The 53,910-nt window shown below is 68.0% G+C and carries 50 protein-coding genes; 29 read left to right on the forward strand and 21 right to left on the reverse strand.

The features are described 5' to 3' along the window. Positions 1 to 56: 56 nt before the first annotated feature. Positions 57 to 1,658 carry an AMP-binding protein gene (locus tag IJ15_RS0117425; protein WP_031939625.1) on the reverse strand — a complete coding sequence of 534 codons (1,602 nt, stop codon included), beginning with the start codon at positions 1,656 to 1,658 and terminating at the stop codon, positions 57 to 59. A gap of 149 nt (positions 1,659 to 1,807) precedes the next feature. Here IJ15_RS0117425 and IJ15_RS0117430 point away from each other — a divergent pair, with 149 nt between their 5' ends. The 5 genes from IJ15_RS0117430 (at position 1,808) to IJ15_RS0117450 (ending at position 7,006) form a co-directional block, all read left to right on the forward strand. Next, entirely contained in the window at positions 1,808 to 2,659 is an 852-nt protein-coding gene (locus IJ15_RS0117430) for a helix-turn-helix transcriptional regulator (protein WP_031939626.1), read from the forward strand. Between the two features lie 252 nt (positions 2,660 to 2,911). Continuing rightward, the gene (locus tag IJ15_RS0117435; RefSeq protein WP_031939627.1) at positions 2,912 to 4,072 is read left to right on the forward strand and encodes a magnesium and cobalt transport protein CorA; all 1,161 of its coding nucleotides are present in this window, start codon (positions 2,912 to 2,914) and stop codon (positions 4,070 to 4,072) included. Positions 4,073 to 4,290: 218 nt separating this feature from the next. Then, the gene (locus IJ15_RS0117440; RefSeq protein WP_031939628.1) at positions 4,291 to 4,818 is read left to right on the forward strand and encodes an OsmC family protein; all 528 of its coding nucleotides are present in this window, start codon (positions 4,291 to 4,293) and stop codon (positions 4,816 to 4,818) included. A 64-nt stretch (positions 4,819 to 4,882) separates the two neighbouring features. Beyond that, positions 4,883 to 5,956 carry an ATP-dependent DNA ligase gene (locus IJ15_RS0117445; protein ID WP_031939629.1) on the forward strand — a complete coding sequence of 358 codons (1,074 nt, stop codon included), beginning with the start codon at positions 4,883 to 4,885 and terminating at the stop codon, positions 5,954 to 5,956. Positions 5,957 to 5,959: 3 nt separating this feature from the next. After that, positions 5,960 to 7,006, forward strand: coding sequence for a DNA polymerase domain-containing protein (locus IJ15_RS0117450; protein ID WP_031939630.1), 1,047 nt, complete (start codon positions 5,960 to 5,962; stop codon positions 7,004 to 7,006). Positions 7,007 to 7,038: 32 nt separating this feature from the next. Here the strand turns inward: IJ15_RS0117450 and IJ15_RS0117455 are convergent, their stop codons facing one another. Further along, positions 7,039 to 8,070, reverse strand: coding sequence for a phosphotransferase family protein (locus tag IJ15_RS0117455; RefSeq protein WP_031939631.1), 1,032 nt, complete (start codon positions 8,068 to 8,070; stop codon positions 7,039 to 7,041). Then, positions 8,063 to 9,208 (reverse strand): hypothetical protein, encoded by a 1,146-nt coding sequence (locus tag IJ15_RS0117460; protein WP_031939632.1) that lies wholly within the window; start codon positions 9,206 to 9,208, stop codon positions 8,063 to 8,065. Before IJ15_RS0117460 ends, IJ15_RS0117455 begins: the two co-directional genes overlap by 8 nt. A 146-nt stretch (positions 9,209 to 9,354) precedes the next feature. Here IJ15_RS0117460 and IJ15_RS0117465 point away from each other — a divergent pair, with 146 nt between their 5' ends. Further along, positions 9,355 to 9,963 carry a TetR/AcrR family transcriptional regulator gene (locus tag IJ15_RS0117465; RefSeq protein WP_031939633.1) on the forward strand — a complete coding sequence of 203 codons (609 nt, stop codon included), beginning with the start codon at positions 9,355 to 9,357 and terminating at the stop codon, positions 9,961 to 9,963. A 335-nt stretch (positions 9,964 to 10,298) separates the two neighbouring features. Here the strand turns inward: IJ15_RS0117465 and IJ15_RS0117470 are convergent, their stop codons facing one another. From IJ15_RS0117470 to IJ15_RS0117480, 3 genes are read right to left on the reverse strand one after another with little or no spacing between them, the layout of a single operon-like run. After that, the gene (locus tag IJ15_RS0117470; protein WP_031939634.1) at positions 10,299 to 11,135 is read right to left on the reverse strand and encodes an SMP-30/gluconolactonase/LRE family protein; all 837 of its coding nucleotides are present in this window, start codon (positions 11,133 to 11,135) and stop codon (positions 10,299 to 10,301) included. Further along, complete coding sequence (locus IJ15_RS0117475) at positions 11,132 to 12,751, reverse strand: class I adenylate-forming enzyme family protein (RefSeq protein WP_031939635.1); 1,620 nt, start codon at positions 12,749 to 12,751, stop codon at positions 11,132 to 11,134. Before IJ15_RS0117475 ends, IJ15_RS0117470 begins: the two co-directional genes overlap by 4 nt. Before the next feature lie 35 nt (positions 12,752 to 12,786). Then, a complete protein-coding gene (locus IJ15_RS0117480) occupies positions 12,787 to 13,314 on the reverse strand; it encodes a TetR/AcrR family transcriptional regulator (protein ID WP_231569573.1) in 528 nt (175 codons plus the stop codon). A 244-nt stretch (positions 13,315 to 13,558) separates the two neighbouring features. Here IJ15_RS0117480 and IJ15_RS0117485 point away from each other — a divergent pair, with 244 nt between their 5' ends. From IJ15_RS0117485 to IJ15_RS0117500, 4 genes are all read left to right on the forward strand, one after another. Beyond that, the gene (locus IJ15_RS0117485; protein ID WP_081880793.1) at positions 13,559 to 14,821 is read left to right on the forward strand and encodes a serine hydrolase domain-containing protein; all 1,263 of its coding nucleotides are present in this window, start codon (positions 13,559 to 13,561) and stop codon (positions 14,819 to 14,821) included. A gap of 13 nt (positions 14,822 to 14,834) precedes the next feature. Further along, the gene (locus IJ15_RS0117490; protein ID WP_031939638.1) at positions 14,835 to 15,041 is read left to right on the forward strand and encodes a dodecin; all 207 of its coding nucleotides are present in this window, start codon (positions 14,835 to 14,837) and stop codon (positions 15,039 to 15,041) included. 130 nt (positions 15,042 to 15,171) lie between these two features. Beyond that, a complete protein-coding gene (locus IJ15_RS0117495; RefSeq protein ID WP_031939639.1) occupies positions 15,172 to 16,863 on the forward strand; it encodes an FAD-dependent oxidoreductase in 1,692 nt (563 codons plus the stop codon). A gap of 110 nt (positions 16,864 to 16,973) precedes the next feature. Further along, positions 16,974 to 17,981: a L,D-transpeptidase gene (locus IJ15_RS0117500; RefSeq protein WP_031939640.1), complete on the forward strand. Its 1,008-nt coding sequence runs from the start codon at positions 16,974 to 16,976 to the stop codon at positions 17,979 to 17,981. Between the two features lie 60 nt (positions 17,982 to 18,041). Here IJ15_RS0117500 and IJ15_RS0117505 read toward each other — a convergent pair whose 3' ends face one another. Then, on the reverse strand, positions 18,042 to 18,488 hold the full coding sequence (locus IJ15_RS0117505) for a hypothetical protein (RefSeq protein WP_156112135.1): 447 nt from the start codon (positions 18,486 to 18,488) through the stop codon (positions 18,042 to 18,044). Between the two features lie 121 nt (positions 18,489 to 18,609). On the opposite strand from IJ15_RS0117505, the gene IJ15_RS0117510 reads away from it, so the two are divergent. Next, a complete protein-coding gene (locus IJ15_RS0117510; protein WP_031939642.1) occupies positions 18,610 to 18,936 on the forward strand; it encodes a YnfA family protein in 327 nt (108 codons plus the stop codon). Positions 18,937 to 18,951: 15 nt separating this feature from the next. Here IJ15_RS0117510 and IJ15_RS0117515 read toward each other — a convergent pair whose 3' ends face one another. From IJ15_RS0117515 to IJ15_RS0117570, 12 genes are all read right to left on the reverse strand, one after another. Then, positions 18,952 to 20,418, reverse strand: a complete 1,467-nt coding sequence (locus IJ15_RS0117515; RefSeq protein WP_031939643.1) for an APC family permease — start codon at positions 20,416 to 20,418, stop codon at positions 18,952 to 18,954. A gap of 189 nt (positions 20,419 to 20,607) precedes the next feature. Next, on the reverse strand, positions 20,608 to 22,566 hold the full coding sequence (locus IJ15_RS0117520) for a M13 family metallopeptidase (RefSeq protein ID WP_031939644.1): 1,959 nt from the start codon (positions 22,564 to 22,566) through the stop codon (positions 20,608 to 20,610). Positions 22,567 to 22,640: 74 nt separating this feature from the next. After that, positions 22,641 to 23,540 (reverse strand): type IV toxin-antitoxin system AbiEi family antitoxin domain-containing protein, encoded by a 900-nt coding sequence (locus tag IJ15_RS0117525; protein WP_331281032.1) that lies wholly within the window; start codon positions 23,538 to 23,540, stop codon positions 22,641 to 22,643. 73 nt (positions 23,541 to 23,613) lie between these two features. After that, positions 23,614 to 24,603, reverse strand: coding sequence for an intradiol ring-cleavage dioxygenase (locus IJ15_RS0117530; RefSeq protein WP_031939646.1), 990 nt, complete (start codon positions 24,601 to 24,603; stop codon positions 23,614 to 23,616). 99 nt (positions 24,604 to 24,702) lie between these two features. Then, on the reverse strand, positions 24,703 to 25,563 hold the full coding sequence (locus IJ15_RS0117535; protein ID WP_031939647.1) for an intradiol ring-cleavage dioxygenase: 861 nt from the start codon (positions 25,561 to 25,563) through the stop codon (positions 24,703 to 24,705). A 13-nt stretch (positions 25,564 to 25,576) separates the two neighbouring features. Continuing rightward, complete coding sequence (locus tag IJ15_RS0117540) at positions 25,577 to 26,503, reverse strand: PaaI family thioesterase (RefSeq protein ID WP_031939648.1); 927 nt, start codon at positions 26,501 to 26,503, stop codon at positions 25,577 to 25,579. A 39-nt stretch (positions 26,504 to 26,542) separates the two neighbouring features. After that, positions 26,543 to 27,454: a PaaI family thioesterase gene (locus IJ15_RS0117545; protein ID WP_031939649.1), complete on the reverse strand. Its 912-nt coding sequence runs from the start codon at positions 27,452 to 27,454 to the stop codon at positions 26,543 to 26,545. 44 nt (positions 27,455 to 27,498) lie between these two features. Beyond that, on the reverse strand, positions 27,499 to 28,263 hold the full coding sequence (locus tag IJ15_RS0117550; protein WP_031939650.1) for a pirin family protein: 765 nt from the start codon (positions 28,261 to 28,263) through the stop codon (positions 27,499 to 27,501). 211 nt (positions 28,264 to 28,474) lie between these two features. Then, positions 28,475 to 29,440: a pirin family protein gene (locus IJ15_RS0117555; RefSeq protein ID WP_031939651.1), complete on the reverse strand. Its 966-nt coding sequence runs from the start codon at positions 29,438 to 29,440 to the stop codon at positions 28,475 to 28,477. A gap of 128 nt (positions 29,441 to 29,568) precedes the next feature. After that, positions 29,569 to 32,136: a helix-turn-helix transcriptional regulator gene (locus tag IJ15_RS0117560; protein ID WP_031939652.1), complete on the reverse strand. Its 2,568-nt coding sequence runs from the start codon at positions 32,134 to 32,136 to the stop codon at positions 29,569 to 29,571. A gap of 204 nt (positions 32,137 to 32,340) precedes the next feature. Further along, positions 32,341 to 33,150: a FadR/GntR family transcriptional regulator gene (locus tag IJ15_RS0117565; RefSeq protein WP_051919086.1), complete on the reverse strand. Its 810-nt coding sequence runs from the start codon at positions 33,148 to 33,150 to the stop codon at positions 32,341 to 32,343. Positions 33,151 to 33,298: 148 nt separating this feature from the next. Continuing rightward, positions 33,299 to 34,102: a hypothetical protein gene (locus tag IJ15_RS0117570; protein WP_031939654.1), complete on the reverse strand. Its 804-nt coding sequence runs from the start codon at positions 34,100 to 34,102 to the stop codon at positions 33,299 to 33,301. 312 nt (positions 34,103 to 34,414) lie between these two features. Here IJ15_RS0117570 and IJ15_RS0117575 point away from each other — a divergent pair, with 312 nt between their 5' ends. The 16 genes from IJ15_RS0117575 (at position 34,415) to IJ15_RS0117650 (ending at position 51,298) form a co-directional block, all read left to right on the forward strand. Next, positions 34,415 to 35,194 (forward strand): class II aldolase/adducin family protein, encoded by a 780-nt coding sequence (locus IJ15_RS0117575; protein WP_031939655.1) that lies wholly within the window; start codon positions 34,415 to 34,417, stop codon positions 35,192 to 35,194. A 50-nt stretch (positions 35,195 to 35,244) separates the two neighbouring features. Beyond that, entirely contained in the window at positions 35,245 to 36,360 is a 1,116-nt protein-coding gene (locus IJ15_RS0117580; protein ID WP_269321486.1) for an alpha-hydroxy acid oxidase, read from the forward strand. Next, a complete protein-coding gene (locus IJ15_RS0117585; protein ID WP_051919091.1) occupies positions 36,353 to 37,339 on the forward strand; it encodes an NAD(P)-dependent oxidoreductase in 987 nt (328 codons plus the stop codon). Before IJ15_RS0117580 ends, IJ15_RS0117585 begins: the two co-directional genes overlap by 8 nt. After that, positions 37,336 to 37,848 (forward strand): DUF7700 domain-containing protein, encoded by a 513-nt coding sequence (locus IJ15_RS0117590; protein WP_031939658.1) that lies wholly within the window; start codon positions 37,336 to 37,338, stop codon positions 37,846 to 37,848. Before IJ15_RS0117585 ends, IJ15_RS0117590 begins: the two co-directional genes overlap by 4 nt. Before the next feature lie 229 nt (positions 37,849 to 38,077). Continuing rightward, positions 38,078 to 38,962 (forward strand): VOC family protein, encoded by an 885-nt coding sequence (locus IJ15_RS0117595; protein WP_051919094.1) that lies wholly within the window; start codon positions 38,078 to 38,080, stop codon positions 38,960 to 38,962. A 14-nt stretch (positions 38,963 to 38,976) separates the two neighbouring features. Further along, positions 38,977 to 40,152, forward strand: a complete 1,176-nt coding sequence (locus IJ15_RS0117600) for an acyl-CoA dehydrogenase family protein (protein WP_031939660.1) — start codon at positions 38,977 to 38,979, stop codon at positions 40,150 to 40,152. A gap of 130 nt (positions 40,153 to 40,282) precedes the next feature. Further along, positions 40,283 to 41,287: a sugar ABC transporter substrate-binding protein gene (locus IJ15_RS0117605; protein ID WP_031939661.1), complete on the forward strand. Its 1,005-nt coding sequence runs from the start codon at positions 40,283 to 40,285 to the stop codon at positions 41,285 to 41,287. Between the two features lie 11 nt (positions 41,288 to 41,298). Continuing rightward, positions 41,299 to 42,321 carry an ABC transporter permease gene (locus IJ15_RS0117610; protein ID WP_156112136.1) on the forward strand — a complete coding sequence of 341 codons (1,023 nt, stop codon included), beginning with the start codon at positions 41,299 to 41,301 and terminating at the stop codon, positions 42,319 to 42,321. Continuing rightward, the gene (locus tag IJ15_RS0117615; RefSeq protein ID WP_081880791.1) at positions 42,318 to 43,841 is read left to right on the forward strand and encodes a sugar ABC transporter ATP-binding protein; all 1,524 of its coding nucleotides are present in this window, start codon (positions 42,318 to 42,320) and stop codon (positions 43,839 to 43,841) included. Before IJ15_RS0117610 ends, IJ15_RS0117615 begins: the two co-directional genes overlap by 4 nt. A 29-nt stretch (positions 43,842 to 43,870) precedes the next feature. Then, positions 43,871 to 44,734 (forward strand): alpha/beta fold hydrolase, encoded by an 864-nt coding sequence (locus IJ15_RS0117620; RefSeq protein WP_051919115.1) that lies wholly within the window; start codon positions 43,871 to 43,873, stop codon positions 44,732 to 44,734. Between the two features lie 71 nt (positions 44,735 to 44,805). After that, positions 44,806 to 46,455, forward strand: a complete 1,650-nt coding sequence (locus IJ15_RS0117625; RefSeq protein WP_031939665.1) for a class I adenylate-forming enzyme family protein — start codon at positions 44,806 to 44,808, stop codon at positions 46,453 to 46,455. A 291-nt stretch (positions 46,456 to 46,746) separates the two neighbouring features. Next, positions 46,747 to 47,340 (forward strand): HD domain-containing protein, encoded by a 594-nt coding sequence (locus IJ15_RS0117630; RefSeq protein WP_031939666.1) that lies wholly within the window; start codon positions 46,747 to 46,749, stop codon positions 47,338 to 47,340. Beyond that, complete coding sequence (locus IJ15_RS0117635; RefSeq protein ID WP_031939667.1) at positions 47,340 to 48,074, forward strand: TetR/AcrR family transcriptional regulator; 735 nt, start codon at positions 47,340 to 47,342, stop codon at positions 48,072 to 48,074. The genes IJ15_RS0117630 and IJ15_RS0117635 overlap by 1 nt, the downstream gene beginning before the upstream one ends. A 45-nt stretch (positions 48,075 to 48,119) precedes the next feature. Next, positions 48,120 to 49,118: an LLM class flavin-dependent oxidoreductase gene (locus IJ15_RS0117640; protein ID WP_051919122.1), complete on the forward strand. Its 999-nt coding sequence runs from the start codon at positions 48,120 to 48,122 to the stop codon at positions 49,116 to 49,118. A gap of 52 nt (positions 49,119 to 49,170) precedes the next feature. Continuing rightward, the gene (locus tag IJ15_RS0117645; RefSeq protein WP_031939669.1) at positions 49,171 to 49,758 is read left to right on the forward strand and encodes an HD domain-containing protein; all 588 of its coding nucleotides are present in this window, start codon (positions 49,171 to 49,173) and stop codon (positions 49,756 to 49,758) included. A 289-nt stretch (positions 49,759 to 50,047) separates the two neighbouring features. Then, a complete protein-coding gene (locus IJ15_RS0117650; RefSeq protein WP_031939670.1) occupies positions 50,048 to 51,298 on the forward strand; it encodes an amidohydrolase family protein in 1,251 nt (416 codons plus the stop codon). 10 nt (positions 51,299 to 51,308) lie between these two features. Here IJ15_RS0117650 and IJ15_RS0117655 read toward each other — a convergent pair whose 3' ends face one another. After that, positions 51,309 to 52,124, reverse strand: a complete 816-nt coding sequence (locus IJ15_RS0117655; protein ID WP_031939671.1) for a FadR/GntR family transcriptional regulator — start codon at positions 52,122 to 52,124, stop codon at positions 51,309 to 51,311. A gap of 116 nt (positions 52,125 to 52,240) precedes the next feature. On the opposite strand from IJ15_RS0117655, the gene IJ15_RS26730 reads away from it, so the two are divergent. Both IJ15_RS26730 and IJ15_RS0117665 read left to right on the forward strand, forming a co-directional pair. After that, the gene (locus IJ15_RS26730; RefSeq protein ID WP_031939672.1) at positions 52,241 to 52,513 is read left to right on the forward strand and encodes a hypothetical protein; all 273 of its coding nucleotides are present in this window, start codon (positions 52,241 to 52,243) and stop codon (positions 52,511 to 52,513) included. Next, positions 52,510 to 52,956: a hypothetical protein gene (locus IJ15_RS0117665; protein ID WP_031939673.1), complete on the forward strand. Its 447-nt coding sequence runs from the start codon at positions 52,510 to 52,512 to the stop codon at positions 52,954 to 52,956. Before IJ15_RS26730 ends, IJ15_RS0117665 begins: the two co-directional genes overlap by 4 nt. On the opposite strand, the gene IJ15_RS0117670 is transcribed toward IJ15_RS0117665, so the two are convergent. Further along, positions 52,911 to 53,804 carry an alpha/beta fold hydrolase gene (locus tag IJ15_RS0117670; RefSeq protein WP_031939674.1) on the reverse strand — a complete coding sequence of 298 codons (894 nt, stop codon included), beginning with the start codon at positions 53,802 to 53,804 and terminating at the stop codon, positions 52,911 to 52,913. The genes IJ15_RS0117665 and IJ15_RS0117670 overlap by 46 nt on opposite strands. Positions 53,805 to 53,910: the final 106 nt, after the last annotated feature.

Genomic DNA, 53,910 nt, shown 5'->3' on the forward strand with positions numbered 1-53,910 from the left:
CCGGTTCGGCTGGAACAAAAGGACATTCGTATCGTTCCAGCCGAACCGGGCCGGGGTCATCCCTGTGCGCGCAACTCGAACTTGAGCACCTTGCCGGTCGGGGTGCGCGGCAGTTCGAGTGGGAACACGATCTCCTCCGGCACCTTGAAGCGCGCGATGAGCCCGCGCGTGTGCTCGATGATGTCCTCCGCGGTGGCCGACGCATCCTTCTTCAGGATCACGAACGCCTTGGGCCGTTCTCCCCACTTCTCGTGCGGCACACCGACAACCGCGACGTCGAGCACGGCCGGATGCGACATGACCGCCTGCTCCACCTCGACGGTCGAGATGTTCTCGCCGCCCGAGATGACGATGTCCTTCGCGCGGTCCTTGAGCTGGATGTAGCCGTCCGGGTGCATCACACCCAGATCACCGGTGTGGAACCAGCCGCCCGCGAAGGCCTCCGCGGTGGCGTCTTCGTCGCGGTAGTAGCCGAGCATCACGTTGTTGCCACGCAGGACGATCTCACCCATCGTCTCGCCGTCGGCGGGCACGTCGACCATGTTCTCGTCGACGACGCGCGCGTTCTCGGCCTGCACCATGCCGACGCCCTGACGGGACACCAGCGCGGCGCGCTCCTCGGGTGTGCGGTCGTCCCAGGCCTGCTGGTACTCGCAGATCGTGTACGGCCCGTACACCTCGGTGAGGCCGTACACGTGGACGAAGCTCATGCCGAGCGCCTCGAGCTGCGCGATGGTCGTCGGCGCCGGGGGTGCGCCGCCGTTGGTGATCCGCAGCGACGGCACCGGATGGGCGCGGTCGGCGCCGGCGATGGTCGTGCAGACCGCCGGTGCGCCACACAGATTCGTGATGCCGAGATCGTCGATCGCGTCCCAGATGGCGTCGGCGCGCACCGCCCGCAGGCACACGTGGGTGCCGGCGGCCTGCGTGACGGCCCACGGCGTGCACCAGCCGTTGCAATGGAACATCGGCAGCGTCCACAGGTACTTGGTGTTGCCGTCGAACCCGTTGTGGAACGTCACGCCCAGCGAGTTCAGGTAAGCACCGCGATGGGTGTACATGACGCCCTTGGGCTTGCCGGTGGTGCCGGACGTGTAGTTGATCGAGATGACCTGCTGCTCGTCGTCGACGCCCCAGTGCAGCGGTGCGTCGGTCAGGCCGTCGCGGCTGCTCAGGAACTCGTCGTACTGCGCCGTCACCACACCGGCGGGGACGTCGGGGTACGGGACCGTCGAGTCCGGTATCTCGACGATCTCCACGACACTGGCGACGTTCTCCCGCGCGGTGCGCACCGCGCCCACCAGCTCGGAGTCCACGAAGAGGATCTTCACGCCCGCGTGGTCGAGGATGTACTCGAGCTCGGCCCCGGCCAGGCGCGAGTTGAGCGCGACCAGCACGCCACCGGCGAGCGGCACCGCGAAGTGCGCGATGAGCATCTCGGGGGTGTTGGGGGACAGGTAGGCGATCCGGTCGCCCGGCTCGATGCGCGAACGCAGTACGCGGGCCAGCCGCGCGGACTCGTCGGCGAACTCCCGGTACGTGTAACTCCGGTCCCCGTGGACGATCGCGGTCTTGGTCGGGAAGACAGATGCCGAGCGGTCCAGGAAGCGCAGCGGACTGAGCGGCGTGTGGTTCGCCGAGGCGGACAGATCGGACACGGGTACCTCCGCAGTGATGGGCCAGTGACGGGCGTTACACACCGCCGGTTCCGACGCTATGGGTCACCGTCCGGCGGCCGCTACCCTCTGAAGTGGGTATCCGCGGTGGGTACCCGCGCCGACCGAGCGAGAGCGTCCCGAACGAACAGATGACCGACACCCTGCGACCGAGCGACGAGGACGCGATCCGCGCCGAGCTCCGCTACCTGCGCACCAGCACCACGCTGCCGGTGCTGTTCGGAGGCATGGTCGACGGGCGCAGCCTGCGGCTGTCGGGATTCGTCGGGACACGCGGCGCGATGCTCCGGGACCTGACGATCGACACCGAATGCGGACTGGGTGGTCGGGTCATGGCCGAGCAGCGCCCCGGCGCCGTCCAGGATTACGCGCACTCTCGGCACATCACGCACGACTACGACCACGAGGTGGCGAGCGAGGGGATCGAGTCGCTGCTGGCCGCCCCCGTCGTGGTGCGTGGGAAGACCCGGGCCGCGGTGTACGGCGGACTGCGCGCCAACCTGCCGATCGGCGACGTGACGGCCGAATCGGTGATGGCGTCCGCCCGCAAACTCGCTCACGAGATCGCGATCCGTGACGAGGTGGACCGTCGCGTCGCACTCATCGAGAATGCGCGGACCACCCCCGACGCGTATCGGGATCCGGCGATCTCGACGGGCATCACCGAGAGCTACCTCGCGCTGCGGGAGATCGCGGACCGACTCGACGACGACGCCCTCGGTGCCGAGGTCCGTGCGGTGGAGGGAAAGCTGCGCGGGCTCACCGTCGGCGCCACCGAGCCCGCGAGGGTGGCGCTGTCGCAACGCGAGTTCGAGGTCCTCGTCCACGTCGCGCTCGGCTGCCGCAACGCCGAGATCGGCGAGCGACTGGGGCTGCGCCTGGACACCGTTAAGAGCTACATGCGCAACATCATGATCAAGCTCGAGGTCAGCAGTAGGCACGCGGCCGTGGTCGAGGCGCGGCGGCAGGGGCTCATCCCGTAACCGCGTGCGACCGATCGGCCCGGTTGTCGCCTTCGGCGCCGCCGGAGTAAGGTGTCGTCGTTCGGGTCGACCCGCGCCCGCGGAATCTGCGGGGTTCGAGGAAGAGGAGGTGGGGCTAGTAATGAGTAGCCAACCTCCGAGTACCGGTTAAACAGGACAATCCACGCCATCTCGTCAGGTGGCGTCCGACTGGTGTCCGTGGGGCCGCAAGCAGTGGCCCGGACCGCGGACCTTCCCGAAAGCTGTTCTCGTATGCGTGAAATGCGTCCGATTCGCTCGATCCTCCCGCGCCGCGCCGCCGGCACCGCCGATGACGTGGTCTCGCCCGAGCATTCGATGGCGCCGCGACACCCGGGGCCGACACCACCGGCCGCGAACCCGTCCGGCGTCGTGGAGTCGAGCGTCGTCAACAGTGCGGTCTACCGTGACGGCCGCCGGATCGCCTCGCCGGCGACCCTGGCGGAAGCGCTCGAGAGCCTGCCCGACGAGTCGTCGATGGCGTGGATCGGGCTCTACCGTCCTGATGACGCTCAACTGAACGCTGCTGCAAAGCAATTCGATCTGCACGAGCTCGCAGTCGAGGATGCGATCGTGGCGCACCAGCGGCCCAAGCTCGAGCGCTACGGTGACACCCTGTTCGTCGTGCTGCGCGCCGCGCGGTACCTCGACGAATCGGAGAGCGTCGACTTCGGTGAACTGCACATCTTCTGCGGCCCGACGTTCGTGCTCACCGTCCGGCACAGCGAGTCGCCGGACCTGTCGAACGTTCGGCACCGCATGGAGAGCGATCCCGAGCTCCTCAAACTCGGCCCCGAGGCCGTGCTCTACGCGATCCTCGACGCCGTCGTCGACGGGTACGCGCCGGTCGTCGCGGGACTGCAGAACGACATCGACGAGATCGAGACCGAGGTCTTCAGTGGCGACCCCATGGTGTCGCGGCGCATCTACGAGCTCTCCCGTGAGGTCGTCGAGTTCCAGCGCGCCACCAAGCCGCTGCTCGGCATGCTGCGTGGGCTGTCCGCGGGCTTCGACAAGTACAACACCGACGAGGAACTGCAGAAGTATCTGCGGGACGTGACCGACCATGCGACCACCGTCGTCGAGCGGGTCGACGGTTTCCGGGAACTGCTCGGCAGTATCCTCGCGCTCAACGCGACGCTGGTCTCGCAGGCTCAGAACGAAGAGATGCGCAACATGACCGAGGCGAGCTACGCGCAGAACGAGGAGATCAAGAAGGTCTCGGCATGGGCCGCAATCCTGTTCGCGCCCACCCTGATCGGCACCGTGTACGGCATGAACTTCGACAACATGCCCGAATTGCACTGGGCCGGTGGATATCCGTTCGCATTGATGCTCATGGTGCTCACTTGCACGGGGCTGTACACGATCTTCAAACGTCGCGGCTGGCTGTAGACCGGGCGGGACGTAGACCGGGCCGAGCGGTCCGGCTACAGTCTCAGGCGTGACCCCACTCCGCGCGATCGACTCCGGTGAGCTGCTGACGCGGCGCCGCCATGTCGACTTCGCGCTGGTGTGCACGTGCGGTTGTCGTCGGTCCTGATCGACCCCGACGACACGCTCGCCGGGCGGCCTCGGCTGTCCGGATCCGCACACTCACGACAGGTTCACCCATGACCACAGCTTCCGTCTCCCATCTGTCCTCGATCGTCGCCGCCACCGGCGATGCCGTCTCGAAGGACGCCGGTAAGGCGCACGTCGTCTTCAAGGCCTCGGCTCGGGCCCACGACGCCGTCGCCAGCACTGTCTCGCTCGGCAAGTACACGGTGGAGGTCGACGAACCGCCGGCGCTCGGCGGTGACAACAGCGCACCCAACCCGGTCGAGTACTACCTGGCCTCGCTCCTGTCCTGCCACGTCGTGACCTACCGGTTCTGGGCCGAGCGCCTCGGTATCCGGGTCGACGACATCACCGCCCGCGCCGAGGGAGACCTCGACGTCCGGGGCTTCTTCGGGTTCGACGACGCCGTGCGGCCCGGCTTCGGCGAGGTCCGCGTCGTCGTGAACGTCACCGGCCCGGAGTCGCGGGAAAGGTACCTCGAACTGCACGAGGCGGCCGAGGCACACTGCCCGGTTCTCGACCTGACGCGCAACCCCACCCCGGTCACCTCGGTCCTCGAAACCCCCGACTCGAACGTCTGATCGGGCCGCACCGGACGCGGCGAACAGCGCGCGAACGGCGGGTGCGGGTGTCACTATGGACGCCGTGGACCTGCCTATCGCACCACCGCTGCAGCCGATGCTGGCCAAGGCCGCGTCCGGGGTGCCCGAGCAACCGGCCGGTGACGACGTCTGGTCGTACGAGCCCAAATGGGACGGATTCCGCGCCATCGTGTTCCGCGACGGCGACGAGGTCGTGCTCGGGTCGCGTGGTGGCAAGGACCTGGCCCGATACTTCCCCGAGATGGTCGAGGCGGTGCGGGCCGAACTGCCGCCACGCTGCGTCGTCGACGGCGAACTGGTGGTTCCCCGGGAGATCGGCGGCCGGACCCGCCTGGACTGGGGCTCGCTGTCCGAGCGGATCCACCCTGCCGACAGCCGGGTGAGACTGCTCGCGGTGCAGACCCCGGCACAGTTCATCGGATTCGATCTGCTGGCGCTCGGCGACGTCGACCTCACCGCAAGCCCGTTCGCGCAGCGCCGTGACGCACTGCTGGGCGCGATCGGCGGTGGACCGAGCTGTCACGTCACCGCCGCGACCCGCGACAGTGCGACCGCCGAGCGGTGGTTCGAGACGTTCGAGGGTGCGGGCCTCGATGGCGTCGTCGCCAAGAGGCTCGACGGTCACTACCTGCCGAACAAGCGGGAGATGGTGAAGGTCAAGCACTCGCGCACCGCCGACGTCGTGGCGATCGGCTACCGGCCGCACAAGAGTCAGCCGGGTATCGGATCGATCCTGTTGGGGCTGTACGACGACGGCGACCTGCACATGGTCGGAGGGGCATCGGCGTTCACCGCGAAGCGCCGCGTCGAGTTGCTCGCCGAACTCGAGCCGCTGCGGGTCGGCGACGACGTCGTGGCCGAGGGGGAGGCCACGCGCTGGCGTTCGGGCACCGACCGTAGTTGGATTCCGCTGCGCCCCGAGAGGGTGCTCGAGGTGGCGTACGACCAGATGGAGGGCGGGCTCGGCGAACGCGGCAGCCAGGCCGGGGTCCGGTTCCGGCACGCGGCGCGGTTCCTGCGGTGGCGCCCGGACCGGGCGCCGGAGTCGTGCACGTTCGAACAGCTCGAGGTTCCGCTCCGCTACGACCTCGCGGACGTCCTGACGGGAGAGAACTGAATCATGGCTGACTCCAAGCGTTCTCCGGCCGAGGAACTCGATGTCGACGGTGTCGCCGTCCGGCTGTCCAACCCGGACAAGATCTACTATCCGCGGCTCGGGGCAGACGGTGGCACCAAGCGGCACCTCGTGGAGTACTACCGCAGCGTCGCCACCGGCGGCCAACTGCTGCGCGCGCTGCGGGACCGGCCGACGCACATCCAGCGCTTCCCCGACGGCGTGGAGGGGGAGGAGATCTACCAGAAGCGGGTCCCGGCGAAGCGGCCCGAGCACGTCGGCTCGTGCGAGGTGACGTTCCCGTCGGGGCGCACCGCGGACGTGCTGCGGGTGCGCAGTGCCGCCGACATCGTGTGGGCCGCGAACCTCGGCACCGTCACGTTCCATCCGTGGGCGGTGCGCTGCCCGGACGTCGAGCATCCCGACGAGTTGCGGATCGATCTGGATCCGCAGCCGGGCACCGACTTCGACGACGCCCGCCGCGTCGCGCTCGACGTCCTGCATCCGCTGCTCGACGAGCTGGGACTGCTCGGATTCCCGAAGACGTCGGGTGGACGCGGACTGCACGTGTACATCCGGATCGAGCAGCGGTGGGACTTCGTGGAGGTGCGCCGGGCCGGGATCGCGCTGTGCCGGGAGGTCGAGCGGCGCAGCGGCGACCGTGCCACCACCAAGTGGTGGAAGGAGGAGCGTGGCAAGCGCATCTTCCTGGACTTCAATCAGAACGCCCGGGACAAGACCATCGCATCGGCGTATTCGGCTCGCCGCACCCCGATCGGAACTGTGTCGACCCCGGTGACGTGGTCGGAACTCGAGTCGGTCGAGCCCGACGACTTCACCATCGCGACCGTGCCGGCTCTGCTCGCCGGTCGCGGCGACCCGATGGCGACCCTCGACGACGTCGCGCATTCCCTCGACGGACTGCTCGAGATGGCCGAGCGAGACCTCGCGGCGGGCCTGGGCGACATGCCGTACCCCCCGAACTACCCGAAGATGCCGGGCGAGCCCAAGCGGGTGCAGCCGAGCCGCGACCGGGACCTGAAGAAGGACTGACCGGTCGGGCTCGACCTACACTCCGGGATGCCTCAGTTCGCGTCCAGCAGTTGTTCGAGTCTGGCCATGCAGAATCCGGTGATACTGACGTTGTCACCGAGGTTCAGGTGGGTGGACAGGCGCAGTAGCGGAACCGAGAGCAGTACCGCCGCGAGCACCTCGTTGAACAGCAGGTTCCGCACCTTCCAGCCGGTCAGTTCCTCGTAGCGGGCGATGGTCTCCTCCCGCCCCGGGGTGCCGGGCAGGCTAGGGTGGCCCTCGTACTCGCTGCACGCCCAGTCCAGGAACAGCACCCACGCCAGGTCGGCCTCGTGGTCACCCAGATACGCCATCTCCCAGTCGAGTACACCCGCCACGGCCAGGTCCGGCGTGTACAGGATGTTCGACATGCGGGCGTCCCCCCACACCAGTGTCACGTGCTCCGGATCGTAGAGGTTGCCCGCGAGCCAGGTCAGGGCCCTCTCCATGACCGGGGGCAGCTCCGGTGCCGCCCAGCGCACGGCCCAGTCGAGGTAGTTCACGATCTGCTCGACCGGTTCGTCCCCGAACTTGGGCATCGCCAGGAACCCGAGCCGCAGTTCCTCGGGGTCGAGGAGATGGACCTGCGCCATCGTCTCCACACACTCCCACCACATCTTCGCCCGACCCTGCTCGTCGGCGTCGAAGTAGTTCCCTGCCGTGTGGTAGGACGGGAAGTCGCTGGGTGCCTCGGCATCACCGATGCGGTCCATCACGTAGTACGGGGTGCCGAGCGGGTTGTCTCCGGCGTCGATCCACCGGAGGCCGGGGACCTGGAGATCGGTCGGTGCGAGCCGGTCCATCACCAGGTATTGGCGCCGCAGGTCGTAGTCGGGGAAAAGCGAGACCTCGGGCGGGCGGCGGAAGACGTACCCGGCCGACTCGTGCTCGGCGCCCTCGAGGTCGAACAGGTAGGTCTCGGTGGAGAACCCGCGTTCGGTGCGCTTGAAGTCGACGATCTTCGCGTTCTGTGCGCCCGGAATGCGCTTCCGGACAATGGGTTCGAGAGCGGCGGCCAGGTCCTCTGGCGCGACCCGCTCAGTCATTGTTCTTGCCGGATCGGTTGGCGCTCCAGTCGGTGTAGCCGTAGCGCGGGTTCACCCCCATGAACACCATCTCCACCAGCCCGTGCCCGATCTTGTCGCCCATCCTGACCTTGCACAGCGTCTCGCTCAGCATGCTGACCTTGCGGATCTCGTTCACATCGGTGATGTCGACGTCGAAGCTGTCGCTGAAGTCCTTGCCGCGGTACATGCCCGACGCGTAGCCGTTGTACTCGTCGTAGCCGGCCAGGCCCGGCCAGAAGTCGCACACCGGCTCGACCTCGATGACGTCGGTGGTGCGGTCGGCGCGGTGCACCGTGAAGGTGCCGGACTTGACGACGCGGAGGTCGTCGCGGAAGTCCAGGTCGTGCTCGACGTCGATGATCGGCAGCGGGTCCTTGCCGGAGTCGATCGGGAACAGCACCTCGCCCTCGAACTGCCAGCGCTCCCCGGTGTGCGTCTCGCGCTGCGCGAAATGCACCACCTCGTCGTCGAACTGGAAGATGCCCATGTAGTAGAAGACGCCGGCGGGCACCTCCGAGGGCTGCATGTTGCCGCCCTCGGGCAGGCTGCCGCCGCCGCCTCCGTGGCGCACACCCCACGAGTGGTCACGGCCGAACCACCAACTGTCGGGGTCGATCTCGATGCGTTCGCCGTCGATCTCGATCCAGCCGGTGATGGTGCCGTTCTGGTAGAAGCGGCGGGCGTCCTCGCGGACCCGGCCGCGGCTGCGGTGGAAGGCCGCGGTCTGCTCGTAGACCGGGAAGTCGCCGGTGAAGTCGAGTTGCAGGCTCAGTCCGTGCTCGTTGGACTCGACGGTGGAGCGAACCCTGCGCAGCGGCTCGACGATCTCGTACGTGTACGGCCCGACGCTCCACGCGTTCAGGGCTCCGGTCTGGGGGTTCAGCTCGGTGGACATCCGGACGACTCGGGCCTGTTCACCCTTGCGGGTGACCATCGCGTAGGCGTCGAGGACGTTGCGGTTCGGGTACTTCGCCAGACCGGTCATGATGCTGATCTCGCCGGACTTGTCGAAGCCGTACATCACGATCCGCTCAGTCCAGCGCAGGTCGCTCTGCGAGACGTGGTCGAGGGTGGTGGGGAGCTGGTGGATGAGCAATTCGTCGTGCGGGGTGATCATCGGGCGTCGTCCTTTCGGTGGATGGCTGGCGGACTTCCCGGAATCTATTACGGAGCGCTCTGCAACGTAATAGTTTCGGTGAAACTCGTCCGGTACTGTCCGGATGCGTGAAGACGAGCAGCGACCGCCGGCCCGGAGTAGTCGGTGTGGGCCGACCGCGGGACCCCCAAGTCGACCGTTCCATCCTCGCTGCAACCAGGGAAGTACTCGTGGAGACCGGGTACCAGAAGACCACCATCACCGCGATCGCCCGACGCGCGAAGGTCGGCACCTCGGCGATCTACCGCCGCTGGGCCACGAAGGAATCCATCATCGAGGACGCCGTGTTCGGGATGCAGGACGCCGCGCTGCCCCCCGCTACCACCAAGCTGCGCGACGACCTGTTGGCGTGGACCAGGTTGTTCCTCAACCAGATCGCCGAACCCGCCACCCGCGCGGCCATTCCCGGTCTGCTCTCCGCCTACCACCACGACGACGGCGCCTACGAGCGCCTCGTGCTCAGATCCGAGGATCCGGCCCGCATCGCTCTGACCGAACGCGTGGCCGCGGCCTTCCCCGACCGTTCCACGGCGGAGAACGTCGCGGCGGCGGACGCCGCGTTCGACTTGTTGGTCTCCGCCACCATCGTGCGCGGCCTCACCAACGGACTCGCGGGGGCCGACGCGTTCTGTGCCCGCACCGCCGACTCGCTGGCCCTGCTGGTCACGGCGAAGGCGAATTCATGCACGTGCTCCGGGCGCGTGGCCTACGACTGATGCGGCGCGGGCGGCCGTCCCGGCGGAGCCGACGATGGTTGCGAGTTCATCGCGGGTGAATCCGAGATGACGGGCGGAGCGCATCCAGGTGTAGAGGTCCGATGCCGCGCGATACCCGCCGAGCCGCGTGTAGCAGTCCGCCAGGTGACGGCACATCGAGTGCGACGTCGCGACGCCTGATGACGGTGAGACGAAGTGCCCGTCGACCATCGCCACCGTGCCTGCGTCGTCGGGAACACCCCTTGAGCACCCACCACAGGATGATCACCCACCACGAGCAGCTCGCGCGCACGGCGCACGTCGTCACGAACTATCTTCGGTCCTTCCCCGGCGGATCACCGAGAGCGTCGACTCGGTCGGCGACGGGTGAGCCGCAGCACGGCCCCTGATCCGGCTGCGGTGACGAAGAATTCGTCCTCGCCGGGACGTCCGCGGCAGATGTTGGTGGGCATACTGCCCTCGGGCAACGGGTGACTCGCCTCGACGGTGCCGTCCGGGCCGACGACATCGATCCGGTGGCCGCTGGTGGTCGCGACCCAGAGGCGATCGGAGCCGTCGACGGCAAACCCGTCCGGACGAGCGGCGTCGAGCGTTCGTATCACGGTTCCACCGACCGGATGATTTTCCACGACATCATATTTCGCGATGTCGGAGCTGACGGTCTCCGTCAAGTAGAGGTGCGTACGGTCGTTGCTGAATCCGATGCCGTTCACGAAGATCGGGCCCTCGATCAGCATTTCGCTGTCCCCGCTGTCGACGTCGACGGCCCAGACCCGACCGGGCAGTGCCCGGTCGGGCCGGGAGAAATCGAACTGCTCGCGCGAGTCGGTGACCCACAGGCGCCCGTCCGGCCCGAAGACCAGGTCGTTGGGCGCCCCCATCTCCTTCGCCAGGTACTCCACCGTGCCGTCACGGATCACCTGGATCCCCGGTTCGGCTGTGCTCTGTGCGGCCCAGATCCCACCGTTCTGGGCGACATAGAGTGCGCCGTCGGGGCCGAGTGCGAGCCCGTTCGGGCCACCCCCGACCAGGTGTTCGACGACAACGGTGCCGTCCCGGTCGAGGACGACGACCGATCCGCGGCTCATCGACACCAGCGCCACCCGGTCGTCGGGGAGATAGACCGGGCCTTCGGTGAAACCGAGGTCCTCGGCGATCAGTTCGACGTTCATACCCTCGACTCGACCTGCGCGCGGATGACCTTCCCGGTGGCGTTGCGCGGCAGATCCGCCGTGGTGATCGTCCAGCGTGTCGGGACCTTGTAGCGGGCCAGTGCCGCACCCGCGAACTCCGCCAGTTCGACCTCGGTGACTGTGCTGCCGTCCCGGGTGACGACGACGGCCGCGACCTCCTGGCCCAGATCCTCGTGATCGACCCCGAGCACGACGCACTCACGGATCTCGGGATGAAGGGCGAGCCGGTTCTCGATCTCGGCAGGGTAGACATTCTCGCCGCCGCGGAGGATCAGATCCGAGCGCCGACTCGACACACTCAGGTACTCGCCGCTCATGGTGCCGAGATCGCCGGTGCGGTACCAACCGTCCGGGGCGGTCGCCTGGTCGGTCGCCTCCGGATTGTTCCAGTAGCCGAGCATGATTCCCGGTCCCCGCAGGCAGATCTCCCCCTCGACGCCGTCGGGGAGCCTGTTGCCGTCGGCATCGCGGACCTCGACCTGCATCGTCACGATGGGGCGCCCGACGGTGCTGGGGTCGGCGAGCAACTCTGCGGGGGAGGCGACCGTCGCGGCTGTGGAGGACTCGGTCATGCCGTAGCTGGTGCCGAGCGATCGGCCCGCCTCGGGGAGCCCGGCACGGAGCTTCTCCCGCAGCGCCTCCGACGACGGTGCACTGTTCACCGTGACCGTGCGCAACGAGGACAGGTCGTACCGGCCGAGGTCGCCTTCGAGGACCCGCGAGAGCATCGTCGGGACGGCGCCCCAGTTCGTGACCCGTTCCTGCTCGATCAGGCCGAGAACCGCGTCGGCTTCGAAACGTCCCTGGTGGATCACGGCGGTGTCGCCGACCGCCAGGCGTACGACCGCGAGGTTGTGCAGCGCGGCGATGTGGAACAGTGGCGTCGCCAGGAGGAAGCGTCGATCTGTCGGCGCGGCAACGAGTTCGGTGACGACCGCGTCGTTGAGCAGGTGGAACCAGAGCGCGGTGAGGACGTTGCGGTGCGAGTGTGTCGCACCTTTCGGGCGACCCGTGGTGCCGCTGGTGAACAGGATCAGCGCCGGATCGTCCTCGTCGGCAACATGATCGGGTAGGCGATCGGTGGCGTGCGATACGAGGATGGCCGGCAGATCGGTCTCGACCGATACCGTCGGTACACCGCTGTCGCCGACTCGGTCTGCACGGACGCGGTCGGCGACCAGGACCTTGGGTTCGGTCAGCTCGAGAGCGTGGGTCATCTCCGGCCCGGTCCACAGCGAGTTCATGCCGACCGCGACGGCGCCGAGAGAGACGGCGGCCCAGAAGGTGACGATCCACTCCGGGCTGTTGGCCGCACAAATCGCCACGCGGTCGCCGGGGCGGACGTCGTACTCGGCGCGCAGTGCCGCGGCCAGTGCGGCGACGCGTCGGCGATGCTCGTCGAACGTGAGTCGGCTCTCCCGCGTCACCAGGTAGTCGCGGTCCCCGAACTTCGCCGACGACTGCAGCAACTCGCCGAGCGAGCGGTGCCGGCGGGTGTAGACGGGAAGCTGCTGCCCCAGCACGTCTTCGATACCGATCTCGAACGGTTGTCCGGGAGCGGTGAGTCGGGCGACGATGTCATCGCGGGTTGTCATCGGTGGAGCTCCTTCCAGAGCGGCCAAACAGGTGATCAGGCGGCGTGCGCAGCCAGGACGTACAGGGCGTCGGTGAGTGCCTCGACGAAGGCGTCGGCACCCTCGGCGCCGTGCATGAGTCCGTGCATTGTCGTTGCGCCCGAGAGTAAATCGAACAGGAACATCGGGTCCGCGCCGGGGGCGATCTCCCCGCGGGCGGCCGCGCCGTCGAGCAGGTCGGAGAACGCCTGACGGACCGGGGCCCCGATGGCGAGCAGTCGTCGCCGCGCGTCCTCCGAGCGGGAGTCGGCCAGCAGGCCGGGCACGCCTGCGCGTGCGGCCGGCCGTGCGGCGCGTGCCAGGAAGACGCGCACCCAGGTGGCCAGGTCGGCCCGCAGATCGCCGGTCTCCTCGGGCAGCGGATGCCCGCCGGTGCCGTGCACGGCCTCCTCGATCAGCGCCTCGCGGGACGGCCACCGTCGATAGATCGCCGGAGTGTTCACCGCGGACGCCCGGGCGATCGCGGCGATCGTCGTCTGCTGATAGCCGTCCGTCGCCAGCAGGCGCCGGGTCGCGGCGAGCACGGCTCGATCCTTGCCGGGGTCGCGCGGGCGCCCCGCGCGAGACGTGATTTCAGACTCCACCATTAGATGGTAGGCCGTTACGTTAGTCGGTCGGTCGTTTCGGGCCAACGGACGGATTCGGTCGTTTGACCAGGACGTTTGCGGCCCCACTTATATCGAATGTCTGTTTCGCCTCGCGGCGGCCTCTTCCGCCCGTAGGCTGCGCCAATCACAATGGTGTGAGGAAGTGGGATCGGAGGTCGCGATGACGATCCAGGTGGAGCGTGGAAGCGGATCGCGCGGGGCGATGGGTACTCCCGAACGTGTCCCGGTGCCGGTGCCGGTCGAAGTGCCCGTACGCGCGCAGGCACGCACCGAGATGCTGGTGGACCCGCGGTTCCTACCGCTCGCCGACCGCTTCTTCTCGATGTACCGCCAGCCCCAGCACGGTGGTGGCGCGCTGGTCGCCTACGTGCACGGCGAGAAGGTGCTCGACATCTGGGCCGGATACGCGGATCGGGACCGTCGCTGGAACCGCGACACCGTCTCGCTGTCCTTCTCCACCGGCAAGGGCGTCGCGAGCACGGTCACCCACCGGCTGGCCGAGCGCGGCATCGTCGACTACGACACCCCCGTGTCCACCTACTGGCCCGAGTTCGGTGCGGCCGGCAAGCAGGCCATCACGATCCGGGACGTCCTGACCCACCGCGCCGGCCTGCACAAGGTCCGCGGACTGGTACCCGGCCGAACCGGACTGCTCGACTACGGCACCGTCATCGAGGCGCTCGCCGCGGCGGCACCGGATCCGCGTCGTCTGCGCGGGCCGGGCTACCACGCCGTCACGTTCGGCTGGCTGATCGCCGAGACGGTCTCGCGGGCCACCGGCAAGCCCTTCGTCGACATCGTCCGGGAGGAGATCGCCGAACCCCTCGGGCTCGACGAGTACTGGTACCGGGTGCCGCAGGACCAGAAGCCGCGGATCGCGAAGTTGTTCCCGCACATCAACCCGGGCGGACTGGACTGGCAGGTCACGGCGTCGGTCCTGTCGCGGGTGGGCCCGCTGCGCGGGCTCGCGGAGGCCGCGATGCCGGACGGTTTCGACGAACTCGTGCGGAACCCGGCGGTGCACGACGCCGTCATGCCCGGATGGAACGGCGTGTTCAGTGCCCGCTCCCTCGCACGGATGTACGCGGCCCTCGCCAACGGTGGCGTCATCGACGGCACCCGGTTCCTCGAACCCGAGACCCTCGAGCAGATGGGGACCGTGCAGACCCGGGACCGCGACTACGTGCTCGGCGTCAAGCTCGGCTGGCGGCTCGGCTATCACCCCCCGATCCTGGCCAGTCGCACGCAGCCGACCCGCGGCCTCGGGCATTACGGGGTGGGCGGATCGGGCGCGTACGCGGACCCCGAAACGGGCCTGGCCCTGGCATTCGTCACCAACAGACTCGGCAACGCGGTCTCCGCCCTCGGGGATCTGCGACTGGCCAAGCTGGGCGCCGAAGCGCAGGCGATCATGCGCTCCTGAAGGAGGACTGGCGATGAGCAACCACGTCTACCGGGTCATCGAGATCGTCGGATCGTCACCCGACGGCGTCGACGCCGCGATCGCGAACGCCGTCGGACGCGCGAACGAGACGATGCGCAATCTCGAGTGGTTCGAAGTCGTCGAGACCCGCGGTCACATCGAGGACGGCGCCGTCGCGCACACTCAGGTGACGCTGAAGGTCGGCTTCCGGCTGGAGTGAGCCGACCCGCGTCCGGGCGCGTCCGCTCGATTTCCGGTACAACGGAACCTCGACCCAAACTGAAACACGTTATAGTCTTGGGTCGAGATCGAGAGATTTCGGTCCGGGCACTCACAGGTAGGGAAGAACTGTGGCTTATGTGATTACGCAGGCATGCTGCAACGACGCATCATGCGTGGACGTCTGTCCCGTCAACTGCATTCATCCGACTCCGGACGAGCCGGAGTTCGCCACGACGGAGATGCTCTACATCGATCCGCAGACATGCATCGACTGCGGTGCATGTGTCGACGAGTGCCCCGTCGACGCGATCTTCGGTGAGAACGAACTCAGCGAGGCGCACTCCCTGTACCCGGAGATCAATGCCGCGTACTTCGAGAAGCACCCCATCGGGCCGGACTGGCCGGAACTGGCCCAGCCCAAGCCGCTCGATCCCGCGCTGGGGACACTGCGTGTCGCGATCGTCGGTTCCGGACCTGCAGCCTGCTACGCCGCGATCGAACTCACCGCTCGCCCGCGCGTCGAGGTCGACATGTTCGACCGCCTGCCCACCCCGTACGGACTCGTCCGCGCCGGCGTCGCGCCCGACCATCCGGGTACCAAGGGTGTCGCGGACGTGTTCCGGTCGGCGATGAGCAAGCGGTCCGTGCAGTGCCACTTCAACGTCGAGGTCGGACAGCACGTCAGCCACGACGAGCTCCTCGCGCACCACCACGCCGTCATCTACGCGGTGGGCGCGGCCAGCGACCGTCGACTCGGGGTCCCCGGCGAGGACCTGCCCGGTTCCCACGCCGCCACCGAGTTCGTCGCCTGGTACAACGGTCACCCCGACTACGCGAACCACGACTTCGATCTGTCGGCCGAGCGCGCAGTCATCATCGGCAACGGCAACGTCGCGCTCGACGTCGCCCGCATCCTCGTCACCGATCCCGACGAGCTGGCCAAGACCGACATGGCCGAGCATGCCGTGGAGGCGCTGCGCCACAGCAACATCCGTGAGGTCGTCATCGTCGGCCGTCGCGGGCCAGCGCAGGCCGCGTACACCAATCCCGAGCTGATCGCGTTGGGCCAGATGGCCGACGTCGACATCGTCGTGGACCCGGACGAGGCGATCCTCGACGCGGCCAGCCGGGCTTGGGTCGACGGACCGGACTCCGAGCCGTCCGAGAAGCTGAAGGTCCGTCAGGTGGAGGAGTTCGCGAAGCGGACCACCACCGACGGCCGCAAGCGGATCGTGTTGCGGTACCTCGCCTCTCCGGTTGAGATCAGTGGCGACGGCCGCGTCGAGGAACTGCGCCTGGTCCGCAACGAACTGGTCGCCGACGAGTCCGGCAAGCTCGGTGCCCACGCCACCGATCGCACCGAGACGCTCTCCACCGGGCTGGTGCTGCGGTCCATCGGCTACAAGGGCCTGCCCATCGCCGACCTGCCGTTCGACGAACGTCGTGGCGTCGTCCCCAACGAGAACGGCCGGGTCGTCGACCCCGAGACCGGTTCCCCGGTGAGCGGTGTCTATGTCGCCGGCTGGATCAAGCGCGGGCCCACCGGCGTCATCGGCACCAACAAGCATTGTTCCGCGGCCACCGTGGACATGCTGCTGTCGGACTTCTCGGCCGGACTGCTCGCTCAGCCCACCGACGAGCGTGAGCACCTCGGGGAACTGATCGGCGAGCGGCAGCCCGACGCCATCGACTTCCAGGGCTGGCAGCGCATCGACAAGAAGGAGCGCGCACTCGGCGCGGAGAGCGGACGTTCCCGCACCAAGATCGTCGATCTGGTCGCAATGCTCGATGCCGCTCGCGGCGAGGGCGCGGCCGGCTGACAGCGGGTCGGTGTTGTCGGCGAACGCCCGATATGTCTAAATGAGATGTATCGGGCGTCCGCCGATCGCGGTGGCGCCCGCACGGTGTCGTCGAACGAGGGGATGGGCGCATGACCGGGAAATCGATCGCAGGACAGGGTTCGAGACGCTGGTTCGCCCGAGCCGCCGCTCTCGTCGTCGGGGCCGCCGCGGCAGGCGCCGTGTTGGTGGCCCCCGCACAGGCCGCGCCACCGGCTCCCGGCAGCGCGGAGATCCCCGGCCTCCAGCTGCCCACCTTCGCCCTTCCCGAGGTGAAACTGCCGCAGCTCCCCACACCACCGTTGGTGCTGCCGCCGGGATTCGAACTGCCGCGCGAGGTGCAGGCGTTCCTGCCGCCGGGACTGGTCGTGTCGGCCCCGCCGCCGATCGGTCCCGCGAACTTCTCGGCACCGTCGCTGAACCCGGCACCCGGCGAGGTCGTCGGCGTCGCGCAGCCGATCATCATCCGCTTCAACGAGCCGATCGGTGACCGCGCCGTCGCCGAGCGCGCCATCCGCGTCACCACCGATCCGCCGGTCGAGGGACACTTCTACTGGACAGGCGACAAGCAGGTCCGCTGGAAGCCCACCCAGTTCTGGCCGGCCAACATCCAGGTCAGCGTCCAGGCCGGCGACTCGCACTCCACGTTCTCGATCGGCGACGCCCTCGTCACCGTCGCCGACGACAACACCAAGCAGATCACCGTCACCCGCAACGGTGCGGTCGTCAAGACGATGCCGACCTCGCTCGGCAAGCCCGGCTACGAGACCCCGAACGGCACCTACATCGTCGGCGAGAAGTTCCGCGACATGTACATGGACTCGTCCACGTACGGGGTGCCGATCGACTCCCCCGAGGGCTACCGCACGTACGTCGAGTACGCGACGCGAATCTCCTACAGCGGCATCTTCGTCCACGCCGCCCCGTGGTCGGTGGGCGACCAGGGACACCGGAACGTCAGCCACGGCTGCCTCAACGTCAGCACCGAGGACGGCAAGTGGTTCTTCGAGAACGCCAGGAAGGGCGACCCGGTGATCGTGCAGAACACCGCCGGCGGAATCCTCAGCGGCGCCGACGGGCTGGGGGACTGGAACCGCTGATCTGACGTTCGAGAAAGCGCTGCGCGAGTACGACACGCGCAGCGCTTTCGTCGTTCGGCGTCAGCTGGACGCCACAGAGCCGCGGTTGTGCAAGATCTGTGTCAGCGTCGTGATCGCTATGAATGCGGCGGTGATTCCGAGCGGAAGGGCGAGGGTCGGCACGGATTCGAGCGTGCGCGCGACCGGCAACGTCCCGGACATCAGCATCGGGCCACCCGTGCCCCGCAGGCAGTCCCAGTGCCGCGGACTGTTCGGCGGTGGCCCGAACCATGGAAGTCGCATGCCGCGGTTTTCCAGATGCATTCGATGCTGGCCGGCAACCACGAGGCCGGCGCCCACCGTCATCATCGTCGCGCCCAGAATCACGGCCGCCGGGGACGGACGAACCAGCACCGCAACAACACTCACAGTAGCGACGGTGATCGTCGATGCAACGACCCACCAGCCGGAGTTGCGGCCGGGCCGGCCCTCGCCCCGCGCAGGTCGCACCGGAGGAATCGCATCCATCGGCCTATCCTCCCAACCGGTGCGCGGAATCTCAGGGCTTCACGATTACTGGACAATCTGCCCGGTCCGGACAGCAACCGTCGAGATCTCCGGCGGGAGGATCTGGCGCATAATCCCTTCCATGACCGTGACACGCTCGATCCTGCTGTTCGTCCTGGCCGCGCTGTTCGAGATCGGCGGGGCCTGGCTGGTGTGGCAGGGCGTGCGCGAGCAGCGCGGCTGGCTGTGGGTCGGTACCGGGATGATCGCGCTCGGTATCTACGGCCTGGTCGCGACACTGCAGCCCGACGCCAACTTCGGACGCATCCTCGCCGCGTACGGCGGTGTGTTCGTGGCGGGTTCGCTGCTGTGGGCGGTGGTGATGGACGGCTTCCGGCCCGACCGCTACGACATCATCGGGGCCGCGATCTGCCTGTGCGGCGTCGGCGTGATCATGTACGCGCGCTAGGGCGTTCACTCGCCGTCAGTGCTCGAATACGCTGACGTCGCCGGGCTCGGTCTCGAGCACGTCGCGGTGGAATCGCCACAGCCACACGAAGTACACCGCGCCGACAACGATGAGGCCCACCACCAGCGCCACCGGCACACGCGCCTCCGATGGTGACACGACCACGAACAGCACGATCACCATCCACACCAGCGCGCCGATCGCCACCGGCAGTTCGAACCGCCCGAGGTTGAACGCGCCGACCTTGCGGTCCAGCCGCCCGCGGACCGCCAGATACAGCACGATCGTGGCGCCGTAGACGATCACCGTGAGGATCGTCCCGGCAACGATGAGCTTCAGCAGCGCGTCACCCGGCAACGCGAGCATCAATACGACCGCGACGACGCAGATCAGGATGGTCGCCGGAACCGGGGTCTGCGTGCGCGGATCGATCCGCCGCATCAACTGCGAGGCGGGAAAACGGGAATCGCGGGCCATCGCGAAGACGATCCGAGAGCACGCGGCCATCGTCACCATCCCGGCACCGAAGAAGGCGAACGTGATCGCGATCAGCAGGATCCGCTCCACGACTGGGCCGAGCTGATCGCGCATGATCGCCGCGACCGGGGAGGCGCTCTCGCTGATCCGCGGGACGTCGTCGATCGCGACGGTGAGCGCGATCAGAAACACGAACCCCAGCAGCGATGCCGCCACGACCGACCCCACGATTGCGCGCGGGACGCTGCGGAAGGGATCCTTTGCCTCCTCCGCGAGGTTCGCCGCGGCGTCGAAGCCCACCAGCGTCGCCAGGCCCATGATCATCGCGCCCATCAGTCCGCCACCGATCGCGAAGTAGTCGGGTGCGTTCTCGGTGACACCGCGCGAGGTGAGATTGTCGACCGCCCCGTTGCCGGTGACCACCACCGCCACGACGAGCGCGATCGTCAGCACTGTCACGATCACCAGTTCGAGTCCCACCGCGCTCGCGTTGATCATCGCGACGATGCGGGTCGAGAACACGACGAGCAGGGCCTGCGCGAGGACCATCGCGAGCGTGATCAGGCGCGCGGTGCCCTCGTCCTCCGCGATGCCGAACAGCGGCATGAACGCCTGGCTGGCCAGGGCGTTGTCGACCGCGACGACGCCGAACGACAGGTAACACACGGTGAGCCAGCCGAACCCCCAGCCGATCCTCGGGTTCGCCAGCCGCGACGCCCACTGGTATGTGGAGCCGCTGAGAGGGATGCGGGCGGCGAACTGGGCGTACACGAGCGCCACCAGGATCTGTCCGGCCGCGACGACGACCCAGAGCCAGATCCCGACCGGCCCCGCGTTCTGCAGGACGTCGTCGTACGTACCGAAGATGCCGACCGCCACCGAGATGAACGCGAACGAGATCGCGAACACCTGAAACGACCCGAGTGTCCGCTTCAGTTCCTGGTGATAGCCACTGTGTTCGACGGACTCCGAAGGGGTTTCGGGGCCGATGGGAACCTCTGCCACCGCGGTCACCTCATCGTCGATGGAGAACGTCAATGGAGCACTACGGGATCGAAATTCGGTCCGTTCCCATGGTGCTCCCCACGGATCCGCCTGTCAGCGTTGGTTCGACTGCCTAAGTTCCTCGTAGTCCACGACAAGGGCGGGCCGCCGGTCACGGGACCGGCGACCCGCCCAGGTCGGAACTGCGAACTACCAGATCTTGACGCGCTGGTCGGGTTCCAGATAGAGCTCGTCGCCCGGCTTCACGTCGAATGCCTCGTGGAAGCTGTCGAGGTTGCGGATGACGCCGTTGCAGCGGAACTCCGGCGGCGAGTGCGGGTCGACCGCCAATCGCCGCAGTGCCTCCTCGTTGCGCGCCTTGGTCCGCCACACCTGCGCCCAGCCGAAGAACACGCGCTGCAGTCCGGTCAGTTCGTCGAGCACCGGAACCTCGGTGCCTTCGGTGGCGATGCGGTACGCCTCGAGCGCGATCGACAGGCCACCCAGATCGCCGATGTTCTCGCCGATCGTGAACTCGCCGTTGACATTGTGCCCCGGAAGGTCCTTGGGCTCGAACTCGTTGTACTGCTCGATGAGTGCCTTGGTGCGCTTGCCGAACTCGGTGCGGTCGTCGTCGGTCCACCAGTCGACCATGTTGCCGTCGCCGTCGTACTTGGCGCCCTGATCGTCGAAGCCGTGCCCGATCTCGTGCCCGATCACCGCGCCGATACCGCCGTAGTTGGCGGCGTCGTCGGCCTCCGGATCGAAGAACGGCGGCTGCAGAATCGCTGCGGGGAAGACGATTTCGTTCATGCCCGGGTTGTAGTACGCGTTGACCGTCTGCGGGGTCATGAACCACTCGTCACGGTCGACCGGGCCGCCGAGCTTGGCGATGTCGCGATCGTGATCCGCGGCGTAGCCGCTGCGGTAGTTGCCGACCAGATCGGCCGGGTCGATCTCGACGGCCGAGTAGTCACGCCACTTGTCCGGGTAGCCGATCTTCGGGGTGAACTTCTCGAGCTTCGCGAGCGCGGCCCGCCGAGTCTCCGGGCTCATCCACTCGAGGTCGGAGATGTTGCGGCGGTACGCCTCCTGCAGATTCGCCACCAGTTCCTGCATGCGCGCCTTGGACTGCGGCGGGAAGTGGCGTTCGACGTACTGCTTGCCGACGGCCTCACCGAGCAGGTCCTGCACCAGCGAGACGCCGCGCTTCCACCGTTCACGGTTCTCCTGCGTGCCGCTGAGGGTCTTGCCGTAGAAGGCGAAGTCCTCCGCGACGATCGCCTCCGTCAGGTAGGGCGCCCGCGAATGCAGGATCTTCCACGTCGCCCACGCCTTCCAGTCTTCGATCGGACGCGACGTCCACAGCTCGGTGAACGTCTCGACGAAGGTGGGCTGGCGCACCACGATCTCGGCGAGCTGCTCCGGCGTCGCCTCCAGCCCGGAAATCCAGGCGGCCCAGTCGAATCCGCTGTACCGGCTCTGTAGGTCGTCGAGCGTCACCAGGTTGTAGTTCAGCTCCGCGTCCCGACGCTTGACGACGTCCCAGTGGCCGGCGGCGATCGCGGTCTCGAGGTCGAACACGCGCTGCGCGTCGTACTCGATCCCGGCCAGTTCGAACATCGCCCGGATGTGCGCCAGGTACGCATCCCGGATCTCGGCGTAATTGTCCTCGCGGTAGTACGACTCGTCGGGCAGCCCGATCCCGGACTGAATGAAGTGCACCAGGTAGCGCGCCGAATCCTTGGCGTCGGTGTCGACGTACTGGCCGATCGCGCCGGCCACGCCGGTGCGCTGCAGGCCCCCGAGGATCCCCGCCAATTCGGACAGATCCTTCGCGTTCGCGACCGCCGACAGCTCCCCGGCGACCGGGGACAGCCCGGCAGCCTCGACGGCGTCGGCGTCCATGAAACTCGAGTACAGGTCGCCGATCTTCTGGGCGTCGGTGCCGTGCGCCGCGCCGGACTGGGCCGCCTCCTGGATGAGCGTCTTCACGTCCTCCTCGGCCCGGTCGTACAGCGTGCGGAACGCGCCGTCCACCGCACGGTCGGCCGGGATCTCGTACTCGTCCAGCCACTTGCCGTTGACGTGCACGAACAGGTCGTCCTGCGGGCGCGTGCCCGTGTCGAGATGGGTGAGATCGATGCCGGAATGCTGCGCAGTCGTCATGGCTCCATCTTTACACCGCGTCGACGGAGTCGGCCGATCCTGAAGGATTCCTCTCGCCAGGCGACGGAAATCCTTCAGGATCGGCGCGCGAGTGCCCGGCGGATCTGTGCCAGCACGTTCTCGGGATCGTTGCGGAGGTGATGCCACGTGAACCGCAGGACGTGCCAGCCGGCGTTGACGAGGACGTTCTGCCGTTCCGTGTCGCGGTTGAACCGTTCGACGTCGCGGTGCCACGCCCAGCCGTCCACTTCGATCGCCACTCGTTCGGACGGGAACGCGACGTCGATCTCGAAGCCGCAGCTCATCACGTGAGGACGCCACCCGGTGAGCCCGTGCCGCCGCAGCAGACGGTGCAGCATCCGCTCCGCCTCCGACGCGCCGCCCTCCCCGGCGGCGTGAAGCATCAGGCCCGCGTCCGCACTGCCGCGACGACCGAGGTGTCGCTGGTGGACGGCCTCGAGCGCCGGCAGTGTCGTGTGCCGTTGCAGCGCGCGGTCCATCAGCGCCGAACCGTCGCGCAGTTCGACGGCGGCCTCGAGCACCGACAGCGGAAGACCCGTCACCCGCAGGTGCCGACTGGTGGAGGTGTCGACCCAGCCCAGGTCGCGGCGCCGAATCCGGACGCCGTCGCGTCGAAGCACCGATCGGGAGGTGGGGATGGTGACCCGCTGCTGCTGCGGCGGACGGTCGAGCAGTCCGTGCCACCACGCGGCGCTCGGACCGCACGCGACCGCGCCCTCTCCGGCGGCGTACACCGCAGTGCGCAGCGACACCGCGGCGGTCACGGTGCGATCGGCGCGCAGGTACACGCCCGTGCTCAGGCGCCGCCATTCGCCGGACTTGACGCGTCGGGTCACGGCGGCGTCGGTCATGCCCGCGTCGACGGCCTGCGCGAGTGTGATGACGCCGTCCTGCCGGGCCATCGTCGCGTGAATGCGGTGCAGCGTCATGCCCGGTTGGACGGCGGCGGTCACACATCGGTTCCCGCCGGTGATCCTGAAGGATTCCTCTCGCCAGGCGACGGAAATCCTTCAGGATCAACGGGCGTCAGGCGTCGATGCCGAGATTGATCGCCGCCAGCATCCGATCCGACTGTCGCGACGTCGCCATGAGGCCGGCCTCGTCGAAGATGCCGTCGCCGGCGTTGCGGGTGTCGCGGCCGGTGTGGTCGGTGTACGGCGAGACGGTGGAGAACACCTCGTCATTGAGGGCATCGTCGAAGTACAGCTGCGTGGTGAGGATGGTCTTCTTGTCGACATGCACCTTGAGATGGATGTGCACGGTGCGGCCGGTGTACCAGCCGGGGAAGATCGTCGTGAAGCGCACGATGCCGTCGGCGTCGGTGGTCTGCGCGCCGCGCAGGTAGGTGCCGTCGTCGGTGGTGGTCGCCTCCTGGTCGCCGACGCTGTACGAGCCGTCCGACGTCTCACCCGATCCGCCCATGCCACCCATCCCGCCCTGCGGCGGCTGACCGCTCCGGCCACCCGGACCACCTTCCGGCATTCCTTCCGGGGGCGTACCGCCGGGCGGCGGTCCGCCCATGCCGCCACCGGGCCCGCCCATGCCGCCGCCCTGGTTGGCGGCGACGGAACCGGACTCGAAGCCCGAGTACACGCCACCGGCGTCGCAGTGCCAGATTTCGACGACCGCGTTCGCGACCGCGCCCGCGCTGCCGTCGGCGCTGCAGTTCACGAGGTCCTGCACCCGCATCGCGAGGTTCAGCTCGAGGCCCGGTCGGTCCTCGCGGATGTCGCTGCGGATCGAGTCGACGTCGAACCAGTACGGGCCCTGCGTCTCCTCGACCGCCATGACGCATCGCGGTGCCTGGTCGAGCAGGGCCAGCAACTGCGCGTCGACGGTCCCGGTCGAGCCCGCCGACGACGCAGAGGACGCAGCCGCCGACGTCGTGGTGGCCGTCGAAGAACCACCGCCACCACTACAGGCCGCGAGCAGTCCGGTCAGGCTGACGGTTCCGCCCAGCGCCAGCGCCCGACGTCGGCTGATCCGCAGCCGGCTCAGTTCCACGTCCTTGTTCACGCGGCATCCTTCCTCGCAGCAAATGATTCGAGAACCATCGTGGGCGAGTGGGCTGGTGTGAGGCTGGACGTCCGCTGTGAGTTGCCTGGGAACAGCGAATCAGACGTCGAGCCCCAGATTGATCGCGGCCAGGACCCGGTCGGGTTCGCGGACGGCTGCCATGAGCCCGGTGTCGTGGAAGATCACGTCGGTGTCGTTGCGGGTGTCGCGTCCGGGGTGAGCGGTGTACGGCGCGACGCCGGCGAAAACGGCGTCGCTCAGCGCGTCGTCGACGTACAACTGGGTGGTCAGCACGGTCCGGCGGTCGATGTGCACCTTGAGGTGGATGTGCACGGTGCGGCCGGTGTACCAGCCGGGGAAGATCGTCGTGAACTGGGCGATGCCGTTGGCGTCGGTGGTCTGCGCGCCGCGCAGGTAGGTGCCGTCGTCGGTGGGGGCGATCTGGCCGTCGCCCCGGCTGTACGACCCGTCGGACATCGTGATGATCGACGGGGCGCCGCCGGCGGACGGGGTTCCGCTGTTCGCCGCGACCGAGTCGGCCTCGTAGCCGGAGTACACGCCGCCGGCGTCGCAGTGCCAGATCTCGACGACCGCGTTCGCGATCCCGGGCGCACCGCCGTCGGGGCCGCAGTTCCGCACGTCCTGCACGCGCAGCGCCAGCGCTACCTCGAGGCCCGGCCGGTCCTCGCGGATGTCGCGCCTGATCGAGTCGACGTCGAACCAGTACGGGCCCTGCGTCTCCTCGACCGCCATAACGCAACGCGGTGCGCCGTCGAGCAGCGCCAGCAGTTGCGGATCGATGTCGCTCGGGACCGTGGTGGTCGGTGCGGTGGCCGTCGCCGCACCGTCGGGGTCACCGGCACACGCCGCCAGCAGACCGCTCAGGCTGATCGTGCCGCCCAGGGCCAGTGCCCGACGTCGGCTGATGCGCAGCCGACTCAGTTCCACGTCCCGGTTCATGGGGTGCGCTCCGTCAGAGCAACTGCGCGCTCGCGGCCGCCCGGATCAGGACCTGCCCGGAGCCGTCGATCAGGCGCGATTCGATGAGCGCGAGGCGGCGTCCGGCTCGCACGACCTCGGCCTCGGCGCGGATGTCGGGACCGTCGATGGCGGGGGAGCGGACGAAGTCGATGCGCAGGTCCAGGATCCGGTACTGCTGATCGGTCGCGGTGAGAGTCTGTGCGACAAGACCGTTCACGAGGTCGGCCGCCGTGATCAGGACACCGCCCTGGATCGAGCCGAGCGGGTTGCTCATCCAGTCCCGCGGCGCGAATGTCGCGGTCAGCGAACCGCGTTCGACGTCCACCAGGCGCAGATCGAGCATCCCGGCGAGCGGGCCGCGGGCGATCTGCTCGGACGCGAGGCCGTCGACGATGTCCAGCCCGGCACGCCCGGACAGTTCGTCGGGGGCCGCGCACGCCTCGGGTGTGGGCACCGGCAGGCGCTGCCCGCTGAGCACGGTGTCGGCGGCGGCGCGCGGGCGCGTGACGAGGACGCCACGGGACTGCAGGACCGCCACCGTGTTGCCGTCACCGTCGTGCATCGCGCCGGCCGCGAGACCCATGTCGGCGTCGAGGTGGACGGCGTCGCCGGTCGCCACCACGAAGCCGTGGGTCGGCATCGGTGCGGCGAGGGTCGCCGACATCTGCGACAGCACCATTCCGGCACCGGCAGGAATCGAGTTGCCCAGCGAACCGCCCGGGCACGCGTCGGCGAGCACACCCACGGATCCGAGGATCGTGTGTCCGCGGTGGTCGTGGAAGCGCGGACCGACCTCCTGCGCGAGCACCAGGTGTCCGGGCCGCACCTCGCGCGCCTCGACGCCCATCAGCAGATTGAGCCGGTCGAGCCGCTCGGGAGGGGTGTCGGTGGCGGGAACGTCCGAGGCTGTCGCGGTCATCGGTCCTGTGTACCACCACCGCGCCCGGTCACCGAACCGCTATCCCAGTTGCACGCTCGCCCGAGCGGACACGAGCAGTCCGCCGTCCGCGCTCGACAGCCGGGTCTCGATCAGCGCAAGCCGCCGACCCGCCCGGACGACCTCGGTGTCCACGCGGATCGGGGGACCGTCGACGGCGGGGGAGCGGACGAGGTCGAGGTGCGCGTCGAAGGTCCGGAACGAGGTGCCCGGTTCGGTGAGTGTCTGCGCCGCGAGTCCGGCGGCGAGGTCGGCGACCGTCAGCAGCGCACCGCCCTGCACGGTGCCGATCTCGTTGCTCATCCATGCCCTGGGGTTCATCTGCGCGGTGACGGTGCCCCGCGCCGCCTTGACGACTGTCAGATCCACCAGGCCGGCGAGCGGACCGCGGCGCACGCTCCCGACCGCGATGCCCTCGACGATCGCCAGTCCCGGCATCGTCGAGAGTTCGTCCTGAGGCGTGGCCGTCTCGGGTTCGGGGACGACGAGGTCGGCAGCGGGACCGTAGTGCAGGTCGACCTGCGACGGTCGGGAGACGACGAAGCTGCGGGCACGCAGTACCGCGGCGACCCGGTCGTCCGCACCGCGGATATCGCCGCTGCTGACGCCGGTGCCGGCGGCGAGGTCCAGGTGCGTCGTCGACGCCGACGCGGTCACCACGCCGGTGCGGGGAAGCGGCGCGGCGGCTGTCACGACGAGCTGCGAGACCACCGTGCGACTGCCCGCCGGCACCGACGCGTAGAACGCACCGGCGACCGCGTCGTCGGCGACGACCCCCACCGATCCGAGCGTCGTCCGCCCGGTGTGGTCGTGGAACCGGGGGCCGACGGACTGTTCGAAGCGGGCGCCCGCCGCATTCATTGCGAGGGTCTGCACGCCCATCACGGTGTTGAGCGGGTCGATACCGCGCGGCGCGGTGGAAACCGGTGTCATGCCCTCCTCGTTACCAGGGGGATGGGCGACGGACTCGCGGGTTCTCAGCCGCCGAGACGGGCGTGCATCTCCCAAACCAGGATCTCGGCACCGATCTCGGAGGTGACGGACTGCCCGCCGGACGAACTGAGCCGGACGGCGTCGCCCTCGTAGAGGGTGCCGACCCCCTCCATCTCCGCGGTGCCCTGCGCCACGAACACGTGCACGAAGGGCGCCTCCGGGATCCGCACCGCCTTGCCGGGCTGCAGGCGCGCGGCGTGCAGCGACGCGTACTTGTTCTTGATGCGGATCGCCGCGTGGTCCCGATGCTGCGGCATGCCCGACGCCACCGGCACGAGCCCGCCGGCGAGCAGCTCGTCGTCGATCTCGAGCTGTTCGTATCCCGGGGTGATGCCGGGTTCGTCGGGTGCGACCCACATCTGGACGAAGTGCACCGGTTCGGTGTGCTCGTCACCCTGCAACCGCCACGAGTCGTTCTTCTCCGAGTGCAGGATTCCGGTGCCGGCGCTCATCCGCTGGGCGAGGCCGGGGTAGATGATGCCGGAGTGGCCGATGGAGTCCTGATGGACCAGCGATCCCCGCAGCACCCAGGTGACGATCTCCATGTCCTTGTGCGGGTGAGTGTCGAAACCCTGTCCGGGGGCGACGATGTCGTCGTTGTTCACCAGCAGCAGACCGTGGTGGGTGTTGTCCGGGTCGTAATGATGGCCGAACGAGAACGAGTGCTTCGAGTCCAGCCACTGGATCCGGGTCTTCAGGCGGTCGCCCGAGCGGTGGACGTCGATGTGGGGCGTGGTGAGAGCGGGCATGCGGTCCTCCTCGGTGACAGTCGCGTTCGGGGCTTTCGCGCTGTCGCGTGACCAGCGTACGAAGTGCAACCCGTCAGCGCCGAATCAGTGGTGTCGAATCGGTGTCGGAGTGTTCACAGACGAGTGACGGGCGAACCGATCGCCGAGGCGAGGAAATCGCCGTGGTCCGTGATCAGTTGCCCGCCACTGTCATTGGTTTCGGTCTCCCGGATCAGTCGAGTGACTCGTGCGAGGCGGGGATGGAACCGAGGCGGCCGGCCTGGAAATCCTCGAACGCCTGCATGACCTCGGCCTTGGTGTTCATGACGAACGGACCGGCCATCGCGATGGGTTCGCGGATGGGCTGCCCACCGAGAATGAACACCTCCAGCGACTCGGTGCGCGAGTCCTGCGTGTCGGCGGCCGCGATCGTGATCGAGTCACCGCGGCCGAAGACGGCCGTCTGGCCGGACGCGATCGGCCGACGGTCCGCGCCGACGAATCCGTCGCCCGCGAGGACGTAGACGATCGCGTTGAAGTCGCGGTTCCACGGCAGGGTCACACTCGCGCCCGGCGCGACGGTCGTGTGCGACAGCGCGATCGGGGTGTACGTCGAACCCGGCCCCTGGTGCCCGGCGACCTCGCCTGCGATCACCCGGACCAGTGCGCCGCCGTCGTGGCTCGAGAGGAGTGCGACCTTGCTGCCGGAGATGTCCTGGTAGCGGGGTGCGGCCAGCTTGTTGCTCTTGGGGAGGTTGACCCACAGTTGGACGCCGTGGAACAGGCCGCCGCTCATCACGAGGTGTTCCGGCGGGGTCTCGATGTGGAGGATGCCGCCGCCGGCGGTCATCCACTGTGTGTCGCCGCCGCCGATGGTGCCGCCGCCTCCGTTGGAGTCCTGGTGCTCCATGATCCCGTCGATCATGTAGGTGACGGTCTCGAAGCCGCGGTGCGGGTGCCACGGGGTGCCCTTCGGCTCACCCGGCGCGTAGTTCACCTCGCCCATCTGGTCCATGTGGATGAACGGGTCGAGGTGGGCCAACTCGATGCCGGCGAAGGCGCGGCGGACGGGGAAGCCCTCGCCCTCGTAGCCGACCGGGGCCGTGACGATGCCCAGAACGGGACGATCGGCGGCAGCCGGGTCGGCCGCCTCGATGCGGGGCAGCGCGAGGATGTTGTCGACGGTCACGGCAGGCATGGAGCCCTCCTCAGATCTATTAGTTGATGATTCAACTAGTGCACCGTAACTCAACACCCCAGGAACGGATCTATTCCCCGCCCGATGTGGCCCCCGAACATGCCGGGTTCAGCCCACGAACCTTCGGGTCAGCCCGCCGGTTCGGGCGGGGCGCCGATGAGCCCGAGCCGGGCCGCGGTGAGCAGCGCATCGGCGCGCGAATGGACGCCCAGCTTGCGGTAGACGCTGCGCAGCTGGGTCTTGACGGTGTTCTGGGAGACGAACAGCGTGCCGGCGATCTCGGCGACCGACGACGTCGACGCCAGGACATTCAACACCGCGGACTCACGGTCGCTCAGGTCCACCAGCTTGATCAGGTCCGGGAAGACCGCCGACTCGGGAGGCGGAACCGCGGCGAGCCACTGCTCCGGCAGTGCCACGCCCAGCGCCGACATCTGTGCGATGCGTCCGGACGGCAGTGACGCGAACGGGCGGACCAACCCGGTCTGGCCGAACAGTGCGACCGCCCGTTGCAGCATCGACCGGGCCTGGGTCTCGTGCGACAGATCCAGGTGGGCGGCGGCCTGGATCAGTGCCGACTCCATCCGGATCCGCGGATGGGTGCAGTCGGTGACGGCGGGTCGCACACAGTCCGCCAGTGCTGCCGCCGGGTGTCCGCTCGAGAGGTTCATGCGAGCCCGGGCCATGTAGGTCCACGGACCTCGGCCGTGTGTCTTCTCGACGGTTCGCCAGGCTTCGTTGCCTCGCCCCAGCGCCGAGTACAGGTCCGCCTCCGCCGCGGTGAGCAGGCGCGCCGCGATCGATCCGGGAGTGAACCAGCGTTCGTAGACCGCGATCGCCCGGTGCAGGCGGTCGAGTCCCGCTCCGGCCTGCCCGGTCACGAGTTCCAGCTGGCAGTGCGCGTACAGCGCGAACGCCCACAGCTCCTCGTCGTCCGGCAGGGCGCCCAGTTCGGCGAGGGCCTTGGCCGCGACGTCGAGTTCCATCCGGTCCAGCGCGACCAGCGCACCGGCCACGAGGCCCCCGACCCGGACCATCGAGGCGACCCAGGCCCCGGCATCCGCGTGCCGGCGTTCCCGCTCGAGCCAGGTCTCGGCGTGGCCCAGCTCGCCGGTCAGCGCGTAGTTGAGTGCGAGGCTGCCGGCGGCGTTGCGGGCCACGAACTCGGTTCCGGCCGGGCGGGTGCTGGTGTAGGCGCGGCGGAGTTCGGCCGACGATCGGGGCAGGTCGCCGTGCAACTGGTGCGTGATACCCCACTGCAGACGCAGCAGGGGAAGGAATGCCGCCACCGCGTCAGGCTGCACCTCGACCGTGCGGTCTCCGAGCTCCGACATCCGCGTCGTCAGCTCCGACGCCTGGGTGAAGTTGCCGGCGATCCGCAGGATGAACGACTGCACGCTGCTGACCGAGAGCACGTCCGCGACCGCGGGGCCGCGCGCCGCCACGTCGACGTCGACGGTCGCCGGCGCGAGATCGGGCAGCTGAGCGGAATCGGTGCCGAAGCGCAGGAACAGTTCCCGGCCGGCCCGGATCGTGACGTCGTCGGCGGCCACGTCCTCGGGCAGTCCCGCCAGGCTGTCGCGGACCAGGCGGAAGTGTCGCGAGATCAGATCCACCCAGTTGGCTTTGAGGATCGACACCGCCTGCTCCCAGTCCCGCCCGTCGACGGCGTAGGTGAGCGCCTGAGCGGCATCGCCCTGCTGCATCGACCACCGGGCCAGGTCGCTCGACGCGCGCAGCGGGCCCTCGGGGGCCTCGTTGCGGACCTCGCGCATCAGGGACTCGCGGATCGGCGGGGGGTACCGCCATTCCGTGTCCTTCGGCCACGGCAGACGGACGAGCACACCGGCCGCTTCGAGCTCCCGGAGCCGATCGGCGGCGCAACCGTCCGCGTGATCCTCGGTCAACATCGCGGCGACGTCGACGGTGAGGGTCTTCGCTGCCGACGTCGTCAACATGAAGTCCCGCAGCTCCACGAGGTCCGGATCGCCCAGGATCTCCCTGTCGACGTAGCGGTCGATCGATCGTTCCAGGGCTCGGCGGGCGAGTTCCCGACTCTCCTCGTAGTCGGTGCCGAACGGGCGGGCGACGGAGACGGCGGCCCGCACGAGCGCCGGGAGTCCCGCCGTCACGGTCTGAACCGTTTCGAGGAGATGCGGCGCCAAATCGATTCCGCGAGCCTGCAATACGGCCTGCGATTCGGCGGGAGTGAACAGCAGATCCGTGGGGGCGATCGTCAGCCCGTCGACGTCGAGCATCGTGGCGTCGTCGAAGAAGGCCGTGGACCGGGTCGTGACGACGACGTGCAGGCGGTCGTCACCCTCGAGCAGGTCGAGGACACGGGACTCGGTGTCCGGGTCCTGGAGTCGGTCGACGTCGTCGAGCAGCAGGACGATCGGGTCGTCGGGGTCACTCTGGGGCGTCGCGTCGATTTCCCGGGACACACTGTCCCAGTAATCATTCGGTGACACGTCCGGCGCCGGGGTGCCCCGTTCGATCACCGTTCCGGTGAAGTCGGGTCGTGCCCGGGCCCAAGTTCTCAGGAGCACGGTCTTTCCCGCGGCGCGCGGCCCGCGGACGACGGTCAATGCCATCGGTTTCGACAACAACTCGAACAGGCGCGGGCGGTTCAGCAGGAATCGCTCGGCCCGCGGTGATCGCCCGCCGGCCTCGATTGCCGATCGATCAGCTGCCACAGCCCCCACTCCCCATGTCCACCGACCCCCGTCGGTGCGATTGGTTCGCACCCGCTGCGAAACCTTTGCGTGCACCTGGTCACGAATCGTAGCCAGGTGCACGGACAGCACATGTTGTCACAGGCGGTCGGGGTCCGGGTGGGGAATGCGCGCCGGGCCGGGCGGGCGTCGATTCGGAAACGACGGCGTTGCAGGGCCTCGATCTCAGCTGGACGTCGCGATGAACCGCTGACGTGCGGCGGTCGGCGAGATGGAGACGTCTTCGTTGCCGTTCTCGGTGGGGTACTGCTGGGAATGGGTCAGGTGGTGCAAGGCGAGTTGTCTGGCCTTCTCGGCTTCACCTGCGGCGATGTACTCGATGAGCAGGCGGTGTTCCTCGAGCGCCTCGAGTCGTTCGGCTCGTGGAATATCCGTCAGGTGCTGGTCGCGTTGGGCCCAGGACGACTCGTGCGAGCTCCACAGTGACTCCAGGGCTCCCGCGAGGATGCCGAGCGACTCGTTTCCGCACAGATCGACGATGGCTTCGTGGAACAGTCGGGACAGGGCCGTGACCTCCACGAGGTTGTCCACGACCTTCAGGGAGCGCTCGTGCAGCCGTCGTAGTACCGGAAGCACTTCCCGGTCGCGGTCCTCGCGCAGCGCGCAGGCTTCGGCGCAGCTGGGTTCGACGGCGCGGAGCGCTGCGGCGATGTCGCTGATGTTCACCCCTCGACCCGACAGCGCCAGGCCGAGTGTGTACGCCACGTGCTCGGCATCCGGGCGATGCACGACGGCGCCCCCGATCGCGCCGCGGCGTACCGTGATCATGCCCTCGGCCTCCAGGACGCGGACCGCTTCACGGAAGGTCGGTTTGCTGACCGCGTAGTGGGTGCGCAGTGTCTCCTCGACGGGGAGTTCCGTGGCATCGGCCAGATCGCCGACGAGCAGGCGTTCTCGCAGGTCATCGGCGATCTGCTCGGCCAGTCTGGCGAACCGCACGCCGGTGGTGGGTGGTCCGCCAACGGAATTGTTCATGACTTCCTCTCTGCAGCAGCAGCGTCAGCAGGTGGACGGACGGGGTGATGTTTCACCAACCTACGACCGTGTCGTCCCGTTGTGCGCAACCGGGTAGTTTCGACCGAGTTCGTGGGCCGACGGCCGCGCCCTGTTCCGCCGGTCTCACTCATCCGGACACCTCGTCGAACCAGTCCCACTTCCATGGCGTGATGGTTTCCATCGCGCCACGGAATTCGGTGCGTCCGAGAAGGTCGTCGAGTGTGGCGAGGATGGAGGGGTGGTCCGAACGCAGTCTCGCCAGGACGACGGGTGCGGGGTCGACCTCGGTGGCCGCGACGATCACCCGAAGCCGGTGTTCCTCCGTCGTTGCCGGTGCCGACTCCCGGCTCGCCCATTCGGCCGGCGCCAGGCCGGAGTCGCTCTCGAGGCACCAGACGGTCGCGATGCCGGGCACTGCTGCCATGGCGGGGACGACGTCGTCGAGTTCCCTGCGGTTCCGTGCATGCACCTCGGTCCGGGGCGAGCACTCGGGTACCGAGGTGACGAACAGCAGGAGTCCGGTGTTGGGGCGGAAGCACAACGATCGCGCCGACATCCTGGAGCCGGGTGACGCTGCGGTGCCGGCCAGGCGGAAGAAGCCCATGTAGGGGCGGTCGAGCAGATCGATGTCCGGACGGCGGCCCTCCCGGTGGGACTGTTCCGCGAAGTCGGCCCAGGTCTGAATGCTGGTGGTGTGCGGGCCGTCGAGCCAGTACAGGTTGGCGTAGTGGAAGTCGCTGAACGATCCGCGTGCGTCGGCGTCTGCTGCTGCCGCCGGGGGCAGGACGAACCGCTCGCCCCATGCGACGCCGGCCAGGGCCAGGTTCTCCGGCCGATGGTCGAGCTGATGCCACTCGTTCGCGGCGCGATGCGACTGCGGGTCGCGTGCCGCCGACAGGCTCAGGAATGCGATCTGCGGAGCTGGTAGCAACTCGGGTACCTCCCTGGGAATCGTTTGAATGATTCTCACAATAGACGGGCGGTCTACTGGGAGAACAACTCGCAACTGGTGACGATCAGGCTAACAAGGTTGACATGGTCACCTAAAAGATTTAGAACATTATTCGACCGTGCTCCCTACGTCTCACAGATGTGCCGCAGGGATGGGTGCGGCGACTCGGGAGGCGGGCGGCGACCTCGTCTCCGAGAAAGAAAGCGCGTGCCCGAGTTGCCCCGGCGCCGACGCGACCCCGTCCGGTCGCGCAGCGGCCGATCCGATTCATCCACACAGGAGGAAACACCCATGACTGCACCCGACGTACCGCGCAAGGGCGGGCTGGAAGTGTGGGCTCCCTCGGTGATGCCCCCGGTGACCGCTGAAGTCCTGTCCGACGAGCAGGCCCTGGCACTCGCCTTCCGCTTGCTCGCCCGCGAGGGATTCAGCGAGAACATGGCAGGCCACATCACCTGGCAACGCCCGGGTGACACCGACATGCTGGTGAACCCGTGGGGATTGTGGTGGGACGAGGTGACGGCGAGCGACCTCTGCGTGGTCGACGAGGACGCCCGGGTGGTGTCCGGGCGCTGGGACGTCACCCCGGCGATCCACATCCACACCGAACTGCACCGCGTGCGCGCGGACGCCCGAGTCGTGGTGCACAACCACCCGTACCACGTGTGCGTCCTGGCTGCGCTCGGAGTCCTCCCCGAACTGCTGCACCAGACCGGGTCCATGTACCTCGACGACATGGTCTTCGTGGAGGAATACAACGGAGAGATCGACACGCCACTGCTCGCCAAGGATCTCGCCGAGAAGATCGGGGACGCCAAGGTGGCTGTGCTGGCCAACCACGGTGTCGTGGTCACCGGTGAGACGCCGATCGAGGCGACCTATCGCGCGGCGTCCTTCGAGCGGGTATGTCGACTCGCCTACGACGTGATCGTGTCGGGTATGGAACCTCGCCGGTTGAATAGGTCGATGATGGTCGGAATGAAGGCCTCGCTCCTGGAACGGGCAGCCGAGGTGTACTGGGGTGGCGCAGTGCGGAGTCTGCTGCGTTCCGAGCCTGAGGTCCTCGGCTGAGCCGCCGGACCGGTGCGGCCCGGATCACGTCGGTTCTCCACGCCCGGGAGATTGCCCGGAACCGCCTTCCCCGTGCGGTATTCGACGTGATCGAGGGGGCTGCGGAACGTGAAGTCAGCGCGCAGCGCAACCTGGACTCCTTCGCCACGTCGACGTGGCGGCAGCCCGTGGGGGTCCGCGCGGACACGGTCGACACCGGTTGCGAGGTGCTCGGACAGCGGTTCGCGGCACCGATCCTGACTGCGCCGTGTGGCATGGCCGGGGCGGTTCATCCGGACGCGGAACCGGGCGTCTTCCGGGCCGCGGCGTCGAGGGGTCTCGGATCTGTGCTGTCCACCACCGCGACGCGCTCGCTCGAGACGGTGGCGAAGCAGGGTGGCCACGACGGTGGTTGGTTCCAGCTGTATTTCCTGGGAGGGCGTGCCGGAGCCGAGGAACTGCTCGACCGCGCCGCCGCGGCCGGATATCGGAATCTCGTTCTCACACTGGACACTTCGGTGGCCGGTATTCGTCCGAGGGACGCCCGACACGGGCTGTCGCTGCCCATGAAGTGGCGAGTGCCTCCGCTGCTCCGACTGTCGCCGCAGGTGCTCGCCCGTCCTCGCTGGCTCGCCGGCGTGGCGCGCTCGCCGTCCACGCTGGGCATGGGCAACGGGGTGCGTTGCATGCCAGGTGGCGGACTCGCGGAGCTCTTCGACGACGTTCCTACCTGGGCGGACATCGCTTGGATTCGTGAGCGGTGGCGAGGGCCGGTGTTGGTCAAGGGGATCACCCGGCCCGAGGACGCACTCAGGGCCGTGGCCGAAGGCGCCGACGGCGTCGTGGTCTCGAATCACGGCGGCCGGCAGCTCGACGGTCAGCCGGGTGCGCTGCACAGTCTCGCCGATGTGCTCGGCGTGGTGGGCGGGCAGGTCCCGGTGCTGATGGATGGCGGAGTGCGAACCGGCGCCGACGTGGCGAGGGCGGTCGCGCTCGGTGCCGACGCAGTCCTGGTGGGCCGTGCCTACCTGTACGGCCTGGCTGTTGCCGGCAGCGCAGGTGTGGGGCGGGTGCTGGATCTGCTCGTGGGAGAACTCGAGCGGACCATGCGACTGCTCGGCGCCGCGGACCTCGCGCAGCTGCGTACCGTACCGATCGAGCTCGACGGGAGGCGCGACCGTGGATGATCGACCGAGCTTGCTCGTCCGTGAACCCGCCGGACCCCGATCGGCCGAGCGGATCGCGCGTTTCGTGGCCGCGCTGGCCGCAGAACATCCGCAGTTCCGGGTGCTGACCTGGGACCGGGCTGCGGACGACGGGGTTCTCGAGTCGTGCCGGGTGCTACTCACCCAGCAGCTTCGGCTCGAGGAACTGGACGCCGTGCCGCACCTCCGGTTCGTCCAGAGTCAGACCACCGGGGTCGACCATCTGCCGCTGGCCGAGCTGGAGAAGCGATCCGTGCGGGTCGCCAACGCGGCTGGCACCTCGGCCACCGAGATCGCCGAGTTCGTCCTGGCGCGGATTCTGGAGGACGCGAAACGGCTCCCGGAACTGGCGGCGGCACAACAGCACAGCAGATGGACGCCGATGTACGGCAGTGGATTGCGTGGTGCCGAGGTGCTCCTCCTGGGATTCGGTGCGATCAACCAGGAGGTTGCGCGACTGCTGTCGGTGTTCTCCGCATCGGTGCGCGTGATACGTCGCCGACCCTCCGATCGACCGGGCCCGGGCGTAGTCGCGGAGCACTCGGACAGTGACCTGGACGATCTGCTGTCCCGTGCCGGTGTCGTGGTCTGCGCGGTCCCGGACGGGCCGGAAACCCGTGGCCTGCTCGACGCGCGTCGGCTGGCGCGACTACGAGACGGTGCCCTCGTGGTGAACGTCGGCCGCGGGAGTGTGCTCGACGAGGCGGCCTTGGCGGCGGAGTGTGCTGCAGGCAGGATCCGTGCGGCCCTGGACGTGTTCACCGTCGAACCGTTGGCCGAGGCCAGCCCGTTGTGGTCCACACCCGGCATCCGGATCTCGGCCCACAGTGCGAGCGTCCCGGCTCGCGCGCTCGAAGGGGTCGAACGTTTGTTCCGAACCAACCTCACCCGATTCCTGCGCGGTGAGCACCTTGTCAACCAAGTGGCAGGCCCTAGGGCCGGCGAAGGAGTGAAGTCATGAACGAAACCGCTTCCGGTATCGAGGCATACCAGCTGGGTCGCAGCTTCGAGGTCATGCCCATCCCGATGGATCCCGAGTTCTGCCAAGAGATTCCGGCCGGACCGGTGACCTTCGTCGTCGAGTCGCGGCGGCTGTCCGACGAGGCGATCAACACGAACGCACTGGACCGCGGCCGACCCGATCAGACCTACGACACGGGTATCGACGACGGTGGTGCCTGCGTGCACGTGTGCGGCAGTGCGGACGGGCGCGAATGGCTGCGGTTCGACTGCTTCGACAACGAACCGCACTACCACTACGTTCGCCACAACGAGCAGCGCAACGTGGTCGTCCGTTTCGATCAGTTCGCCGAGGGGGACCCCGAGGCGTGGACGCTGGACCGGTTGCGGACCCGACTCCCGGCGATGCTGCGCCACGCGGGCGCCGAGGAGTTGGCGGACGTCGTGGCCGGCGCCGAGTTGGGTGGTGCGGTGGACGAGGTGGCAGAGGTCCTGCGCCGACTCCGCTGACTGCGCTGACTGCGCTGACTGCGCTGACTCCGAGGACTCCTCAGGATCCCTGAAGGCATTTAATCTTCTAGAAGATCTTGTCATAATCAGGTCCATTGCCTAGAGTATGGCGTGAGTCACCCTCCCTCATCTGCGCAGTATGACGCAGATCTACCATCTTCTCGCACTTGTCGGTGTCCTGTACCCAAATTTAAGTGCTAGAAGATTGAGATGTTAAAAGAGGTCACACATGAAGGTTCATTCGCTCGGCTATCTGGTCGTCAACTCCACCGACCTGGGTGCTTGGCGCGAGTTCGGCACTCAGATCCTGGGTCTGGCCCCCGGCGTCCGAAACGATGACGAGGAGCTGTGGCTCCGGGCCGACGAGCGGTGCCAGCGCATCGTGATCCAGGCTGCCGACGTCGACGGGGTCGAGGCCATCGGGTGGGAGATGCGCAACGACGTCGAGCTCGAGCAGCTCGAGGCCGACCTCGTTGCTGCGGGCGTCGAGTTCGAGCGCGTCGACGGACTCGCGGCCGGCCGGGGTGTCGAGGACCTGATTCGCGTGGTCGATCCGGCCGGCTATGTCCTGGAGTTCTATTGGGGCATGCAGGTGGCGCAACAGGCGTTCGTTTCGCCGGTGGCGGTCAGCGGCTTCAAGACCGGCGCGCAGGGGCTCGGTCATGTCGTTCTCGCAGCAGCGCCGTTCGAGGAGAGCAACCGCTTCTACCGCCGCACGCTCGGCTTCGGACTCACGGACTTCGCCGACATGGGTGGCACGCCCGGTCACTTCCTGCACACCAACGCCCGGCACCACAGTCTGGCGCTGATCGGTTGCGACCGCACTGCCTGGTTCGTTCACGGTGGGCTCATCCACCTCATGGTCGAGATGCAGGACCCCCGTGACGTCGGTCGTGCCCACGATCGGGCGCAGGCCGCCGGCTGCGAGTTCTTCGAGACGCTCGGTCAGCACGCCAACGACGAGATGTTCTCGTTCTACGTCAATTCCCCGGCAGGCTTCCCGATCGAGGTCGGCGCCGGTGCGATCGAGGTCGACCCCGACACCTGGACCTCGGTCAACATCCCCTTTCCCGACATGTGGGGCCACCAGGTCCTCGGTGTCCCCGAGCAGTGAGTGAGACAGAAAAGATGACGACGGCGGTACTCGACAACCTCGAGAAGATCAAGGACCGGATCGGCGAACTTGCCGAGGACGCCGAGACTCTCGGCAAGCTGCCCGACGAATCGGTGCAACTGGTCAAGGGCACCGGACTGACGCGGATGCTCCAGCCGAAGCGGTACGGCGGCCTGGAATCCACTCCGGGTGAGTACATCGAGGCGGTCATGGCCGCCGCCTCGCTGGGCTGCTCGGCCACCGGCTGGGTCGGCGGTGTCGTCGGCCTCCATCCGTGGGAGGTCGGCGTCATGGATCCCCGTGTGCAGGAAGAGGTGTGGGGCCAGGACGAGGACGCCTGGATCGCCTCGCCCTACGTGGCGTTGGGTCGGGCCACCCGGGTCGACGGCGGTTACCGCTTCAGTGGCCGCTGGGCGTTCTCGTCCGGTAGCGATCACGCGTCGTGGGTCCACCTCGGCGGGTTGATCCTCGACGAGAACGGTGATGCCCTCCCCGGTGACCACCACTTCCTGATTCCCCGAGGGGACTTCGAGATCGTCCCCGACTCGTGGAACACCGTCGGGCTGCGCGGGACGGGCTCCAACGACATCGTCGTGAAGGACGCCTTCGTTCCCGAGTATCGGGTGCTCGAGTACTCGACGGTCGTGGACGGCACTGCGGCCGCGGCGGTGGGGCTTGCCGACAACCCCCTGTACGGGATGCCCTGGTTCAGTCTGTTCGGCAATGCCGTCTCGGCGACGGTGGTAGGCATCTGCGAGGGCTCCCTGGCGGCCACGCTCGACTACCAGCGGGAGCGGGCCGACGCCTTCGGCACCAAGATCACCGAGGACTCGTTCACGCTGCCCAGCATCGCGGAGGCAGCCTCCGAGATCCGGGCGAGCCGACTGCAGATCCTCGACAACGTCAACCGCATCTACGACGTGCTGTCGAAGGGCGGCGTCCCTTCGAAGCAGATGCGCGCCGCATCGCGTCGCGATCAGGTCCGTGCCAGCTGGCGTGCCGTGGAAGCGGTCGACAGCCTGTTCTGCCGCACCGGCGGAAACGCGATCCGCGCGGACAAGCCCATGCAGCGACTGTGGCGTGACGCGCACGCCGGCCTCAACCACGCCGTCAATCTTCCGGGACCGACCTACCAGTTGGCTGCCCGGGCACTGATGGGGATCGAGCCCCCGGAGGGCGCGCTCATCTGAGCGAAACGACTTTCGTACCAAGTTCATCCAACTGATCTCCCGACCCGGTCGCCCACCCCACATCGGTGGGCGACCGGGTTCCCCCTACCCATGTTCCGGCAGCCCGGCTGCCCGCTCCCTTGGAGGACAGATGCTGCGCATCACCCCCACCTCCCGTGTCGTCTCGGCCACTGCCGCGTTGGCGGCCCTGGCTCTCGGCCTCACCGCCTGCGGCGGCGACTCGGCTGCCTCCGCCTCCGGCGGCTCCGACGGCGCCGCACGTATGGCCTTCTCCAACGGGTTCTCCGGTGGGGGCCCGGTCGACGAGTTCGTGGCAGGCCTGTCGTGCTACGCCGACCAGAACGGCCTGGATGCGCCGTTGGTGACCACTGCGGACGGCGACGTCAACAAGCAGATCAACGACATGGACAGCCTGGTTGCGCGCAGCGGCAAGGTGGACGGCGTCTTCGTCATGCCGGTCGACTCGGCCGCGCTGCGTCCGGCGTACGACCGCGCCAAGTCGGCCGGCATCGCGGTCATCGATTCGGTCTCCCCGAACGCCGACGGCGAGTTCGCGACCAACGCGTCGGCTCATGTGGCACCGGACGACCAGGGCGTGCCGGCCATGGTCGTCGACTATCTCGTCAAGGAACATCCCGAGGTCAAAAACGTCGTTCTGCTCTCGCCACCGCCCGGGCAGGTGATGTCGGACGACCGCGCAGCCGGTTTCCGGCAGGCGGCCGCCGCGGCCGGGCTCACCGTCGTGACCGAGGCCAACATGGACAAGATCACCACGCAGGAAGCCCAGAAGAAGATGGAGGACGTCCTCACGGCCAACCGGGGCGTGCAGGCGGTCTTCGCCCAGAACGGTGCGATGGCGCGAGGCGCGTTCCTGGCCGGCCGGAGCCAGGGAGTGGACCTCGTGGTGACGTCGATCGACAGCGACACCGACACTCTCGCCGCGGTGCGGGCCGGCGACATCGACGCGACGTTCGGCGTTGACCTGTTCGCCCTGGCCCACCAGGCCAGCGTGCAGGCCGCGCGGATCGATGCCGGCGAGACCGTCGAGTTCCAGGCGATCCCGTACCAGGTCTACACCAAGGCCGACGCCGAACTCCCGAGCGCCGAGCAGCGTTGTGCTGCTCTGGCGAAGTGACGGGGGATACGGTGACCAGTCTCCTCAGCCGTAAGGCGCCCTCGGCGCCCGGCACGACCGCCGCGACGCCCCGAACGTTCGCGGAGAGGTTCCGGGCCGCACCGCCGTGGACCGGGATCGCGGTGCTCGTGGTCGTGATGTTCGCGTTCATGGCCCTGTCGAACGACTTCTTCCTGACCTACTCGAATCTGAACAATGTGCTGCGAGGCGCGGTGGTGCCGCTGCTGCTCGCGATCGGTACCACGTTCGTGATCACCACCGGCATGATCGACCTGTCGTTGGGATCGTTGCTGGCACTCAACACGGTCATCCTGCTCGGTTTCATGAATGCCGGTGTGCCCGTACCGATCGCGGTTCTCGGCGTGGTGATCGCCTCGGCCGCGCTGGGTGGTCTGGTGAACGGGTTCCTGATCGCGAAGTTCCAGCTCTTCTTCATGGTGGTGACGCTCGGCACCATGTCGATCTTCCGGGCGGCCGCCCAGTTGGGCACCGACGGAAACTCGGTGCAGCTCTACGACCGACCGGGATTCGACTTCGTCGCCTGGCTCGGTGACGGCTCCATCGGACCGGTTTCCGTGCCCGTGGCACTGGCGGTGCTGCTCCTGCTCGGTTCCATCGCGTTGATGCGGTTCACCACGCTGGGCAGATCGCTGCTCGCCGTCGGCGGAAACGCCGACGCCGCGCGCATCGCCGGGATACCCGTCGAAAGGGTGCAGATCCTGGCGTTCGCCCTCAACGGCGTGTTCGTCGGGGTCGCGGCGGTGGTGATGGCCGGCCGGATCCAGGCGGCGTCTCCCGCCATCGGCACCGGCATGGAACTGCAGGTGATCGCCGCAGTGCTGTTGGGTGGCTCCTCGTTCATGGGTGGCCGGAGTACCTTCGTCGGCACGTTCATCGGCGTCGTGTTCGTCTCGCTCCTGGCCAACGTGCTCAACCTCATGGACGTCCAGATGTTCTGGCAGGGCATGGTCACCGGCATCGTGCTGATCGTCGCGGTGGCGGTGGATCGGATCCGCTCGAAGGCGCGGTCATGAGCCCACAAGACATCGATGCCGCCGGCAGTGCCGGGCTGAGCGTTGCGGGTGTGCGCAAGACCTACGGCGGGACCACGGCCCTGGCAGGGCTCAGCTTCGACGTCCGGCCGGGCGAGGTACGCGGCCTGATCGGGGAGAACGGTTCCGGCAAGAGCACCGCGATGAAGATCATCTCCGGTCAGGTCGTCCCGGACGACGGGGAGGTACGTGTCGACGGCACGCTCCTCGGCGCCGGCGACGCCCATGCGCGACTGACCGCGGGGGTCGGCGTGGTGATGCAGGATCCGATGCTGTGCGAGGAACTTTCGGTCGCCGAGAACCTCGCCCTGGGACGGGTCGCGCACCGTGGATGGGTCTCGATGCGCCGACTGGAGGACCGGGCCGCCGCCGTGCTGTCGCGCGCCGGACTGGACCTGGACCCCCGGGCGCGGGTCGGCACCCTCTCGCAGGACGACCGGCACATGGTCGAGGTTGCACGGGTGCTGGCGTGGGACTGCAAGGTCGTCGGGTTCGACGAGACCACCGCCTCGCTCACCGAGGACTACGTCGAGAAGCTCTTCGGGGTCATGCGCGACCTCCGCGCACGGGGGGCCGCACAGGTCTTCATCAGCCATCGCATCCCCGAGATCCTCACCATCTGCGACTCGGTCACGGTGCTGCGTGACGGTCAGTTCGTCACGACGGTGCGCTGCGAGGACACGTCCGAGGCGGAGCTGATCGAGCTCCTGGTGGGCCGGAAGGTCGAGGCGCAGTACCGGCGGGACCCCGCGCCGGTCGGGGACATCGCGCTCCGGACCCGGGACCTCGAGCCGGCCGGGCTCGGTGGCACGGTCGACCTCGAGGTCCGAGCCGGGGAGGTCGTCGGTATCGGCGGCCTGGTCGGAAGCGGCCGGTCCGAGGTGCTGGAGTCGATCTACGGTCTGATCCCGCGCGCCGGCCACGTGGAGGTCGGCGGCAGCGAGGTTCCCGCGCAGCGACCCCGCCAGGCGATCGCAGCCGGGCTGGGACTGGTGCCCGAGGACCGTCGCACCCGTGGCCTCGCCATGGAGGCGAGCGTCCGGGCGAACGCGGCCGCGGTCCAGTACGGCGCGAGCAACCTGGCGGCGCCGGTGCGGGAGCGGGAGCTGGATTCGCTGATGGAGGTGCTGCGTGATCAGCTCCAGCTCAAGGCGCCCGACCAGGACGCCGCGGTATCGACCCTGTCGGGCGGGAATCAGCAGAAGATCGTGCTCGGCCGGTGGCTGGTACACAACCCGCGGGTACTGCTGCTCGACGAACCGACCCGCGGCATCGACATCGGTGCCAAGCAGGACATCTACAAACTCATCGACGCCGCCGCGCATCAAGGTATGGCCGTGCTGCTCGTCTCCTCCGAACTCCCCGAGCTGATCGGTCTCTGCGATCGGATTCTGATCATGCGCGAGGGCCACCTCGTCGCAGAGTTCTCCGGAGATGTCAGCGAGGTCGAGCTCATGTCCGCAGCGGCCGGGCACCGGTCCGCTATGCCGGAGGCGTCGTGACCAATCCGTATCGAGGACAAGGAGTTCCTGTGTCTGCTTCAGAATTCAGTCACGAGGCCACCAGCCGCCACATCGACGTCGACGGCCTCGACATCCACTATCACGAGGCCGGCGAAGGGCCGGTGGTGATCCTGCTGCACGGCGCCGGCCCCGGCGTCTCCGGCTGGGCCAACTTCGAGGACAACCTGCCGTACTTCGCGGCGCGCATGCGCACGATCATCGTGGACCAGCCGGGCTTCGGGGAAAGCCAGGGATGCGAATTCGACGGGGACTTCTTCAGTCACAGTGCCCGCACGCTGGTGAAGCTCATGGACAAGCTGGGAATCGACAAGGCCCACCTGGTCGGCAACTCGCTGGGTGGCGGAGTGGCGGCCCGGTTCGCCCTCGACTACGCGGATCGCGCCGATCGGCTGGCGCTGATGGGTCCCGGTGGACTCACTACCCGACTTTTCACACCGGAACCGACGCTCGGACACACCCGCCTCTACGACTTCTCCGCGCCTCCCGGGCCGTCGAAGGAGAAGCTGGAGGTCTTCATGAACGGCATGGTCTTCGACACCTCCTTCGTCACGGAGGAGATGGTCGCCGACCGCTTCGCACGGTCCCAGCGTCCCGAGGCGGCGGTGAATTTCGAGCGCATGCGGGTGAGCTTCCTCGAGGGCGAGGGACAGGTTCGCGGGCAGCTGTGGCGTGAGGCTTCGCGGATCGAGCACGAGACCCTACTGCTGTGGGGGCGCGAAGATCTCGTGAACCCTTATGACGGTGGGTTGTTCGCGTTTTCTCAGATGCCCAACGTGAGCCTGCACGTGATGTCGCGTTGCGGTCACTGGGCGCAGGTGGAACGCGCGAAGGAATTCAACCGAGTCGTGACGGGCTTCCTGCTCGACGACTGACCGTTGTGGGTGAACATTGCTGAGCAACGGGGTTGCTCGGTGAAAGTGAAATCTTGCTGAGGAGAATGCACGTGAGTCTGATCGACGCCGGAACCGCGCGAGAGTATGTCGAGGCGGGGTGGTGGGGGACGCAGCCGCTGCACGAGCTCGTCCGGGAGCGGGCCGCGGCGACCCCCGACCGCGATGCATTCGTCACGCCGTCGGGGCGAACCAGCTGGGCGACCTACGATGGTATTGCCGACGATCTCGCCGCCGCACTTGTCGCGCTGGGTATCCCGGCGGGCGAGCGCGTGGCCGTCCAACTGCCCGACACACACCTCGTCCACGCGGCCCTGATCGCGACGGCCCGTGCGGGCGTGGTCGCCGTCGGAATCGGTGCGCGGGCGGGTGTTCGTGAGATCGCGCATCTCGTGCAGAAGACAGGCGCGCGCACCCTTGTCAGCATCGACACGCTCGGTGGCCGGCCGTCGGACCTGTTGGTGCGGGAGCTGATCGGGCGTGGGTGTGAACTCCGATCCCATGTCGTCCTGTCGGATTCGGGGGTGAGCCGGATCGCGGACGTCCGTGGCGGTGATCCGGTCCTCGTCGATCCGGGTCGCGCGGAGCTGTCGACCGTGGCGGCTCGCAGTCTCGGACCGAACGATCTGTCCATGCTGAATTCGACGTCCGGGACGACGGGCCTGCCCAAGTGCGTGACGCAGTTCGACAACCGGTGGATGGCGTTCAGTCGTCTCGCGATCAGTGCCGGCGAACTGCAGAGCGACGAGGTGTTCTTCGGGGCGGTTCCGGCGCCGTTCGGTTTCGGTCTGTGGACGTCCCACTACGCGCCCACGATGCTCGGCGCACCCACCGTTGTGCTGCCCAAGTTCGATGTGGACACCATGATCCGCATGATCGATCGGGAGAAGGTGACGGTGTTGTGTTGCGTGAGCACGCAATTCCGGATGCTTCTCAACTCGCCCCTGGCGGAGGAGGCCGACCTGTCGTCGCTGCGGGTCATGTTCACCGGTGGTGAGGCGGTGCCGGCCGCGCGCGCGGCCGAGTTCGAGGCCCGAACCGGTGCGTCGGTTCTGCAGTTCTTCGGCTCGAACGAGAGTGGCGCCTTCAGCGTCACCCGAGTCGGTGACGACCGGGACCGCCGGCTGGAGACCTCCGGGCGGATCATCCCCGACATGCACGTGCGACTGTTCGACGACGAGGGCCGTGACGTGAGCGATACCGGTGGGCCGGGACAGCCGGGTGGTCGCGGCCCCCTGACGTGCGCGGGGTACTACAACGACGACGCGGCAAACGACCAGCTGTACACGAAGGACGGGTGGATGCTCATGGGTGACCTGGTGACCGTCGAGGACGGGTATCTCACGCCCGTCGGCAGGACGTCCGACATCATCATCCGCGGCGGCAAGAACATCTCCGCGCCGCAGGTGGAGCAGGAGGTCGAGACGCATCCCGCGGTCGATCTGGCGGGTGTGGTGCCGGTGCCCGATCCCCTGTTCGGCGAGCGCGTGTGCGCGGTGGTCAGCCTCCTCCCCGGCCGGCAGATCACGCTCGCGGATCTCACCCGGCATCTGGCCGACCGGGGGGTGTCCAAGGAGCTCTATCCCGAGCATCTCGTGGTCGTCGACGAACTACCCAGGTCGTCGGGGGGCAAGCTGGCGAAGGGTGACATTCGAAGCTTGGCGATCGAAGCGGTGTGCGAGTCCGCTGTACGACGGCTGTAGACAGTGGATGTCGGCCGACGGAGCGCGTACCGGCGAGATCGTCAGTTCGATCGGCCGGTCGAGTCCTGGTTCGTTGCCGGGCCCGGGACGTGGGTGGCGGCGATGGGCATGTGGGAACTGTTCGACCGCAGCAGATTCCGCTCGAATCGGTCCAGAGTTGCAAAGTCATGGTGGGGCATGGGGCGCGCCGAAGTCAATCGCCCGATTGGTTCAGGATCAAGCAATTGATCGGGTATCGTTCTGCTGCATAGTGTTACCCGGGCCACACGGCCTCACGATGGGAGACGAGACGTGCGCGAGCCGCGAACAGTCGGATTCACCAGGATGGACGACGCCACCGTTGCCGAGATGGAGTTGATCCGTGACGAGGCCGCCGTGCACCGGCGCGACCATTGGCTCGGAACCGTTGTGCGGCTGCTGGAGTCGATGAAGGGCTACACCTTCGGCTATCGCGTCGACAGGTACGAGCACTCCCTGCAGTCGGCCACGCGCGCCCACCGGGAGGGTGCGCGGGTGGACCTCGTCGTCGCGGCCCTGCTCCACGACATCGGCGACGACCTGTGTCCGGACAATCACAGCGAGGTCGCTGCGGCCATCCTGCGTCCGGTGCTCGACGACGAGGCGGTGTGGGTCGTCAAGCACCACGGCGTCTTCCAGACGTACCACTACGGCGAGAAACTCGGAGTGCCCGCGGACAGCCGTGACCGGTACCGGGATTCACCGTACTTCGAGACCTGTGCGCACTTCTGCGCAGCGTGGGACCAGGAGTCGTTCGATCCCGACTACGATTCGGAGCCGCTCGAGTTCTTCATGCCGATGCTCGTGGAGGTCTTCTCCCGGCCTCCGAAGGTCTGGGGCGATCAGGACCTGGACGGGCAGGCGTGATGAGCCGGCCACGAACGACCCCCGGTAGGCGCCCCGAGATCGTTGCGTGTGCCGCCCGGATGTTCTCGTCGCGCGGTGTCGCCGCCACGACTGTGCGTGACATCGCCGACGAGGTGGGGCTGCACTCGGGCAGCCTGTACCACTACTTCGGGTCCAAGGACGAGCTGGTCTCGGAGATCCTGATCGCCTTTCTCGACGACCTGACGCGCAGTTACGCGAGCGAGATCCGTTGGTCCGTGGCCCCGCCCGAACAACTGCGCGATCTGATCCACGTCTCGCTGCGGGTCGCGGTGCGCCACCCGCATGCATCGGAGATCTACGACAAGGAGTTCGCCGCCCTGCCGTCCCTGCCCGGGTACCTGCACATCGATGCACGCGTTCTCGAGGCGCAGGAGGTGTGGTCGCGGATCCTCGCGAACGGCATCGCCGACAGCAGTTTTCGAGAGGACTTCGAGTCCGCGCAGCTGCAGCGGTTGCTACGCGAGATCGTGTGGACCGCGACACGGTGGCACCGCGACTCGCTCGAGGCCGACCACGTCATGCTGTCGACGATCCTGGTGGACCTGTTCGTCGACGGCATCACCGCCCGGGCGCCCGGCTCCCCGGCGCCGGAGGTGGTCGTGCACGCCGCTCCGGCCCGGGAATGGGGCGCGGGGGACGAAATCGGTCAGCTGCGGCGTGAAGTGCAGGCCCTGCGTGGTGTCGTGGACGAACTGCGACTGTCGTCGGCCTGAGCGTCGGTGCAGGCAACGTCACTCGATCGAAAGGTTCTCGGCCTCATGAAGCTCGGAATGTTCCTGGACATGCGCAATCCGGCGCGGTGGCGACGGCCGTGGGCCGACCACTATCGGCAGACGTTGGATCGCGTCGCGTGGGCCGAGCAGTTGGGTGCGGACTCGGTGTGGATGACCGAGCACCACTTCTTCGACGACGGCTATCTCCCGCAGCCGCTGACGCTCGCGGCCGCGATTGCCGCACGGACCGAACGGATCCGGATCGGTACCGCGATTCTGCTTGCCCCGCACCGCCATCCCGTCCATATCGCGGAGGAGGCCGCGGTGGTGGACCTGGTTTCGAACGGGCGCCTGGAGTTGGGCCTCGGCGCGGGTTGGGCGAAGGACGAGTTCGCGGCCTTCGGATCCGACCACGGCAAGCGCTACGCCGTGACCGACTCGGTGTTCGATGCCGTGCGGAACCTGTTGTGCGACGGCGGTGTGACACCCGGACCCGTTCAGAGTCCGGTGCCGATGTGGCTCGGCTACCAGGGCCCGCGCGGTGCGGCGCGCGCCGGACGCCTCGGCGCGGGTCTGCTCACGCTCGACCCCGCGTTGATGGCGCCCTACCGTGCCGGCCTGGTCGAGGGCGGCCACGGTGCGGGCGCGGCCCGCACAGGCGGGGTCCTGGACATCATCGTCGCGGACGATCCGGCGGCGACGACGCGGCGCCTGATCCCGCATCTCGCGCATCAGCAGTCGACGTACCAGCAGCAACGTGGGAGCGGCTGCAGCACGGCCGATCTGGAGTCCGAACTGGCAGCGGAGTTCGACAGGAGCGGAACCGTGCCCGGACTCACCGTTGCGACACCGGCCGACGCCGCCGCGGAGATCCGGCGACGCACCGAGGGGATGCCCGTCGAGCACGTCTATCTGTGGGGCAGTCTCGGGGGAATGCCCGACGATATCGTCGACCGGCATCTGGAACTGCTCTTCACGACGGTGAAGGACGATCTTGCCCAGCGGGACACGATCTTGTCCGCGGACACGAATCTTTCTATATAAAAATACAAAGGATCAGCGGTAGACGACCGCGACGAGTGGAAGGACTCGCGTCATGACGATCGATGCATCGGGTGGTCGGCAAGTGAGCTTCACGCGGATGGACGAATCGACTCCGGAGGACATCGCCCTCATCGTGGCGGAATCGAAGGTATTCCTGAACGATCGACTGCCCGACACGATGATCGAGATGCTCGAGGCGTTGCGTGGCCCTACGCTCGGGTACCGGGTGGACCGCTACGAGCACTCGCTGCAGACCGCGACTCGGGCGCTGCGCGAGGGTGCGCGAACGGATCTCGTGGTCGCGGCGCTGATGCACGACATCGGGGACGCCATCGCGCCGGCGAATCACTCCGAAGTTGCTGCGGCGATCGTGGCGCCCTATCTGGATGCCGAGGCCACGTGGGTCGTCAAGCACCACGGCGTGTTCCAGGGTTATCACTACTGGGATCGGCTGGGACTGGATCCGAACACGCGCGAGCGCTACCGGGACAGCCCGTATTTCGACACGTGCGCGCACTTCTGCGCCGAATGGGATCAGGTGTCGTTCGACCCCGACTACGACACGCTGCCGATCGACACCTTTCTGCCGCTGCTGCGTGAGGTCTTCACCCGACCGGCCTCCGGCTTCGGCGCCGACTAGACGATCTCGCACGAAACGAAAACGGCTCTGCTGCAAGCGCTCACCCTCGATCGAGGGTGAGCGCTTCGTCGTCTCCGGGGGATCGGTGCCTGTCTCCGGATCGATATGAGATGGGGCTTACATTGCTATCTTTTGTAAGTTAGAGTTTCGGCACCGGCGTGGTCCGCAAACTGATCCGTGCCGGCCCCGACGTTCTCGACGGACAGTCACCGACATCTGAATTCATGACCGGTTGCGCATGCAGCGCAGCCGTATTCGCCGAACCGCAAGCATTCGAGGAGTGTGCACGATGGCCAGTCTCGACGACCTGATCCACAACACCGACTTCACGACCAACGTCAAGGGCAAGGTCACGTTCCTGCCCGAACCCGAGAAGGCGCACCGGCCCTTCCCGTTCATCTCGGTCGACGACCACATCGTCGAGCCTAAGAACACCTTCGAGGGCCGCCTGCCCGCCAAGTTCGCGGACCGTGCGCCCCGGGTGATCCACCGCGACGGCGCAGACATCTGGGTGTACGACGGCAAGGAGATCCCGAACGTCGGCTTCAACGCGGTCGTCGGACGTCCGGTCGACGAGTGGGGATTCGACCCGCAGCGGTTCGAGGACATGCGCCGCGGATCGTGGGACATCCATCACCGCGTCAAGGACATGAACCTGTCGGGTGTGTATGCATCCCTGAACTTTCCGTCGTTCCTCCCGGGCTTCGCCGGCCAGCGGCTGCAGCTGAGCACGAGTGACCCGGAACTAGCACTCGCGGCCACCCGTGCGTACAACGACTGGCACCTCGAGGAGTGGGCGGGTCCGTACCCGGACCGCATCATCCCCTGCCAGATCCCGTACTTCCTCGACCCGGAGATCGGCGCGCAGGAGATCTATCGCAACGCCGAGCGTGGCTTCAAGGCCGTCACGTTCTCCGAGGGCCCGCACGCGCTGGGGCTGCCGTCGGTGCACTCGGGTCACTGGGATCCGATCATGCGGGCGTGTGAGGAGACCGAGACGGTCATCAACCTGCACATCGGCTCGTCCAGCACGTCGCCGAGCACGTCGGAGGATGCACCGCCGGACGTCGCGGGCACCCTGTTCTTCGGCTACGCGATGTTCGCGACCGTCGACTGGCTGTTCTCGAAGATCCCGGTCCGTTTCCCGAACATCAAGATCGTGATGTCCGAGGGTGGAATCGGCTGGGTACCGGCACTTCTCGACCGCCTCGATCACATGGCGACGTACTCGTCGATGTACGGCACGTGGGACGGCATCGACATCTCGCCGGCTGACGTGCTCAAGCGGAACTTCTGGTTCTGCGCCGTCGAGGATCCCTCCACGATGGTGCTGCGTGACCGCATCGGCGTCGACCACATCCTCCTGGAGGAGGACTACCCGCACAGCGACAGCCTGTGGCCGCGCACGATGGAGGTCGTGAACGAGTCCATGAAGGGGCTCTCCGCCGACGAGCTGCGCAAGGTCACGTGGGAGAACGCATCCAAGCTGTACCGGCATCCGGTGCCGCAGAGCGTGATCGACGATCCGAACAGCTTCTGACCGGATCTCGTCAGCCGAAGAAGAGACGGTCCCGTGCCACGGCCGGATCGAGTGGGACGTGCGGGCGGTCCGGGTCGTGCGGGTAGGACCCGACGTCCCGCAGGTGGCGTGCGGCGATCACTCGCGCCGATGCGGCGTCGCCGTCCTCGATGCACTGCAGGATCTGGCCGTGGACGGCCAGGGCCTGGGAGCGTTCGGTCCGGGGAATCGTCCCGGGATCGGCCCGCCGGTTGGCCCAGTCGGTGACGTGACTCGACCACAGCGACTCGAGGGCGCCGGCGAGCACGATCAGCGACCGGTTGCCGCAGTGTTGGACGACGGCCTCGTGGAAACGTCGCGACAGCGTGGTCGCGACGACGAGGTCGTCGACGTTGGCGAGCGACTCCTCGTGCAGCGCGCGCAGGACCGGCACCACCTCGGTGGCGCGGTCCTCACGTTCGGCACACAGAGCGGCGCACATGGGTTCGATCTCGTGGAGGGCGCGGCCCACGTCGTCGATGTCGGTGCCCGACATCGCGAGGACCATCGAGAGGCTGTACGCGACGTTGCCGGGGGTGGGGCGGTGGACCACCGCTCCACCCCGGTTGCCGCGACGGACCTTCACCAGGCCCTCCGCCTCGAGGATCCGCAGCGCCTCGCGCAGTGACTGGACGTTGACCGGATACTGCTCGCGCAGTTCGGCCTCCTTGGGCAGGAGGTCGCCCTCGGCGAGGTCGCCGCGGAGGATGCGCTCGCGGATCTGGTCGGCGACCATCTCGGCCAGCCTGCGCCAGCGGAGACTGCTCGGATCGACTGCGGGCTTGCTGCCCGGTCCCTGCTGGGGCACCGCGCCACTTCCTTCCGGTTGCCGACGGATCCTGCCCGGAGCCGTCACCTGAGTTCTGAATGTTAGCGAAGTCAGTACCCGCGGGGACGTGGTCGTCCCCGGACAAGGAGATCGAGATGAGCGTCACCGCCCCCGAGCGCATCAGTCGTCACGTGGAGTCCGGATGGTTCGGGACCGAGCCGCTGCACCGTATCGTGCGCGAGCAGGCAACCCGAACACCAGACGGGGACGCGTACATTACGCCGGCTGGCGGAACAGGCTGGGCAACATATGATTCCGTCGCCGACGAACTCCCGCGCTCGTCCGGGGGCAAGCTCGCCGAGGGCGAGATCGCCCTTCTGGCGGTCGAATCGGTCGTCGCGGCCACTGTTCGGGCGAGTGCGCCGTGAACCCGGTCAAGACCGTCGACGTGTACACGTGCCGCGAGGTGCTCCGGATTCGCGCCGGCGTCGAGCAGGTGCCGGTCCCGGACGAACCGGGTGAGTACTACTGGTCCGAGTTGCTCGGGGAATGTTCCGAATCCGATGTCCTCGAGGCCACGTGGGCGCACTACCGGACCACGTCGAGGACGCTGCTTCCGGGAGACATCCTCGAACGGGTCGGCGCCGTCGCGAGTGCGCGGATCCGGATCTCCCGCGGCGTGTGCGAGCAACTGCTCGCGGACCGTGCGCTCCTGGGCTGGGATCCCGACCGACTCGCCCGCTGGCACACGACGTTCACCGTCGAGATCGGTCGCGGCGCCGGCACCGAGGCCGCGTGCGCCGTCGCCGACGCGGCGGCGCCCGATCACGCCGCGGCGGCCGCCGACACGAGGGCGTGCTCCGTGGGCTGACGCCCCGCGTTGTGCGCTGCCGCCCGGTCGACGAGTCGCACCAGCGCGTGCGCGACCTCGCATGCCTGGTCGAGGATCACCGAGTGTCCCGCGCCGCCGAGCCGAACCAGTTCGGCGGACGGGAGATTCGACGCGATCGCGACGGAGTGCTCGAACGGCGTGACCATGTCGGCGGTGCCGCCGAGGACCAGCGACGGGATCGCGGCCAGTCCGGCGAGGGAGCGGGACTCGTCGAATCCGACGAACGACCGCAGGAAGCCGTACATCGTGACCACCGACGTGGGGTTGTCGAGGACGAGGCTGATCAGGCGCTGGCTCAGCCGCGGCATGTGCTCGACACCGAACTGGAACGCGGAGACCAGCGGGTGCCGCAGGAACCGGCCCAGGCCCGAGCGGGCGATGTCGCCTGCCACCGTCGAGAGCAGTCCCACCCCGACGATCCGGTCGCCCACGGTCTCCGGGTGCTGACGGGTGTAGGCGAGGGCCGTCATCCCACCCATCGAGTGGCCCACCAGGACGATGGGACCGGTCGGGACGGCCTTCCGGATCACCGCATCGAGGTCGCGTCCCAATTGGTCGACCGTGTACGTGTGGGCGGGCGCGCTGCCCGAGGCCCCGTGGCCGCGGTGATCGTAGAAGACCATCCGCACGGACGGACCCCACTCGCGGACCAGATGTGAGCGCAGACGTGCCCACGAATGGGAGTGCAGGCAGTGTCCGTGCACGAACACCGCGGTGACCGGTGCGTCGGCCGGCCCGTACTCGACCACCGCGAGCGCTACTCCGTCCTCGGACTGCACGACGCGGCGGCGGCCGTGGTTGTCGTCGGTGTTGCGCCTGACGCTCATGACGCCCTCCCTGGGTCGAGGTGATGTCGCAACCACCAATCTCGTCGCTCGGGCGCGGTGCCGACAGCGGCCTGGGGGATGGCGGGGGCGCACCGCAGGCGGGCTC

This window comes from Prescottella defluvii, from assembly GCF_000738775.1.
Classification (GTDB): domain Bacteria; phylum Actinomycetota; class Actinomycetes; order Mycobacteriales; family Mycobacteriaceae; genus Prescottella; species Prescottella defluvii.

What these genes read in the sequence shown, in the direction of transcription:
- IJ15_RS0117430 (WP_031939626.1), top strand. Translation starts at nt 1,808, where the DNA reads ATGACCGACACCCTGCGACCGAGCGACGAGGACGCGATCCGCGCCGAG.
- IJ15_RS0117435 (WP_031939627.1), top strand. Translation starts at nt 2,912, where the DNA reads ATGCGTGAAATGCGTCCGATTCGCTCGATCCTCCCGCGCCGCGCCGCC.
- IJ15_RS0117440 (WP_031939628.1), top strand. Translation starts at nt 4,291, where the DNA reads ATGACCACAGCTTCCGTCTCCCATCTGTCCTCGATCGTCGCCGCCACC.
- IJ15_RS0117450 (WP_031939630.1), top strand. Translation starts at nt 5,960, where the DNA reads ATGGCTGACTCCAAGCGTTCTCCGGCCGAGGAACTCGATGTCGACGGT.
- IJ15_RS0117455 (WP_031939631.1), bottom strand. Translation starts at nt 8,070, where the DNA reads ATGACTGAGCGGGTCGCGCCAGAGGACCTGGCCGCCGCTCTCGAACCC.
- IJ15_RS0117460 (WP_031939632.1), bottom strand. Translation starts at nt 9,208, where the DNA reads ATGATCACCCCGCACGACGAATTGCTCATCCACCAGCTCCCCACCACC.
- IJ15_RS0117470 (WP_031939634.1), bottom strand. Translation starts at nt 11,135, where the DNA reads ATGAACGTCGAACTGATCGCCGAGGACCTCGGTTTCACCGAAGGCCCG.
- IJ15_RS0117475 (WP_031939635.1), bottom strand. Translation starts at nt 12,751, where the DNA reads ATGACAACCCGCGATGACATCGTCGCCCGACTCACCGCTCCCGGACAA.
- IJ15_RS0117485 (WP_081880793.1), top strand. Translation starts at nt 13,559, where the DNA reads ATGACGATCCAGGTGGAGCGTGGAAGCGGATCGCGCGGGGCGATGGGT.
- IJ15_RS0117490 (WP_031939638.1), top strand. Translation starts at nt 14,835, where the DNA reads ATGAGCAACCACGTCTACCGGGTCATCGAGATCGTCGGATCGTCACCC.
- IJ15_RS0117500 (WP_031939640.1), top strand. Translation starts at nt 16,974, where the DNA reads ATGACCGGGAAATCGATCGCAGGACAGGGTTCGAGACGCTGGTTCGCC.
- IJ15_RS0117505 (WP_156112135.1), bottom strand. Translation starts at nt 18,488, where the DNA reads ATGGATGCGATTCCTCCGGTGCGACCTGCGCGGGGCGAGGGCCGGCCC.
- IJ15_RS0117510 (WP_031939642.1), top strand. Translation starts at nt 18,610, where the DNA reads ATGACCGTGACACGCTCGATCCTGCTGTTCGTCCTGGCCGCGCTGTTC.
- IJ15_RS0117520 (WP_031939644.1), bottom strand. Translation starts at nt 22,566, where the DNA reads ATGACGACTGCGCAGCATTCCGGCATCGATCTCACCCATCTCGACACG.
- IJ15_RS0117535 (WP_031939647.1), bottom strand. Translation starts at nt 25,563, where the DNA reads ATGAACCGGGACGTGGAACTGAGTCGGCTGCGCATCAGCCGACGTCGG.
- IJ15_RS0117540 (WP_031939648.1), bottom strand. Translation starts at nt 26,503, where the DNA reads ATGACCGCGACAGCCTCGGACGTTCCCGCCACCGACACCCCTCCCGAG.
- IJ15_RS0117545 (WP_031939649.1), bottom strand. Translation starts at nt 27,454, where the DNA reads ATGACACCGGTTTCCACCGCGCCGCGCGGTATCGACCCGCTCAACACC.
- IJ15_RS0117550 (WP_031939650.1), bottom strand. Translation starts at nt 28,263, where the DNA reads ATGCCCGCTCTCACCACGCCCCACATCGACGTCCACCGCTCGGGCGAC.
- IJ15_RS0117555 (WP_031939651.1), bottom strand. Translation starts at nt 29,440, where the DNA reads ATGCCTGCCGTGACCGTCGACAACATCCTCGCGCTGCCCCGCATCGAG.
- IJ15_RS0117565 (WP_051919086.1), bottom strand. Translation starts at nt 33,150, where the DNA reads ATGAACAATTCCGTTGGCGGACCACCCACCACCGGCGTGCGGTTCGCC.
- IJ15_RS0117575 (WP_031939655.1), top strand. Translation starts at nt 34,415, where the DNA reads ATGACTGCACCCGACGTACCGCGCAAGGGCGGGCTGGAAGTGTGGGCT.
- IJ15_RS0117590 (WP_031939658.1), top strand. Translation starts at nt 37,336, where the DNA reads ATGAACGAAACCGCTTCCGGTATCGAGGCATACCAGCTGGGTCGCAGC.
- IJ15_RS0117595 (WP_051919094.1), top strand. Translation starts at nt 38,078, where the DNA reads ATGAAGGTTCATTCGCTCGGCTATCTGGTCGTCAACTCCACCGACCTG.
- IJ15_RS0117600 (WP_031939660.1), top strand. Translation starts at nt 38,977, where the DNA reads ATGACGACGGCGGTACTCGACAACCTCGAGAAGATCAAGGACCGGATC.
- IJ15_RS0117605 (WP_031939661.1), top strand. Translation starts at nt 40,283, where the DNA reads ATGCTGCGCATCACCCCCACCTCCCGTGTCGTCTCGGCCACTGCCGCG.
- IJ15_RS0117615 (WP_081880791.1), top strand. Translation starts at nt 42,318, where the DNA reads ATGAGCCCACAAGACATCGATGCCGCCGGCAGTGCCGGGCTGAGCGTT.
- IJ15_RS0117635 (WP_031939667.1), top strand. Translation starts at nt 47,340, where the DNA reads ATGAGCCGGCCACGAACGACCCCCGGTAGGCGCCCCGAGATCGTTGCG.
- IJ15_RS0117640 (WP_051919122.1), top strand. Translation starts at nt 48,120, where the DNA reads ATGAAGCTCGGAATGTTCCTGGACATGCGCAATCCGGCGCGGTGGCGA.
- IJ15_RS0117645 (WP_031939669.1), top strand. Translation starts at nt 49,171, where the DNA reads ATGACGATCGATGCATCGGGTGGTCGGCAAGTGAGCTTCACGCGGATG.
- IJ15_RS0117650 (WP_031939670.1), top strand. Translation starts at nt 50,048, where the DNA reads ATGGCCAGTCTCGACGACCTGATCCACAACACCGACTTCACGACCAAC.
- IJ15_RS26730 (WP_031939672.1), top strand. Translation starts at nt 52,241, where the DNA reads ATGAGCGTCACCGCCCCCGAGCGCATCAGTCGTCACGTGGAGTCCGGA.
- IJ15_RS0117670 (WP_031939674.1), bottom strand. Translation starts at nt 53,804, where the DNA reads ATGAGCGTCAGGCGCAACACCGACGACAACCACGGCCGCCGCCGCGTC.